General features: G+C 38.4%; 38 protein-coding genes (1 of these 38 running past the window's edge). 30 read left to right on the top strand and 8 right to left on the bottom strand.

The window, feature by feature from the left end:
* From ACT29I_RS16660 to ACT29I_RS16645, 4 genes are all read left to right on the top strand, one after another.
* A partial coding sequence (locus ACT29I_RS16660; protein ID WP_444793956.1) for a T9SS type B sorting domain-containing protein occupies positions 1–2596 on the top strand: 2596 nt, incomplete at its 5' end.
* Positions 2577–3503, top strand: coding sequence for a PorP/SprF family type IX secretion system membrane protein (locus tag ACT29I_RS16655; RefSeq protein ID WP_430936552.1), 927 nt, complete (start codon positions 2577–2579; stop codon positions 3501–3503). The genes ACT29I_RS16660 and ACT29I_RS16655, both read left to right, overlap by 20 nt.
* A gap of 8 nt (positions 3504–3511) precedes the next feature.
* The gene (locus ACT29I_RS16650; protein WP_430936550.1) at positions 3512–4993 is read left to right on the top strand and encodes a PKD domain-containing protein; all 1482 of its coding nucleotides are present in this window, start codon (positions 3512–3514) and stop codon (positions 4991–4993) included.
* A gap of 9 nt (positions 4994–5002) precedes the next feature.
* Positions 5003–6007 carry a hypothetical protein gene (locus tag ACT29I_RS16645; protein WP_430936548.1) on the top strand — a complete coding sequence of 335 codons (1005 nt, stop codon included), beginning with the start codon at positions 5003–5005 and terminating at the stop codon, positions 6005–6007.
* Positions 6008–6073: 66 nt separating this feature from the next.
* Here ACT29I_RS16645 and ACT29I_RS16640 read toward each other — a convergent pair whose 3' ends face one another.
* From ACT29I_RS16640 to ACT29I_RS16615, 6 genes are all read right to left on the bottom strand, one after another.
* Positions 6074–7825 carry a phospho-sugar mutase gene (locus ACT29I_RS16640; RefSeq protein ID WP_430936546.1) on the bottom strand — a complete coding sequence of 584 codons (1752 nt, stop codon included), beginning with the start codon at positions 7823–7825 and terminating at the stop codon, positions 6074–6076.
* Positions 7826–7830: 5 nt separating this feature from the next.
* Positions 7831–8718 carry a dTDP-4-dehydrorhamnose reductase gene (rfbD, locus tag ACT29I_RS16635; protein WP_430936544.1) on the bottom strand — a complete coding sequence of 296 codons (888 nt, stop codon included), beginning with the start codon at positions 8716–8718 and terminating at the stop codon, positions 7831–7833.
* Between the two features lie 12 nt (positions 8719–8730).
* A complete protein-coding gene (rfbC, locus tag ACT29I_RS16630) occupies positions 8731–9279 on the bottom strand; it encodes a dTDP-4-dehydrorhamnose 3,5-epimerase (protein WP_430936542.1) in 549 nt (182 codons plus the stop codon).
* 39 nt (positions 9280–9318) lie between these two features.
* Positions 9319–10191, bottom strand: a complete 873-nt coding sequence (gene rfbA, locus ACT29I_RS16625) for a glucose-1-phosphate thymidylyltransferase RfbA (RefSeq protein WP_444793955.1) — start codon at positions 10189–10191, stop codon at positions 9319–9321.
* A 34-nt stretch (positions 10192–10225) separates the two neighbouring features.
* Complete coding sequence (locus tag ACT29I_RS16620) at positions 10226–11170, bottom strand: UDP-glucuronic acid decarboxylase family protein (protein WP_430936538.1); 945 nt, start codon at positions 11168–11170, stop codon at positions 10226–10228.
* Between the two features lie 100 nt (positions 11171–11270).
* Positions 11271–12599, bottom strand: a complete 1329-nt coding sequence (locus tag ACT29I_RS16615; protein WP_430936536.1) for a UDP-glucose dehydrogenase family protein — start codon at positions 12597–12599, stop codon at positions 11271–11273.
* Between the two features lie 517 nt (positions 12600–13116).
* Here ACT29I_RS16615 and ACT29I_RS16610 point away from each other — a divergent pair.
* The 5 genes from ACT29I_RS16610 (at position 13117) to ACT29I_RS16590 (ending at position 18425) form a co-directional block, all read left to right on the top strand.
* Entirely contained in the window at positions 13117–13470 is a 354-nt protein-coding gene (locus ACT29I_RS16610; RefSeq protein WP_430936534.1) for a hypothetical protein, read from the top strand.
* 6 nt (positions 13471–13476) lie between these two features.
* Positions 13477–15078, top strand: a complete 1602-nt coding sequence (locus ACT29I_RS16605) for a hypothetical protein (RefSeq protein ID WP_444793954.1) — start codon at positions 13477–13479, stop codon at positions 15076–15078.
* A gap of 183 nt (positions 15079–15261) precedes the next feature.
* Positions 15262–17112: a 30S ribosomal protein S1 gene (gene rpsA, locus ACT29I_RS16600; RefSeq protein WP_430936530.1), complete on the top strand. Its 1851-nt coding sequence runs from the start codon at positions 15262–15264 to the stop codon at positions 17110–17112.
* 42 nt (positions 17113–17154) lie between these two features.
* Positions 17155–17508: an STAS domain-containing protein gene (locus ACT29I_RS16595; RefSeq protein ID WP_430936528.1), complete on the top strand. Its 354-nt coding sequence runs from the start codon at positions 17155–17157 to the stop codon at positions 17506–17508.
* A complete protein-coding gene (locus ACT29I_RS16590; protein ID WP_430936526.1) occupies positions 17508–18425 on the top strand; it encodes a ribonuclease Z in 918 nt (305 codons plus the stop codon). Before ACT29I_RS16595 ends, ACT29I_RS16590 begins: the two co-directional genes overlap by 1 nt.
* A 197-nt stretch (positions 18426–18622) precedes the next feature.
* Here the strand turns inward: ACT29I_RS16590 and ACT29I_RS16585 are convergent, their stop codons facing one another.
* Positions 18623–19153 (bottom strand): hypothetical protein, encoded by a 531-nt coding sequence (locus ACT29I_RS16585; protein WP_430936524.1) that lies wholly within the window; start codon positions 19151–19153, stop codon positions 18623–18625.
* Positions 19154–19345: 192 nt separating this feature from the next.
* On the opposite strand from ACT29I_RS16585, the gene ACT29I_RS16580 reads away from it, so the two are divergent.
* The 16 genes from ACT29I_RS16580 to ACT29I_RS16505 all read left to right on the top strand — a co-directional run bounded on the left by ACT29I_RS16580 (position 19346) and on the right by ACT29I_RS16505 (position 38028).
* Complete coding sequence (locus ACT29I_RS16580; protein ID WP_430936522.1) at positions 19346–19723, top strand: hypothetical protein; 378 nt, start codon at positions 19346–19348, stop codon at positions 19721–19723.
* A 34-nt stretch (positions 19724–19757) separates the two neighbouring features.
* On the top strand, positions 19758–21308 hold the full coding sequence (locus tag ACT29I_RS16575) for a hypothetical protein (protein ID WP_430936520.1): 1551 nt from the start codon (positions 19758–19760) through the stop codon (positions 21306–21308).
* Between the two features lie 30 nt (positions 21309–21338).
* A complete protein-coding gene (locus ACT29I_RS16570) occupies positions 21339–21485 on the top strand; it encodes a hypothetical protein (protein ID WP_430936518.1) in 147 nt (48 codons plus the stop codon).
* A 75-nt stretch (positions 21486–21560) separates the two neighbouring features.
* The gene (locus tag ACT29I_RS16565; RefSeq protein ID WP_444793953.1) at positions 21561–22409 is read left to right on the top strand and encodes a hypothetical protein; all 849 of its coding nucleotides are present in this window, start codon (positions 21561–21563) and stop codon (positions 22407–22409) included.
* Complete coding sequence (locus ACT29I_RS16560) at positions 22384–25275, top strand: hypothetical protein (protein ID WP_444793952.1); 2892 nt, start codon at positions 22384–22386, stop codon at positions 25273–25275. The genes ACT29I_RS16565 and ACT29I_RS16560 overlap by 26 nt, the downstream gene beginning before the upstream one ends.
* Positions 25276–25277: 2 nt before the next feature.
* Complete coding sequence (locus ACT29I_RS16555; RefSeq protein WP_444793951.1) at positions 25278–27365, top strand: SBBP repeat-containing protein; 2088 nt, start codon at positions 25278–25280, stop codon at positions 27363–27365.
* 41 nt (positions 27366–27406) lie between these two features.
* Positions 27407–27592: a hypothetical protein gene (locus ACT29I_RS16550; protein WP_430936512.1), complete on the top strand. Its 186-nt coding sequence runs from the start codon at positions 27407–27409 to the stop codon at positions 27590–27592.
* 90 nt (positions 27593–27682) lie between these two features.
* Positions 27683–31243: a DUF6443 domain-containing protein gene (locus ACT29I_RS16545; protein WP_444793950.1), complete on the top strand. Its 3561-nt coding sequence runs from the start codon at positions 27683–27685 to the stop codon at positions 31241–31243.
* Positions 31244–33062: 1819 nt separating this feature from the next.
* Positions 33063–33632: an REP-associated tyrosine transposase gene (locus ACT29I_RS16540; RefSeq protein WP_430932671.1), complete on the top strand. Its 570-nt coding sequence runs from the start codon at positions 33063–33065 to the stop codon at positions 33630–33632.
* Positions 33633–33861: 229 nt separating this feature from the next.
* Positions 33862–34074, top strand: a complete 213-nt coding sequence (locus ACT29I_RS16535) for a hypothetical protein (RefSeq protein WP_430932672.1) — start codon at positions 33862–33864, stop codon at positions 34072–34074.
* Positions 34074–34271 carry a hypothetical protein gene (locus ACT29I_RS16530; protein WP_444793949.1) on the top strand — a complete coding sequence of 66 codons (198 nt, stop codon included), beginning with the start codon at positions 34074–34076 and terminating at the stop codon, positions 34269–34271. The genes ACT29I_RS16535 and ACT29I_RS16530 overlap by 1 nt, the downstream gene beginning before the upstream one ends.
* 131 nt (positions 34272–34402) lie before the next feature.
* Positions 34403–34939 carry a hypothetical protein gene (locus ACT29I_RS16525; RefSeq protein WP_444793948.1) on the top strand — a complete coding sequence of 179 codons (537 nt, stop codon included), beginning with the start codon at positions 34403–34405 and terminating at the stop codon, positions 34937–34939.
* A complete protein-coding gene (locus ACT29I_RS16520; protein WP_444793947.1) occupies positions 34933–35328 on the top strand; it encodes a hypothetical protein in 396 nt (131 codons plus the stop codon). The genes ACT29I_RS16525 and ACT29I_RS16520 overlap by 7 nt, the downstream gene beginning before the upstream one ends.
* A 652-nt stretch (positions 35329–35980) precedes the next feature.
* A complete protein-coding gene (locus ACT29I_RS16515; protein ID WP_444793946.1) occupies positions 35981–36106 on the top strand; it encodes a hypothetical protein in 126 nt (41 codons plus the stop codon).
* A gap of 336 nt (positions 36107–36442) precedes the next feature.
* On the top strand, positions 36443–37282 hold the full coding sequence (locus ACT29I_RS16510) for a toxin-antitoxin system YwqK family antitoxin (protein WP_444793945.1): 840 nt from the start codon (positions 36443–36445) through the stop codon (positions 37280–37282).
* A 299-nt stretch (positions 37283–37581) separates the two neighbouring features.
* The gene (locus ACT29I_RS16505; RefSeq protein ID WP_430932676.1) at positions 37582–38028 is read left to right on the top strand and encodes a hypothetical protein; all 447 of its coding nucleotides are present in this window, start codon (positions 37582–37584) and stop codon (positions 38026–38028) included.
* 460 nt (positions 38029–38488) lie between these two features.
* On the opposite strand, the gene ACT29I_RS16500 is transcribed toward ACT29I_RS16505, so the two are convergent.
* Positions 38489–38764 (bottom strand): hypothetical protein, encoded by a 276-nt coding sequence (locus ACT29I_RS16500; protein ID WP_444793944.1) that lies wholly within the window; start codon positions 38762–38764, stop codon positions 38489–38491.
* Positions 38765–38906: 142 nt separating this feature from the next.
* Here ACT29I_RS16500 and guaA point away from each other — a divergent pair, with 142 nt between their 5' ends.
* The 5 genes from guaA to epsC form a co-directional block, all read left to right on the top strand.
* Positions 38907–40436 (top strand): glutamine-hydrolyzing GMP synthase, encoded by a 1530-nt coding sequence (gene guaA / locus ACT29I_RS16495; RefSeq protein WP_430932678.1) that lies wholly within the window; start codon positions 38907–38909, stop codon positions 40434–40436.
* A 132-nt stretch (positions 40437–40568) separates the two neighbouring features.
* On the top strand, positions 40569–42176 hold the full coding sequence (locus tag ACT29I_RS16490) for a S41 family peptidase (protein ID WP_430932679.1): 1608 nt from the start codon (positions 40569–40571) through the stop codon (positions 42174–42176).
* Positions 42176–42790, top strand: a complete 615-nt coding sequence (gene pnuC, locus ACT29I_RS16485) for a nicotinamide riboside transporter PnuC (protein WP_444793943.1) — start codon at positions 42176–42178, stop codon at positions 42788–42790. The genes ACT29I_RS16490 and pnuC overlap by 1 nt, the downstream gene beginning before the upstream one ends.
* Before the next feature lie 23 nt (positions 42791–42813).
* Positions 42814–43323 carry an AAA family ATPase gene (locus ACT29I_RS16480; protein WP_430932681.1) on the top strand — a complete coding sequence of 170 codons (510 nt, stop codon included), beginning with the start codon at positions 42814–42816 and terminating at the stop codon, positions 43321–43323.
* A 3-nt stretch (positions 43324–43326) separates the two neighbouring features.
* Positions 43327–43875: the 5' portion of a serine O-acetyltransferase EpsC gene (epsC, locus tag ACT29I_RS16475; protein ID WP_430932682.1), read on the top strand. Its footprint extends 378 nt past the window's final position; only the first 549 of its 927 coding nucleotides appear in the window; its start codon is at positions 43327–43329; its stop codon lies off the right edge, out of view.

Below are 43875 nucleotides of genomic sequence, written 5' to 3'. Positions count from 1 at the left end.
TATCACCGTGGCCAACCAGGTGGTTGCGGATGCCGGAAGTAATGCCGCGGTTTGCGAAAACAGCTCATACACGGTAAATGATGCAAACGTGAACTACGGCAACGGAACTTACAGCTGGAGCCACGACGGCAGCGGAAGCCTGGCCAACGAAACCACACTGACCCCCACGTATACGCCCGATGCATCGGACGCAGGTAATATCGTAACCTTAACGTTAACGGCCGACGGGAACTCCGGCTGCAGTCCTGCCGTCGATCAAATGAATATCACCGTAACCAACCAGGTCGTTGCGGATGCCGGAGGAGATATCACCCTCTGCGAAAGCAATTCATATACAATTTCAGATGCTGTTGTTAATTATGGAAATGGAGTTTTATTTTGGACGCACAATGGCAACGGAACATTAATAAATGATAATACGATAACACCAACGTATATATCAAGCTCTTTAGATGCCGGGAATACCTTAGTGTTAACCTTGCATGCTTTAGGAGTAGGATCATGCACGCAGGCAGTGGATCAGATAACTATTAATGTTGTTAAAAAGGTTGTGGCTAATGCAGGTATTGATGGGAGTATATGTGTAAATGATTCATATACTATAAACGGCGCATCAATACAAGATGGCGATGGTACATATGTTTGGGCTCATAATGGTAGCGGTAATTTATCAGATGAAAACACACTTACACCCACTTATAATTCGGTGAATGAAGACGCCGGTAAAACGGTAACACTCTCTTTATCAGCAGAAGGGCTTTCTGATTGTATACAGGGGGTCGATCAAGTTGAAATATTCGTCGAACAACAAGTTGTAGTCAATGCTGGGGGAGACGCTACCATTTGCAGCAATGAAAGTTTTACGGTGAGTGAAGCAGTGGTACAAAATGGCAATGGCACTTATACTTGGTCTCATAATGGAACAGGATCTTTAACTGATATTTCTATGCTTACCCCAACATATACTCCAACATCAGCGGACGCTGGGAATATTGTTACCTTAACATTGAGTGCGAATGGTAACGCTAGCTGTGCAGTGTCTGTTGATGAAATGAATATAAATATAGAGAATTATGTAGTCGCTGATGCGGGAGATAACGCTACTATTTGTGAAAATGGATTTTATACGGTGAATGATGCATCAGTAACTAATGGCAATGGATTTTATAACTGGTCCCACAATGGTAATGGAACCATTGAAGATGCAAATACCCTGGTACCAACATATCAACCAGCAGCGGAAGATGCAGGCACAACAGTAACTCTAACATTGACAGCGGAAAGTAATGCCGGATGTGATGTGGTTACAGATCAATTGGATATTACCGTGGCGAAGATGGTTCGGATTAGTATTGGAAGTGATGGACGAACTTGTGAAAGTAGTCCATATACCATTAATGGTGTTGATGTGGAAAATGGAAATGGGAGCTATATCTGGTCGCATGATGGTAGTGGAATTTTAACCGGTGTTAATACTTTAAATCCTGTTTATACGCCAGGAAACCAGGATGCCGCTAAGGATGTTGTACTTAATTTAACCGCGCAAAGTAATTCAGGTTGTGGTGAGGTTAGCGAACAGTATGTTTTAAGCGTTGATGAAAGTGTTTCTGCCAATGCAGGTTCGGATGATGAGATCTGCGGCGATACCTATAACCTGAATGCATCGGATAATGGGTTATGGTCGCTTGTAAATGGGCCGGGAACCGTAACTTTTTCTCCTGGAGCAGATCGCTTTGATGCCCGTACAACCGTTTCTGATGCAGGAGAATATACATTTGAATGGAAAGTGGAAAACGGTGCATGCACAGAATCCGCAGAAGTTACCATCAACTTTAACGAGAAACCTCTAATTGAAATAATTTCAGATAATAACATATGTGGCTTACAAACAGATATTGACGTTCACCAATCGGTAGGCGGTGGATATTGGGTGTTGGAGAATGGACCAGCCGGAGCGAGATTGGGCAAGAATTCGGAATTCTTGAGCAATACCGTTTTAGTTGATGAGCCCGGAATAGTTGAGTTAACCTGGAAAGGAAATTATAATACTTGTTCCGATATTTCATCTGTAACCATTGATTTTAAGGAAATTCCAGAGGTGTATGCCGGAGGAAATATCGATTTGTTTGATTCTGATGAAGTGGTTACAGAAGCGACTCTTAAAGATGGAGAAACAGGCCTTTGGACAATTGTAGATGGATCCGGTATCATTCATGATGAAAATTCACCAACGGCTACCCTAACAGATCTTGAAGAAGGCGAAAATATATTTAAATGGACAGTATACAATGGAGAATGTGAAAATGCGAGTGAAGTTATATTTACGGTAAAAGAGAGTAATTTTCCGAATATAATTACGCCCAACGGAGATTTTAGGAATGATGTTTTTGAGATTGATGGGATCGAAAACATGGGTCCGGTTAAAATGATAGTATTTAACCGGTGGGGACATAAAGTATATGAAAACAACAACTATAACAATGAATGGGATGGTAAAGATATGAATGGCAGGGAACTACAGGAAGATACTTATTATTATTACCTGAATTTTAGTGACAAGAAAGTGATAAAAAGCTATGTACTTATTAAAAGATAACATATTTAAGTGTTTGGTATTAATCGTGTTCTTTTCCATACATTCAGATGGTTTAGCTCAATTGTTTCCCGTATCAAATCAGTATCTGCATAATGCTATTGCAATTAATCCGGCAGAAACGGGTAATGATGGAGCATTAAGTGCCAGTCTTGTGTATTGGAATCAATGGGTAGGTTTTGAAGGAGCCCCTAAAACCCTGACAGCAGCAGTACATGCACCTTTTAATAAAGATAGGATTGGCTTGGGACTGGTGGTTATTTCAGATAGTTACGGAATAGCACAAAGCAATACTATTCGGGGAAACTATGCTTTTAGAACACAATTGGGACGAGGAAACCTTTCTTTTGGTCTATCGGTCAGTGCTCAAATCAACAGTTTTTCAGTGGACGAATTGTATGCAGGGGAGCATGATGATGACATTTTGTATGACTATCCGGAAAACTCAACCAAGCCAAATTTTGGTACCGGTATCTATTATGCTTCAAGGAATTATTTCCTGGGATTAGCAGTTCCTAATCTCTTGTCGAATGGGTGGGAAAGCGATGGAAGCACAAATACGGTTGATACCGAAAACTATTCATATTACGGTTATGGAGGTTTTCAGTTGAAGCTTCACCATCATATAAAATTTGCACCTTCTGCTTTACTAAAATATTATAACGGAAGAGAATTTCAGGTTGATATAACACCTAATTTAATTATAATGGACCGAATTTGGGCCGGTATCAATTATCGATCGGAGGGCATGATGTCTGGTTTGCTCAGGTGCAATGTTGATGATCAATTGAGTTTAGCTTATTCGTATGATTTTGAGTTAGGAGAAAGACAAAAATATACAGGTGCTTCACACGAGCTTATGCTGAAATATGTATTTAAGTATAAGTCGAAAGTGATGAGTCCAAGGTAGAACAAGTAATGAAGAAAGAAATTATAGATAATAATATGGCCATTGGATGGCTGTTCAATATGAGATTGAAAAGAATTCTTGGATGCTTTATGGTATTCTCGATATGTTGCAATATGTGGTGCCAGGAAGCATCCTTTACGGTAAAAAGAGCAAATTTTTCGTCGAATGCATATGATGAGTTTTCGCCATTTTATTATGATGGAGGAATTGTTTTCTGCTCTAACCGTCCCGTAAGTGCCATGGTGGAGGTTGTTCAGGATGACAAAAACATGTTCAACTTATATTATTCAAAAAACAAAAAACAGGATAAATGGTCGATAGGTAAAATATTTTCAGAAGAACTGTTAACAAGATTCAACGATGGACCGGTAAACTTTTCAAATGATGGTAAAACGATATACTTTTCAAGGAACAACGTGGTTGAGGGGAAAAGGAAACAGGTAAATACAGCCAATAATAAAATAGGAATTTTTACGGCCGGGATATCCGACGGGAAATGGGTAAACATAGCTCCGTTCAAATACAATAGTTCTGAATACTCACTTATTTCACCATCCGTGTCGAAAGACGGTAAAACTTTATATTTCAGTTCCGATATGCCGGGGGGAGAGGGCGGCTTTGATATATATTGTTCGCAATGGATAAATGGAGAATGGCAACAACCCGTAAACCTGGGTAATGTTATAAATACTGCTTCCGACGAAACCCATCCCTTTGTAGGTAAATCCGACAAAGTGTTTTTTGCATCGGATGGTCATAAAGGGCTCGGAGGAAAGGACATATTTTATAGCCAAAAAATAACCGGGGCATGGATGCAACCTGTTCATCTGAGTGCAGAGATTAATTCGGAGGCAGATGATTTTGGTTTTTTTACGTCTGATGATTTCCAAACCGGCTATTTTTCGTCTAACAGAAAACGAACCGACGATATTTATTGGTTTCAAAGAAATACGGTCAATTTCAGCAATTGCAGGGAACAAGAGGAAAACAGCTTTTGTTTTCTTTTTTATGATGAAAACGTGGAGGTAAACGATTCAATTTTGAGTGTCTATGAATGGGATTTTGGCGAAGGAAAGAAAAAGATAGGTAAACAGGTTGAGTATTGTTTCCCCGGTCCCGGAAAATATTCTGTGGTGCTAAGGGTATTGGATCATCTTACCGGTGATACCATCAACTTGCCCAAGCCATATGATTTTGAACTGGAGGAAATCAGACAGCCTTATATCAATTCAAATGACGTAGGATTTGCTGGAGATACAATCTGTTTTGATGCCCTTTTAACCAACTTACCCGATATGCAGATAAAAGAATACTTATGGGATTTTGGAGATGGATTTGTGAAATCTGGAGTTATGGCGAACCAAATATTTCACGAAAAGGGTGAGTATCTAGTGAAGTTGGGCCTGCTTGGCCAAACCGACAGTATTGGAAGAACCCCTAAAGTATGCGTATATAAAACAATAAGCATCAACAAAAAAAACAATTATTAATACAACAGAATGAGCTTCAAAACAAAAAAACAAAATAAGAATGTATTTCAGAGGTCAACCATCGTTGCTTTGCTGTTTTTGTGCCAATACCATATTAATGCGCAGTCAGTTCCAAGTATTGAAGAAAATATTCCATTTTTAGTAACCTTCGGCAAAGATTCGGAAAAGTCATGGGGCGATGATGATTTTTGCCAGATTTTTTTTGCACTTATCCCCAAAGATTATTCAGGTTCGGTTTTTATCAGGGTATTTGATCCCGAAACAAGTGGTTTATATGATGAAAATAAAGGTGAGTTTAACACTAAAATCAATTTTACTGTATATGGCGGAGAGGAATGTTGGTCGGATAAAGATGCTCAGGCAACAGATCCTACCGGAAATTATAAAAGCGGCACTTTGTTAAAATCAAAGACATTTGGTAACGCCGAAAGATATGATGGGGAATGGTATACTTTTGGGCCGTTTAGCCCAAACGAAGGAGAATATGTGGAGAAATTCAATGGCTATATGTTTAAGATAATAGCCGAGGGAGTAGCCGGCGATGACGGTAATCTATATCGATATTTTCTAAGCCGCCATAACTCGGAGAATCTTAATATTGAAGGAGGCAATATTTTTACCTACGAATATACTTTTAGGTTGCCTAATGATAACCGGGAGGTATGTCAAATTTATCCCTACATTGACGATGAAACTATTTCAGTGAAGGTTTCTAATTTTGATTGGGACAATGACGGGAAAATAAAAATGGTTTCTGTAGCAAAAAATGGCATTCACTGCGATATTTCGGGTCAGGAAGAATGGAATGTAAGCGAATATGCCATTGTAGAAGAAGAGAAAAATTCGTCTTTGCAACTGCAGTTTGTAAAAGATCATAACACGCTAATTAAAAACAACAATGTAGCCATAGTGGTCCAGAATCAGTATGGTTTTTCTCTACCGTTTTATGTGCTTCCAATTGGCGGGGTTCCCGTTTATCGCCCAAAAATAATGATGAAAGATATTCGAAGATAACTTTCTTGTCCAAAAAAAAAGGCTTTCCGAAGGAAAGCCTTTTAATATTAATATCTGTAAAAATGCTTAGTTGATTTTTAAATCTTTAACAATCGCATTAATTTTTTTCTCAGCAGTGGCATCAGCACTGTAATATTCTTCGCGGGAAGCCATTTCGCCACGTACTTCAAAGTAGAACTTAATTTTTGGTTCTGTACCGGACGGGCGGACGCTTACTTTTGAACCGTCCTCGGTAAAGAACTGAAGAACATTAGAAGTTGTGGGCAGATCAATTGGGCTGTCTGTTCCGTTTATCTTGTCAAAGGCTTTTAAAACCGCATAATCTTTTACAATAGACACCTTTGACCCTGCCAGTTCAAGCGGAGGATTCTCACGCATATCTTTCATGATTTGCTGAATTTCATCGGCACCAGACTTACCTTTGCGAACAATATAAATCATTTTTTCCTTGGAATAGCCATACTCAAGGTAGATGTTTTGCAGTAGTTCAAATAAAGTGACACCATTGTCCTTAGCCCAAGCGGCAATTTCAGCAAACATGGCACACGAAGCAACGGCATCTTTGTCCCTTACATAGTCACCGGGAAGGAACCCATAGCTTTCTTCACCGCCACAGATATATTTTTTCTCACCTTCAAAGCTCTTGATTTTGTCCGCAATCCATTTGAAACCGGTATACACATCAAAATACTCGATGTTGTTTTTTACGGCTATCTCTTTTAATAGCTCACTGGTGACTATGGTTTTAACGATAAATTCTTTGCCTGTTAAGAGGTTGTTTTCTTTCCATCGCTTAACCATGTACCATGTTAACAACAAGGCTGTTTGGTTACCGTTAAGCAAGATAAACTCTCCCTTTTCGTTTTTGCAGGCAATACCCAAACGGTCGGCATCAGGATCGGATGCCATTACCAGGTCAGCATCAATTTCAGATGCTTTATCTACTGCCATTTGCAATGCGGCAGGTTCCTCCGGATTGGGGGAAACTACGGTTGGGAAATCACCACTGACGACATCTTGCTCAGGAATATTGATGATGTTGGTAAAACCATACTTTTTCAACGCCGCAGGAATCAACTTAACACCTGTTCCGTGTATAGGGGTATAAATAATTTTTAAGTCCTTGTTTCTTTCGATTGCTCCGGTGTCCAGAGAAACCGACTTTACTTTATCCAGGTATTTCTCGTCTATTTCCTCCCCGAGCACTTCAATCAAACTGTCGTTACCTTCAAATTTTATTTCATCAACAGATTTAATCTTTTTTACCTCGTCAATAACGTTGGTGTCATGCGGGGCTATCATCTGTCCGCCATCGTCCCAGTAAGCCTTATATCCGTTGTACTCCTTAGGGTTGTGTGATGCTGTAATGATAATGCCACTCTGGCAACCTAATTCACGGATTACAAATGAAACTTCAGGGGTAGGTCTTAAATCATCAAAAACAAGCGCTTTAATTCCGTTAGCAGAAAGAATTTTTGCGGATATTTCGGTGAATTCTTTACTGTTATTTCTGCAGTCGTGGCCAATACAAACCTTAATCTCATCCAAATCACTGAATTGTTCGTTGAGGTAATTGGCTAATCCCTGAGTTGCGGCCCCAACTGTATAAATATTCATTCGGTTGGAACCGGGCCCCATGATACCTCTGAGTCCGCCTGTGCCGAATTCCAGATCTTTATAAAAAGAATCGATTAACTCGGACTTATCTTCGGAATTTAAAAGTGCAGTAATTTGCCTTTTAGTTTCTTCATCGTAATTTCCAGAAAGCCATTGGTTCGCTTTTTCGGTGACCAATGTCAAAACGTCTTGGTTTTCCATCTTTGTTATTGTTTTAAGTTTTTTGTTGCAATTACATTAAGGCATTTTTCAAGGCTAAACCTCCAATATGGAATATTTAACTTATAACTAGTTTTAATTTTGTTTTTATTGAGAACACTGTAAAATGGTCTTGGCGCCGCAGTCGGATATTCTTTTGATTCGATAGGTACTACGTTACAATTGATACCCATCAACTGATGGATGTTAATTGCAAAATCGTACCAACTACAGACACCCTCGTTGCTAAAATGATAAACGCCTGGTATAAACTGCCTGTTTCCCGATTCTACCTGTGTTACAACCTGTAATATGGTTGAAGCCAGGTCAACCGCATATGTAGGCGATCCTATTTGATCCGCAACTACTTTAAGTTCATCTTTTGTCTGGCCCAGCTTTATCATAGTTTTTACAAAGTTATTGCCAAATTCCGAGTAAAGCCAGGATGTTCTGAATATCATGGATTCAGGATGAGTTTCCAAAAGATATTTTTCACCTAACAATTTCGTCTGTCCATAATAGGATTCCGGTACCGCAAAAGATTCCTCTGTATACGGCTTAAATGTGTTGCCATCAAAAACATAATCGGTGGAAACATGGATAACTTTAAAATTATTTTCGTTTGCGGCAATTCCAATGTTTTTCACCGCCTCCGCATTTAACTTTTTCGCCATTACTTGTTCATGTTCCGCCTTATCAACAGCTGTATATGCCGCACAATTTATCAAGTAATCTATTTTTGTGGAAAGGGTGTATTCCTTTAATTGATCGAGGTTGCATATGTCCAAGTCCTCCACATCGGTGAAAAGGATGTCAAGATTCTCAAATTGATCAGCTATTGAACGAATGCTTTGTCCAAGTTGACCGTTTCCTCCGGTTACTAATATTTTAGACATTGAAAAAATGGGTTAAAAATTATATTCTGCTTCGCTGAACATAGGGTGCTGTTGGTCTTTACCCGAAATGATTGCGTCGGAATCCGGGATTTGCCAGTCAATACCCAAAGAGGGATCGTTGTATTTAATACCGCGTTCCGCTTCCTTATGGTACAGGTTGTCGCACTTATAGGAAAACAAAACTTCATTGCTTAACACCGAAAAACCATGGGCAAAACCACGCGGTATCATCAGTTGAAGCCCGTTTTGTTCTGAAAGCTCCAAGCTAAAACTTTTACCGAAGCTAGGAGAGTCTTTTCTAAGATCCACCACTACGTCGATAATTTTCCCCTTAATCACTTGAACCATTTTTGCCTGGGAATAAGGAGCCAACTGATAGTGCAATCCTCTAATTACTCCGTATTGGGAGGATGAAAAATTATCCTGAACAAAGTTGTAATCTATTCCCAGACTTAGAAATCGTTCTTTATTGTACGATTCCAAAAAGAAACCACGCGAATCTTTAAATATTTTTGGTTTGATGATTAGTAAATCCTGAATCTCAGTTTGAATTACTTGCATTGTTTACCTGGTCAACGTTAAAACTACAAAATTAACAATCTATTTGGCAATTCGCTTTAGGTAGGCGCCATATTCGTTTTTTTCCAAGGGTTTTGCAAGTTTAAGTAACTGTTCTTTACCGATATATCCCATGTTAAAGGCTATTTCTTCTATACAGGCCACCATTAACCCCTGACGGTGCTCTATGGTAGCAATAAAGTTTGAGGCTTCCAGCATACTGTCATGTGTTCCGGTATCCAGCCAAGCCATACCACGTCCCATCAATTCAACGCGAAGGTTGTTTTCGTTAAGATATAGCTTGTTCAAATCGGTAATTTCCAATTCCCCCCTTGCGGAAGGTTGCAGGTTTTTGGCTTTTTTTACCACGGAATTATCATAGAAATAAAGTCCGGTTACAGCATAATTTGATTTGGGTTGCGCAGGTTTCTCTTCCAGGCTTACTACGTTCATTTTTTCATCAAACTCTGCTACGCCATATCGTTCAGGATCTGTAACATAATAGCCGAATACCGTAGCTCCTTCATTCAATTTAACTGTCGTCTTTAATTTGTGCGGTAGTTCAAAACCATAGAAGATATTGTCGCCCAGTATCAAGCAAACGTTGTCGTCCCCAATAAATTCTTCTCCAATAATAAACGCCTGGGCTAATCCGTCTGGGCTAGGTTGTTCTGCATAAGTAAGTTGTAGCCCAAATTGACTTCCGTCTCCAAAAAGCTTTTTATATAGTGGCAAATCATGCGGGGTTGATATAATCAGTATTTCCCTAATTCCGGAAAGCATCAGCACAGATAATGGGTAATAGATCATTGGTTTGTTATAAACCGGAATAATTTGTTTTGAAATACTTTGGGTAATAGGGTATAATCTTGTGCCAGACCCTCCGGCTAAAATGATTCCTTTGTAATTTGCCATGTTAGTTTTTTAGATAAAGTTAAAAATTAAGATGCTATATGTCCTTTAATATTTGATCAAAGTATTCTATGGTTTTTACCAATCCTTCTTTCAATTGAATTTTTGGTTCCCAACCGTTTAACTCTTTTTTTGCAAGGTCAATGTTCGGCTGTCTTTGCGTAGGGTCGTCCGATGGCAACGGCAAAAAGCTTAGTTTGGATGTTGAACCCGTAAGTTGAATGACTTGTTCCGCCAGCTCAAGCATCGTAAACTCATTTGGGTTTCCCACGTTTACCGGGCCAAGAAAATCTTTTCTTGAATTCATCATTCTTATCATTCCCTCCACCAGGTCATCGACATACTGAAAACTTCGGGTTTGTTTGCCATCACCAAATATGGTGATATCTTCCCCTTTTAATGCCTGAACAATAAAATTCGAGACTACACGTCCGTCGTTTGGATTCATGCGCGGACCATAAGTATTAAATATCCTAATGACTTTAATGTCCACTTTGTTTTGAGAGTGGTAATTAAAAAACAGACTTTCCGCGCATCTCTTTCCCTCGTCATAACACGATCGTATTCCTATTGGGTTAACATTTCCCCAATAATCTTCACTTTGAGGGTGTATTTCAGGGTCACCATAAACCTCAGATGTAGAGGCTTGTAATATTTTCGCCTTTATGCGTTTGGCTAATCCCAACATATTGATAGCACCCATGACCGAGGTCTTAATGGTTTTGATAGAATTAAGCTGGTAATGGATGGGCGAAGCAGGGCAGGCCAGGTTATAAATCTCGTCAACTTCAATAAAAAAAGGGTGGGTTACATCATGGCGTATAAGTTCAAAATAAGGATTGTCCATGAGGTGAAGAATATTTGTTTTGCTTCCCGTGAAGTAGTTGTCGAGACAAATTACCTCATTTCCTTCGTTTAATAGGCGTTCGCACAAATGCGATCCAATAAAACCGGCACCCCCGGTTACTAATATCCTTTTCATTAATCTGTTTTTATCTGAATGTTGACTGATATAAAGCAAACAGGCCAATCATTATAAAAATATAATGACAGGCCTTTTATAATATTTTAGGCTGACCAAATTAGGGATGCATGGCAGCTCTTCCTATACTGTAATAAGAAAATCCATTTTCTAAAACTTCGGCAGGGTCGTAAATGTTTCTGCCATCAAATATAACCTTGTTTTTAAGGAGTTTTTCGATCACCTTAAAGTTGGGTATTCGGAACTCCGACCATTCGGTAATAACAATCAAAGCATCCGCATCTATTAACACATCGTAAGGATCGGCGCCATATTCTATTTTATCACCTAAAATACGCTTGGCTTCATCGATGGCAACCGGATCGTATGCCTTCACTTTTGCACCCAATTTAATAAGTTCATCAATGACAACCAAAGAAGGGGCTTCTCGCATATCATCGGTCTTTGGTTTAAAGGAGAGTCCCCATAAGGCAAATGTCATATTGTTGAGGTTTACACCAAACTGTTCTTTTATTTTTTCAACAAGAACATGTTTTTGGTTGTTGTTCACCTCCTCAACGGCTTCTAACAAACGCAATCGGTACCCATTTAAATCAGCTGTTTTAATCACGGCTTTTACATCCTTGGGAAAACAAGAACCTCCATAACCTGCACCTGCATAAATAAATTTGTTGCCAATACGTCCGTCCGAACCTATACCTTTTCTTACAGAAGTAATATCAGCCCCTACAATTTCACATAAGTTAGCCATATCGTTCATGAAGCTAATTTTTGTGGCCAACATCGCATTGGCTGCATATTTGGTCATTTCCGATGAAGGAATGTCCATAAAAATAATTGGGTGACCGTTCAACAAAAACGGCTTGTAAAGTCTGCTCATCACTTTTTGAGCTTTTTCGGATTCCGTTCCGACAATAATTCGGTCGGGCTTAAGGAAATCTTGTATTGCGTTACCTTCTTTTAAAAATTCAGGGTTGGAAGCCACATCAAAATCAACTTCAACACCTCTTTTCTCTATTTCGTCGGTAATAGCAGCCTTAACTTTCTTTGCGGTTCCAATAGGAACAGTGCTTTTAGTTACCACCACCATGTAATGGTTAATATGCTTGCCTATTTGTCTGGCTACTTCAAGTACATATTTTAAATCAGCGCTTCCATCTTCATCCGGAGGTGTGCCAACCGCAATAAATATTACATCAGCCTGTTCCAATGAATCCTTTAAACTTGTTGAGAAAAACAATCTTCCCTTTTCAACATTATTACGAACCATGGTTTCCAATCCAGGCTCGTATATTGGAATTACTCCTTTTTTTAGGTTTTCAATTTTTTTTTCGTCGATATCAACACATGTAACGTTGATACCTACATCAGCAAAACAAGTTCCGGAAACTAATCCAACATATCCGGTTCCTACAATAGAGATTTTCATTATTCAAAATTTTATTTTTAAATACAGCGGGTTCTTACTGAAATATCGCAAATAATTATATTCCCAATGCTGCATTCTGTCAAGTATGGTATTGATAATATTGGTAAGTTCAAATAAACCAATTATGTAGACCTATTTAAAATTGCAACATTTTACATTTTGTTATCTAATCGAATTCAAATGTAAAGAAAATTAACAATTATCAAATAAAGCCACATTTATATTCTTAAAATGTAGTTGTTTTTTTTGTTTTTATAGAAAGCTGTCCCTGAAAATAATTAAGGACATTTTATGGGCATTTGTAAGGAGGCCATTGACACTTACTCAAAGATGTTTTATATTACATGCATTAGGTTATTATAAACGTATGCCGACTGAACTGAACAAGCCAACATCCTATATGGTATGGCTTGCTAAGTTAGGGTTATTTACCCCTTGCTATGTTGGTTGTGATATTTTATAAACCACTAAGACCAATAGCTTGTAATACAATGTTTAATCTTTTAACTCCATTTATATGGCCCATCAAGTAAAAAATAAGTTTAGACCATTTTTATATGTAACTATTATTCTTCTGATGACTTCTTGTTATTCTATACGCTTTAGAACTACGCAAGGTGTCCCGGAGCCGGATCCTAACAATGATTGCGAGTGTTACTACAGGAATATGAAAGTTCATGAATTGGATACCGTTATCACCATTGGTGCCATGGATAAGGATTTCACCATGTTGCTCAAGAACTGCAAATCAGGTAGTATTGCCATTGTGGAATGCAGAAATACTTTTGGCGGGGTACTACTCAGCGGAATCACTTTGGGAAAAAAAAGGAAGGTGAAGATTAAATATGTATGCGATAAAAACTCAAATTAATTCATCATGGCTAAAACTATTCCTTTCAAAAAAACAGAATGGGACACCATTCACAATAACGGTCCCTTCCCCCTAAAACTTTTATATGTAACAGAGCTGGAAGGAGAGGGGATGATTCCGGATAAAATTAATAGATATAATGATGCCGCTGATGAAATTAGACGTTTAATAAAAGAGACTTCTGATGTGGGCCAGGGGTTCAGGGCCTATGGATCCCGCTGGTCGTTGTCGAATGTAGCCCACAATAAAGATCGAATGCATTTTAACGGTTATATGAATTTGCATATCCCAATTTCAGAATCTGATGTTCATTCTGCAAGTCCATATTTACGAGAGAACCTGTTTTTCTTTCAATGCGGAAACACGATCAAGGAACTTTCAAAAACATTGTCAGATCACGGTAAGTCCTTAAAAAGCAGTGGTGCCAGTAACGGACAGACAATAGCCGGCGCTGTTTCTACCGGGGTGCATGGCGCTGCGGTAGATGATGGGGCTGTACAAGATTATGTTGTTGGTTTGAACTTAATCATTGGGCCTAACCCGGAGGATGTTGTTTATATTGAAAGACATACCAAGCCAGCCTTAACCGATGGCTTTGCAAAAAAAATAAAGGCAAGAGTTATTCGAAACGATGGTTTGTTTAAGGCCGCGTTGGTCAGTCTGGGTTCCTTCGGTTTTATTCATGGAATAGTTATAGAGGCAGAGGACAGGTTTTTGTTAAGACGCTACGTAAAAAAGGTAGATAAGAAAGTAGCGCTTCATTTGGCGGACACCATGGATTTTGAACACTCGGAATTCAAGATAGATGGCGAAACGGATGGGAACGGAAAACCATTACGACCATACCATTTTAAAGTTTTTATTAATCCGTATTCCAATGAAAGCCAATATGTGGTAGAAGCGATGTACAAAAAAAACTATCGGATTCCATATCCGGATCCGTTCCCGATTATAAAAACCTCTTTTTATCGTGATTTAATACATCTATTGGTGGGGATATCGGAGAAATGGCCCAATCGGATTCCATATTTTGTTCGTCAACTTCAAAAGTCGGTGCTTCCGCCGGTAGACATGGATGTGACCGGAACATTGGCGGAAATATTTTGGGATGCACCTTACTTGGGACCTGCTTTTGCATGCTCTTTTGGGGTCGATCATACCAATTCGTCTAAAGCATTAAGTGTACTTTCCAAATTGGCCAAAGACGAAGGGCCTATCCCCGGAATGTATGCTATGCGCTTTGTGCGGCAATCGGATGCCACCCTGGCTTGCACCAGATTTCCAATCACCTGCATGATTGAAATTGACGGGGTATTGTGGAAAAAAAGCAGGAAGTTGATGAGTCTGACAGAATTTTCGAGACGTATGATTGAGGTGATGCAAGCAGCAAATATTCCGTTTACCATTCATTGGGGGAAAAATATGGATTGGGGTTTTCGCGATTTGGTGGAGCATATGTACGGTAACAAAGCACAAGAATGGAAAGAGTACAGGAGTGCGCTGTTGTCTGCGGAGATGTCATACGTTTTTTCAAACGACTTTTTGGAAACGACTGAGCTGGCAGGTATCATAGATAATCTGCCCCCGGATTTGATTAATTCCCATTAGTAACAATAGCCAACTGTTTTGCCTAAAAAAAGCAGGATTTTAGGAGTAAGCATAAATATATAATGTACTGTTTTGTCAAAATTTTATCGTATTGGCTGTGAGGGTTTCTGATAAATTATTTGTACTTTTGCCGCAGTTTTTATAAATATAATGTCTAACTACTAGTAATTAATTGATTTTTAGATGAGTGAAGTAAACGAAAATGAGCAGGAGATCAACGAAACTCCTGAAGTAAAAAATGAGGTGGTAGCAACTACCGGAAACACTTCTGATGCAGCATTTGATTGGGATGAGTACGAGCAAGGTGAAGTGTTTGGAAATTCAGGTTCTAAAGAGGACTTGGAAAAAATGTATGACGAAACGCTTTCTACAATCTCGGAAAAAGAGGTGATCGAAGGTGAAGTTATTGCATTGACCAAAAGAGAAGTTGTAATTAATATTGGTTTCAAATCAGATGGTATCATCTCCAGAAACGAATTCCGTTACAACCCAGAGTTAGCTGTAGGCGATACTGTAGAGGTTTATGTGGAGAGCCAGGAGGACAAAAAAGGTCAGTTGGTACTTTCTCACAAAAAAGCACGTGCTCTGCGTTCATGGGATCGCGTAAATGCAGCCTTAGAAAACGACGAAGTTATCAAAGGATACATCAAGTGCCGTACCAAAGGTGGTATGATTGTAGATGTGTTCGGTATTGAGGCTTTCCTTCCCGGTTCACAAATAGACGTGAAACCTATCCGTGACTACGATATGTACGTAGGGAAAACAATGGAATTCAAAGTGGTTAAAATTAACCCGGAATTTAAAAACGTAGTTGTTTCTCACAAAGCGCTTATCGAAGCAGAGCTTGAGCAACAGAAAAAAGATATTATTTCTAAGCTTGAAAAAGGACAAGTTCTTGAGGGAACTGTTAAAAACATTACTTCTTACGGTGTATTTATCGACCTTGGCGGTGTTGATGGACTTATCCACATCACTGACCTTTCATGGGGCCGCGTATCACATCCGGAAGAAATCGTTCAATTGGATCAAAAATTAAATGTTGTAATTCTTGATTTTGACGACGAGAAGAAACGTATTGCTTTAGGCTTAAAACAGCTGACATCTCACCCATGGGATTCGTTGGACGCAGAACTTAAGGTAGGCGATAACGTTAAAGGAAAAGTAGTTGTGATGGCCGACTATGGTGCGTTTGTTGAAATCGCTCCTGGTGTAGAAGGTTTAATCCACGTATCAGAAATGTCGTGGTCGCAGCACTTACGAAGCGCGCAAGACTTCCTAAAAGTAAGCGACGAAGTAGAAGCCACTATCTTGACATTAGACCGCAACGAGCGAAAGATGTCTCTTGGTATCAAGCAATTAAAAGCTGATCCTTGGGAGAAGATCGAAGAAGCATACGCGGTTGGCTCCAAGCACAAAGCTAAAGTTCGAAACTTCACCAATTTTGGTGTTTTTGTCGAAATTGAAGAGGGTATCGACGGACTTATCCACATCTCCGACCTATCATGGACCAAGAAGATTAAGCACCCGGCAGAATTTACCGCAATCGGTGAAGAAGTAGAGGTTGTTGTTCTTGAAATAGACAAGGAAAACAGAAGACTTAGCTTAGGTCACAAACAGCTTGAGGAGAACCCATGGGATGTTTTTGAAACCTTATTTACCGTTGATTCAGTGCACGAAGGAACGATCATCGAATTGTTTGACAAGGGTGCTGTAATTGCATTGCCTTATGGTGTTGAAGGATTCGCTACTCCTCGTCATTTAGTGAAAGAGGATGGTGTGCAGGCCAAAGTTGACGAAAAGCTTGATTTTAAAGTAATCGAGTTCAACAAAGCTTCCAAGCGTATAATTCTTTCGCATTCAAGAGTTTTTGAAGATGTTAAAAAAGCAGCGGATAATTCCGAGAAAGCTGAACAAGCAAAAACTACTAAAAAAGGCGTAAAGAAGTTGAAAGATAACTTAGAAAAGACTACATTGGGTGATATTTCTAGCTTGCAGGCTCTAAAAGATCAAATGGAAGCTGACGAGAAAAATTAATTTACCTTAATGAATAGTATTCAATAAAAATCTTTTTAACCGATGGACTTTAAAATAGATAAATTAGATGATTTCACGCTCATTCAGATTTTAAAAGAAAAACTGGACACGCATGTTGCGCCGTCGCTAAAATCTGAACTTGTATTATTGTCAGGAAACGGGGAGAAAAACATTCTTCTTGATCTTGGAAAATCAAGCTATTGTGATTCATCTGGATTGAGTGCTATTCTTGTAGCTAACAGATTGTGTAAAAACGCCGATGGTGCTTTTGTTTTATCAGGATTGCAACCGGCTGTGGAACGTCTGATTTCTGTTTCACAGTTGGATTCTGTTTTAACAATTGCCGAAAATATGGATCAGGGAGTTGAACTAATGAGGAAGGCTATTGAAAAATAATGGCTAAGTCGTTTTCAATCACTATCCTGGGAAGTAGCTCGGCGTTACCTACTTCTGAAAGATATCCAACCGCTCAGGTGCTCAATGCATCTGAGCGGTTTTTTTTGATCGATTGTGGGGAGGGTACACAGAGACAGTTACGTGCCCATAAAATCAAGTTCACCAAGATCGAGCATATATTCATTTCCCACCTCCATGGCGACCACTGCTTCGGTCTCATCGGGTTCATCTCCACCTTAGGTTTATTGGGGCGAAAAGCTGCGTTACACATTCATTCACACCCCGATCTTAAAAAGCTGCTTCAACCGCAACTGGATTACTTTTGCACAGATTTACCCTTTGAGGTGAAGTTTGATCCCTTTGACCCAAAGGAAGTTGCTACTATTTATTCGGACAAAAATATAGAAGTGGAAACAATTCCTTTACGGCACAGGATTCCGACCGTGGGATTTTTGTTTAAGGAGAAACCTGAAGATAGAAAGGTGAGGAAGGAATTTGTGTTTGTGCATAAACCAACCATTAAAGAGATCATTGCCATTAAAAAAGGAGGGGACTATATAAATAAAGATGATGTGATAATGTCAAACCGTGAGATTACACTCGATCCTCCTAATACACGCTCCTACGCATTTTGTACGGATACCAAATACACGGAAAAAATTACAGAACAAATAAAAGACGTGGATGTACTTTATCATGAAGCCACCTTTGCGAATGACAATGCGGTTTTGGCAAAAAAGACATATCACGCCACTGCCGAACAAGCAGCGACTATAGCTTTAAAAGCCAAGGCAGGCAAACTGTTGATTGGTCATTTTTCTTCCCGTTATAAAGACTTAAATGTACTGCTAAACGAAGCAAAAGAGGTTTTTCCAAATACCTATATTGCCAATGAGGGGGATGTGGTGAATATCTAGTCCAGTTTACGGTAGTAGATATACAATAATCCGTACTCAGTACAGTAGTCGGTCCCGAAAATATCAAACTTTAAGATTCTATAATTTTTTAGAGGATACTCGAAAAGGTATCCAAATTGAAATTACGTGTTCTTCTGTATAAATTAGTCATTTGTCAGCCGTTAATAATTGTTGTTATGTTGCTGTAGTTTAATAGTTTAAGGACTAATCCAATTGCGTATTGAGAATATCTTGAATCTTCTGTCCGTTGTTTTTCTTTGATTAGTGTTATTGAGTTCGCTGTGTACAAACTTCTGCAATTTTGACATTTCCAATGGGGGGAGTTTGATGCTCCTTCCAGTCTTCTCGTCTATCCATTTAAAAATAATATGTGCATGTCTTTGGATGGCCGATTGTCCATTTTCTTCGAAATGTAGATGTATTTGCATCATTTTAATACCATAACGTTCTTTTAGTTTGGCACATAGGATATTTACATCCTGAAGTTGGTGGTGGTCTTTTAGCATCAAAAAAGCTTCGCGTATGGGTGCCGCTTTTTTCTGCATCCTCCTACCTGTCTTCTGTTTAATCAGTTTGGCAAGTCGTTGAACAGCAATTTCAATATCTTCTTTGATAATCGATTCTACTTTTTTTTCGAAAGTAAGCAGGTTTTTTCTTGAAAATTCATATAAGTGATTTTCTGTATCGATACAATATGGGCAGAAAAGAATAGGGTAGGATTTTTTCATAAATGTAGTTTTAGGTAAATAATCGATACACAAGTTACAATTTGTAAAATAGAAAGTCAAGATTTTCCTAGTTCTATACAACTACGACATAGAACTAGGGAATTTTCGTTTGTCACGCATTTGTCACGCTTAATATTTGGCTGTTAATTTTTCAATAATGAAATTAAATGGAAAACATTAACTCATATTGCCATGAAAAACAAACTATTACCCAAAATCGTATTTGCTGTTTTTTTTCTAATTGTTTCAAGTGCCGGGTTGTTTGCCCAGAAAAACAAACAAAAACGAAAGCTGTCTGCACAGGATTCATTAAAAGTGAGTGTTAAAGTTGAGATGAGAAAGCAAAAGACTCAAAGGGTTTCAAGTATTGATCCTGTTAACCAAAAAGAATATGATGAATTATTATTTGAAAGTGAAGCTTTAAAGGAGGAAATGAAGAAACTAAGTCCTGATGACGAAAGGTACAAAGAGATTATGCGGGAACGTAAAGCATTGAGATTACAGTTAAACGAAATAGTTGGCAAAGTGAAGGTGAAAACTGAAAGTGGCAAGAAACGACCTAAAAAATAGCAATTCAACATCTAACTTTCAAACAGACATCATTATGAAATCTATAAATATATTAATCACAGTTATATTTATTTCACTCCATCTTTATGGACAAGATACCGAATATTTCACCTCCAATTCAGGAAGTTTTAGCGTAACTGGATCAGATTATGGAGACGAAATGTATAGAGTTTATGATATAACTATCGGTGTTGGCAGTAGGATTGAACTTACGATCAACAACGATTTAGAGGAGGGATATGATCAGCTTCAAATTATAGAACCTAATGTTAATGGTACTTCAGGATCGGTAGTGGCAGAAATAATAGATATATATGGAGAGCACCAATATGTTTCTGCCGGCAACCATATAAGTATAATTTTCACTTCGGATTGCTGTGTGAGCTTTGATAGTGGTTATAACGGTTTTACAGTTGATTATACTATTACCGCCGAGCCCCCCACGTATTCAAGTATATTGGCATCATCTACGGTTATTAGCGGACATTCGGACAAACCCAATTTAATTGTTGAGGAACCGAATTACAAAAGCATGTACAGTAGCTCAGGTAATAACCGTGCAAACTTTGATAATTCTACTTTATTAGTAAAGACAGGGAATAATCAACTAGGATTAGGAAGTAATACGATTGCCTCAAGCAGTTCCTTGTATTTGAAGTCTGCTTATTCCATGTATTTTAATTCGAGTGGGTATTATTACTTCGGGTCTCCAAATACTAACGATTATACGGGTAAGGTTGATGTTTCAGGCGAATTATGGCTAAAAAATAATATCTACGGCTTACGTAAAATTTATGGCATGGACCATTGGGTAAAATCATATGACGATAATGTTTATGTGAGGGATATCCATAGAAGCATAAGATATGGGGGAACTAGATATAGTGCTTCAACTGCACCAGCTAATAGTTGGATTTGGTCCCATGAGTGGGGTACTAGCTATAAGTTCGAGCTGGGTGCGGAAACTGTTAAAATGAGAGGAGAAGCGTCAACTGGAAAATGGCAATGGGCAATACGTAAAGATAGTTATGGGGGAACTGAATTATTGTCTGTTAATAATGAGGGATCTGGTCGTGTAGGAATTAATAATAATAACCCCTCGGAAGCCCTAGATGTGAATGGCAACATTGTTACAAATGGCACCATCAACGCCAACGAAATATTGGTAAAAGATATGTCTGCCAGTAATTTAATGCTCGACGGTAATCTATTCGCCGATAAAATAATGGTAAAAACCAACGGCCAAACCGCCGACTTTGTATTCTCCGACACCTACCAGCTTAAAGACCTCTCCGAAGTTGAAAACTATATTCTTACCTACAAACACTTACCGGATATTCCAAGTGCTACCCAAATGGAAGAACAAGGAGTTGATCTGGCTGAGATGAATAAGTTGCTGCTGCAGAAGATTGAAGAGCTCACTTTGTACGCCATACAGCAAGACGGTGAGATAAGAGAGTTGAGAAAAGGGAATATTGAAAAAGAGAAAGAAAGAAAGGAATTGGAGCAAGAAATATGTATGGTGAGAGAAGAGCTTAAAGCAATTAAAGCGTTAATCATAAAGAACCAAAAATATGCAGATTAACTTTTCATCACCAAACAGTTCCTCCTTATTTTGAGCTTAGAATGGGCTCCCCAACACTTACTGGACATACCTAGCGCTGCCCAAATGGAAGAGCAAGGAGTGAATCTGGTAGAAATGAATAAGTTGCTGCTGAAAAAAGCAGAGGAGTTGACCTTGCCGCCTAATAGAGAAGGATAAAGAGGTTGAAACGTTGAGCAAATAACTTGAAAAGATAGAAGCCTTATTAGTTAACGAATAGTAAATAACATTAGAATGAAATTCAAACTTGTTTTAATAATAGTATTAGTAACGAGCAATTATATATATTCTCAAGAAGATTACTATAAAAATGCATCCAATGTTATACCTCCTGATCCGGTCTCAGCCCAATTTCAAAAATATTTGGGATATCCGGTATCTCATGCTACGGGCCTACCAGAAATAAATATCCCGTTACATGCAATGGAAGCATGTGGTATTCGCATACCATTTAACCTTAGTTATCATGCATCAGGTATAAAAGTAAACGAAAGTCAAGGGGTTATAGGTTTAGGGTGGTCATTATTTCCAGGGTTTAAAATAACAAGAACAATAATGGGAAATCCCGACGATATTTATTCTACAGAAGCTATTAATAATTATACCCCAACCTTTGAGAATAAATATAACTTAGGTATAGTAAGTGGGGCTTCAGATGACTTATTTAGTGGAGCAATTACTTGTGATGGACAATATGATATTTTTAGTGTTCATCTACCAGGAGTTAATACTTCATTTATTTTAAAATGGGATAATGGTGTTCTTAATGCTTTAATGTCTCCTCAACGTCCTTTAACAATTAATGCTATAAATTCTTCAAATAATAGATACTTTACATCTTTTGAGATTATTGATGAAGAAGGAAGGAAATATATATTTGGTGATTCGGAAGATGTTAATGATAATTTATATATAGAACGACAGGGAAGTGGTCGGTTTGATGTATGCAGCTGGTTTTTAAAAGAGATAGTTACTCCTGAAGGCCAGTCAATAACTTTGAACTATTCTATTACTAATGCGAATAGAACTGCAAGTCTAGTTGGAGGCTGTTCATTGAATGATGATGTTTATCATTCAGAATAATTTTTCCGACATTTTAATTGGTAAATGGTTAGCCTTAGGTAATCCTTCTTATTATTATGATACTGAGGAATATTCTCATTGGGAAGTAAGTTATGATACTAGAACTATAAGTAAGGTTAATTTTAGTTCTGGTGAGAATATATCATTTTATTACAAAACCCGAATGTTAGGCAATTATTCAGATGAATTAGACTCAATTGTTTTTAAAAATCAAAATGGAGATGCATATAATGTGGTTTCTTTTGAAAGGAATAATAATCAACTAACAAGAATATCTATAACAGGACAAGGTGATTATGAATTTAGTTATGACCAACAGCAGGTTGAGCTTAGTGACCATACCCAAGTTGATCATATTGGCCTCTTTAACGGCAACCAAAATGCAAGTACGCACCCAAATATTTGGCTAACTCCAATAGTAGTGAATGGTGCATTAAAAAGAATGGGAACACCATTGATTGTAGGAGATGCAGACAAAACTTTCGATCCATTAAAAAGTCAATCCCGCATACTAAGATCAATTATTTATCCAACTGGCGGGCAATCTAATTTTAGCTATGAGTTACACTCGTACAATGTAATTGGGAAAGGTACTCAGTGTGGTTTGGGTTTGAGAGTAAGTCAAATAGACACTTATGATCCAGAAAGTAATACTACAATGAGTAAATCATACAAGTATGGAAAAGGTGAATCTGGTATTGGAAATTTAACATATCCTTTATATAAGGAAGAAAAAGGATTTATCAAATCTTACCTAAGACAGTTAAGACATGTTGATATTCATCCGTCCGTAGCTTCAATATCCAACTATCGAGAAAGGAAAATTTTGCAAAGTCCCAGAGGGCCTATTTCTGAGCCTCAAATATGGTATGATGAAGTAACTGAGTATTTCAATAATAACCAAGGAAAGGTTATTTATCAATATGATTACTCTCCTAATGTGTATAGTGATTATGGATCAGGTGATTATTACCTGCCTGGGAGTACAAATAATTATGAGGACGGATCATATGAGAAATTTGCAGAAACTATGCAAAACATTGGAGTAAGTCCTAGATTAAAATATAAGTACACATATGACTCCAATAACGACACCCTTCAAATAGTAGAGAATGAATATATTAATATTCGCCAGGAACCAATATCGGGAATCATGGTTTCTACGAAGGGTATAGGATATGTTGATGGTGCAATAACAAATTATAGAAATACCTATTTAACTGGAGGATTTGATCTATTAATGTCTTCTTCATATAGTATCATTTTAAATGAATTTAAGGTATCGAAAACTGTTCAAACGGATTTTTTTGGTACGGATGCTATACAAACTGTTACCAATTATACTTATGATCAAAATAATCCATATAACATTTCATCAAAAAGTATCTTGAATAGTTCCGGTGAAATGATTACAGAACATTATTACTATCCTGTTGGAGATGTTATACCAGATATAAATGAATTGTCTATTGAACAACAGAATGCAGTAACTCTTTTGGCAAAAAAAAACAGAGTGACTCCTCTTGTGGAAAAAATAACAAAGAAAAATGGTACAGTACTGGAGAAAAACCTAGTTGGATTTAAAAACTTTGGGGATACCAACAATTTTATTCTGGAACCCCAAGAAATAAAAACAAGTATTGGGGTTTCAGATTTTGAAACCCAATTCCTATTTAATGAATACGACGACAAGGGTAATGTATTAAGTTATCAGAAGTACAATGATGTTAGTACAAATTATATTTGGGGATACAACCAAACATATCCAGTAATAAAAATTGTAAATCCACCTGCAAATGTTGAAGTATTATTGGCAAATGCATTAAGTGACTTAGAATCTAATCTGGCCAATATGGATAACATAGCAAATAATACCGTTCAGCAGCAAACATGGGCTAGCTATAATGAAAGTATACGTGCTAGCTTATCCTCGTTTAAGACTACGGAATTTTGGACATACACTTATAAACCTTCAGTTGGTATAACATCAAAAACTGACCCTAACGGTAAAGCTGTTTTTTACAGTTACAATACAGATAATAAACTTGAGGTTATAAAAGATAATGAGGGTAATATTGTTTCTAGAAATGAATATAACTATGCTCCATCAGGTACTTACATTCCTATTGTACCACCTGCCTATACAGGATGTACTGATTGCGGAGGAGGTCAAACTTTAATAGAACCACTTACGTATGGCGTTAATCCTACTGTAATTGATTTTGGAGTAACAGCGGCAGGAGGTTCAGTTGTGCGGGAAGTTATAATAACAAACACCACAGTTGGTCAGTACACCACAGAACCAGTTGAAATAACCGAAATTAATTGTCTTCCCGGCTTCAGGGTAGAAATTCCGAATAGTTATATTTCAAAAGATGCTCCAGTTACGATGAAGGTATTCTTTGAGCCCGATATTTATGGGGGGTATTATGCCGAGGATATAGAAATTGTTTCTGACAACGCCGTTGGCCCAACTATCATTTCTGTAAGCGGAGAAGGTATAGATTCAGAAGGTACCAATCCTGTTTTCAAATTCTATGACGATAGCATTGAAATAACTGGAGCGATAGGTTTTGGCTCTTCTCCGAGCAACGAAGATACATATAAAACCATACAACTGTACAATGCCAATAATGTTGGTGTTACCTTAACCTGGATATCTATTGATAATGATACTTGGAATTCATTTAGTGTTGAAAATGAAATAACATCCAATGTATATATCCCACCAGGAGAGACTCATAATATTACGCTAAAGTTTATGAGAAACATGAGTGCAGGAGAACTTAATGCCATACTAAAGATAGACAGTACTCCTATTATGGGTAATAATACAATTGAGTTAAAAGGTATAAAAATAGACTAGCTATGCAAAAATCGAAAATAATACTAGTAATTGTTGTATTCCTGTGTAATATAGGGCATGCCCAGGATACCCAAAAAATATGGCACTGGATGGAACAACTGGGCGGCCCTGGCTGGGACTTCCCTAATGGCATAGCCATCGACTCAAAAGATAATATTTACATTGCCGGGGGCTTTACAGAGACTTTACAGGGCGGCAGAAAAGGCCTAAAGAGCGAGGGCAACCGCGACGTTTACGTGGCCCGCTTTAACGACAAGGGCAAACTGCAATGGCTGTGGCAGGCCGGGGGCGAAAAGGCAGATAAAATAACGGCCATTAAAGCCGCCCCCAATAACGACATGTATATAGCAGGTATGCTGGAGGGCGAGATGAAGTTCGGCAAGCAAAAACTGGAATACGCGGGCAAGCAGCTTTTTGTATCCCGCATTAACAAAAGGGGCAAAAGCGACTGGGTGTATACCCTGCCTTATTCCGGCGCCGCATCAGGCTACCTGCTGGATACCGACAAGCATGGTAACATTATCCTGGGTGGTGTATTCTCCGACAGCCTGGTATGCGAAAACGGCGATATCATCAGCAAGGGGCACAACGACATTTTTGTGCTCCGCCTGACCCCTGAAGGAAAGTTGGACAAGGTAAAACGATATGGCGGTAAAGGGACAGAAAAACTAACCGCCTTGAGTACCGATAGCTTGGGCAATATTTATCTTTCGGGCAATAACGAGCAGGAATTAAGTGCTGATGAAACAGTGATTGCCGCCAAGGGCAAAAAGCAAACGGGCAACAGCTTTGTGCTGCAAGCCGACAGCACCCTGACGGCCCAATGGGCAAAAACCTACACCAGTCCTTCGTATGCCGAAATTACAGGCTTGGCAACGGATAAACAGAATAACCTGCTATTGAGCGGTAATTTTAACCACAACTTATTAGTGGACACGTTGCAGTACGAAACAAACGGCCTTACCGATTTTTTTGTGGCCAGGGCCGATACCTCGGGTAATGTATTATGGTTAAAAACTTTTGGCGGACAATATTCCGACCGCATCAACCACCTTAAGCTAAACAAGCTGGGCGGGGCCATGATAGCGGGTAGCTTCAACGATTCTTTGGTATTGGATACTACAGTCATTAAAACCAAGGGACATCTGGCCAACACCTTTATTGCCCAATATGATACTTCGGGTGCAGTAACCTGGGCTGATATGCTCAAAGGTGAGGGAGGCAATATGGCCAAAGGTGGTGAGCTAGACAGTAAGGGAAACCTGTACCTGATGGGCAGTTTCAAGGGGAGTATGCAAGCGGGTCCCGACGAAATCACCTCCCTGGGCGACGAGGATATCTTTGTGGCCAGGTATTTTAACTGTCCACCTGTGGATAATGCCATACAGTCGCCAGGATACCTGTGCAAGGGTTCCCAAGCCCACCTGTATGTTGACAAGGGTTATCAAAACATAGTGTGGAACGACACCTTGTTCGATGCCAGCGTGATGACGGTCTCCATGCCCGGAACCTACCATGTTAGCATGGTGGACAAGCGGGGCTGTGTTATTACCGATTCCGTGAATATAGAAGAAATTCCCGCTTTCGAGTTCTCTCTGGGCACGGACACCGCCATACTGACTAATGCCCAACTGGAACTACTTGGTCCTGACAACTTTTATGCCTACGAGTGGCAGGACGGCAGCATAGTGCAGAACATATTGGTTTATAGCGACGATGATACGCCGGGACACAAAAAATACGAGCTCACTGTTGCCGACTCGTTGGGCTGCAGGTGGAGCGACGATATCGACATAGAGTTCTACCAAGACCCTGAATATGCCGACCTGGGAGGTGGTGAACGGCTGATCACCATCTTCCCTAACCCGGTTAAATCACATTTTTACTGGACCTTCGAAACCAATGCGGAAGTCAAAATGGAAATAGATATACTGGATGCCTCCGGAAAGGTAATATTCCATCAAAATATTGGGCGCTACCAGCCCGGCCAGCAGATGAAAGCCGACATGGACAGGTTTAGTGCGGGCGCATATTATTTCAAGATAATCAGCAACGGCAAGCATATCGCAAAAAAGTTTGTAAAAAATTGATTATTGGTCAATGGATACTGGTCAATTAAAAAGTTAGTTAAATGAAAACATTAGGCTTTCCCCTGTGCCTGGTTCTTCGTGTGTTGGCCTGTCAGATAGGCGAGCCATGCGACGGTGTGAATTGTCCTTTGTTATCAAAACACACCATGGGGCTTGACCTACATGGTGCATGTAATGAAACAAAGGACAAGAGCGGGGGGAAGCTTCTATCTGACTTGATTTTTTGATTCTTTTTGATCCAAGCAAAAAGAACAAATAATGAAATTACAATATTATGATGTCTACCTCACGAAGAACGATTTAAACTAAAATAAGCTATGCATAACAAAACACTAAGCATACTCGTACTACTAACCCTGTTAATAACAGGAAGACTTTCCGCACAGGAAAACGTCGAGATCAACGACATCGTTACCGGAAAGGCGGAAGTAACCGCTACCAACAGTATCCGCCTCCTGCCCGGATTCCATGCCGTGGCGGGTTCCGATTTCCATGCTTATATCGATGCCAATGCGGTAGACAATACACCATCCATGGCAGAAGCAGCAGAAATTGGGGCAACTGCCGAGGCACAACCCACTTCCGGGAAGAACTATGTACGCAGTATCACCTTTAGGGAGGTGCATGAAACCATGCCGACGGACAGCTATAAACACCTGGAACAGGTACAGTATTTCGATGGACTGGGCAGGCCCATGCAAACTATACAGGTAGGTGCTTCACCATTAGGAAAGGACATTATACAGCCCATAGTCTATGATGATTTTGGCAGGGAAGCAACAAAATATCTTCCTTTTGTGGGAAAGAATAGTGACGGAGGATTTATAGATAATGCAGTACAGGATTGTTTAGGATTTTATGATGGAACAAGTGGAGTTGTTGCAGGAAAAGAAACAGATACCAGACCTTTTTCTTTTACCGATTTCGAAAACTCTCCTTTAAACCGTGTAAATAGTCAACTGGGAGCGGGTAAAGCATGGAAAGATGCCGAAGCCAAGGTTAGTTTTAACTATACCACAAATACCAGTGATAATGAAATATCCTCTTGGGATGAAGCTGGGACTCCATTTACTTATCCTGACAACTCTTTGTACATCACCGAAACCACCGACGAAAACGGTAACCTAAGCCGTGAATATAAAGACAAGCTGGGGCAGGTTGTATTAAAGGAATCGGTAAACGATAGCGAAACTTTACAGACCTATTATATCTACGATGATTTTGGACTGCTGCGTACGGTTGTACCTCCTTTGGCCGATTCCCCGGCAGACGAAGACCTTTGCTACAAATATACCTACGATGGCCGCAAGCGTATGGTCAGCAAAAAGATTCCGGGCGCAGATGTCGTTTATATGGTTTACGATAAACGCGACCGACTGGTATTAACGCAGGATGGCAATATGCGGGAAGAGAATTCCAGGAAATATTTTTTTACCAAGTACGATGCCTTAAACCGTCCGGTGATGACGGGTACGCTTGTTGCCACCAAGGATTTGGATGTAACCAATGGAATCAACGACGATTTTAAGGACTATACAGAAACTATGTACGAAAGCTACAAAGGAACATCACATGCTTCCACTTATGGTTATACTTACGATGATAGTTATCCTTCATCTTGTAACGTGGAAGCTGAAGATATTCTTACCGTTACCTGGTATGATAATTATGATTTTACCCAACTAAGCGGTTTTGGGGAACTGGATTTTGAAGACCATCCTTCACCTGGCTCTGCATATGCCGCAGAATCGGACAAAACCAAAGGTGTAGCCACCGGAACCATGGTGAAAGCACTGGAAGTAACCGGATCCGACCTGATATTGGACAATAAAATATTGGCAACAGCTTCATATTTCGATAAGTATGGTAATGTAATTAAAACCATCTCCAAAAACCATCGTGGAGGATATGATGTACTACATAAAAAATACGAGCCTATTACCTACCAGGTACTGGAAACCATACAAGAACATATGGATGGGAGCAAAAATGATTTACTAACGGTAACCAAAAACTTTGACTACGACCATGCGGGAAGGCTCTTGGAAACCACTTGTAAGGTAAACAACCAGGATGCTATAGTACTAAACGCGTCCAAGTATAACGAACTGGGCGAGTTGGTAGAAAAATACCTGCACTCCGAAGAAACCGAAAGCTCTGCCGATAAAACTTTTGTACAACAAGTGGACTATACCTACAATATACGAGGCTGGATGACTTCCATCAACGATCCCGAATTAAGTGAAGATGGCGACATGTTTGGTATGCGTTTAAGTTACAATAAGCTGGACGGTTTAGATGCCGACAGGGTATCTGCCGGCCCACAGTATAATGGTAACATTTCGGCCATAGTTTGGGGAACAGAAGGCGATGATGTTAAAAACAGGGGGTATGGTTTCGATTACGATGATATCAACCGGTTAACGGTTGCCAAATATGGCGAGGGAACTTCATTGGGCAGCAACAAAGGAAAATACTCTATGAGTGTACCCGAGTATGATGCCAATGGTAATATCAAACAATTAAAACGTTATTATAATGGCAGCCTGGCCGACGACCTGGATTATACTTACGAAAACAGCAATAAAAGTAACCGCTTGTTGAATGTTTCTGATGCAGTAGCCGGAGATATTTCTGAAATAGCGGATTATGTGGCTTCAACTAGTACTTACCAGTACGATGCCAACGGTAATATGACTTTTAACGCAGGAAGTACCAAGGGAGAGGTGAAATATAACCTATTGAATTTACCACAACAGGTAGATACGGAATCAGGCGATAAAGTTTGTTATCATTATGATGCTGCCGGTAACAAACTGGCTAAATGGATTGATGGTAGCAACACCACCACAGAATACATTGCTAACCTGGTTTACACCAACGATAAAATCAGTTTTTTCTCCACCGAGGAAGGCAGAGCACTACCTGTTGGTGAAAGTGGTAGTATCAACTGGCACTTTGAGTACAACCTGAAAGACCACCTTGGAAACACACGTGTTACCTTTGGCGGAAGCGACCTTGGCGGTGCCGTGGATATAGTACAGACCAGCAGCTATTACCCCTTTGGAATGGTAATGGCCCAAAATAATTTTAACACAGGTACCACAAATTACCAGAAAAACAAATATCTTTATAACGGCAAAGAGCTCCAGGATGACGATCTTGGAGGGGTGAGTTTGGACTGGTACGATTACGGGGCACGGTTTTATGATCCTAGTTTGGGGAGGTTTACTACCATAGACCCTTGGGCGAGAAAATACAACTCACAATCACCATACCTTTATGCATATAATAATCCAATTAGATACACTGATTATTTAGGACTCGGAGCTAACGATGAAGTTGATAATGATGATGAAGAAGGAGATGAAGAAGATGAAGGTGAGGATAATGAGATAGATACAGTAGATGAATTAATTGTTGAAGGAAATAAGAAAATAAATGACTTGATGTCTGCTGTAAAACGATTAGAAGAGATTGTTACTTCTAATAAAATGGATGAAATTCTGCAAAAAGTTGAAAATGGGATACCTCTTACTGATGAAGAGATGGCTCTTGTTAACGAATGGTCTAAATTAGGGAATGACATTCCAGTAATTAGAAGGCAGGTACAGCAAATAATGGAATTAATGCTTGAAACAGCAGAGTATTGGGAAAATTGGAATGCAGGCCAAGAAGAGTTGCGGTTTAAAAGACAGCTTATGAAGTTTTTACCTAATCTTGTATCTGAAGCTTCTCCTATTAATACTAATCCATCTATGGAGTTACGTCCTGGTGAGAAAACTCCAATGGATAAAACAAATGACCGTTTGTTCGGTACATATGATCAGTGGCCGTCAAGAAACTTACCTTTAGTAAGACCATTAAAGTATGAATAACTTAAATCAATTGCTAACTAGTATAAATGAAATATATTCGGCATTTAAAGAACCGATAACATATAACAACAGGCAGAAATCAAAAAATTACAGTAAATTAATATTGCTATTAGTACTTAATATTATTGCGGTTAATCTGCTTGTTAAAATATTTTATTGGCTCTTTGATAATAATTTAATGCCTAGAGTATCAAAAGAAGTTCTGAAAGAGCCATGCACTTATGTGTTGTTTTTTTTAATGATAATATTAAGTATCGTCGTAGAAGAACTAAAATATAGGCTAATACTTGGGAGCTTTAAATATAGAAATGTGCTGATATCTATTTCATTTTTACTTGCAGAGATAGTTGTTTTGAGTTTTTATAATTCTTTTGTTGCAGAATATGATTGCTATTTAGCATTATACTATTTAATTGTGTTCTGTTTTACATTGATCATATACTTTGGATTGAAGTATATGACGGTAAGTAAAACAAAAAAGATTAATAATGTTTTTAATAAGTATTATAATATCATTTTTTTTTCATCAATTATTTTATTTAGTGTCTGGCATGTATTACTCTCATATAGTAGTTTAAAACACCATTATAGCTTAGTTTTCTTAATATTCTTTATTAATGGGTTTATTTTCACAATAGTGAGAGTTAAGTATGGGATTTATATTTCAATGTTATACCATTTAGGTTACAATATGCCATTTATTATTACAAATATTATAGCATTATATATAATTAGTTAATTTTTTCGGGTGAGTATAGATTCAGTAAGCTCGGATATGCAAATCCCCCGCTGTTGCACGATTGTATCGTGTAACATAAAGATATAGCTATTTGGTACAAAAGCTGCATTTAGAAATAAGTGCAGCTTTTTGTTTTATAAGGTAGTACGCAAACTATAATAATGCTTGCAGTTTAGTTTTTGTAATAAAGGCATCCAAAAAGGTAAAAACCATTTTCTTCTCGTCGGGCTTTAACTTGTCCACTTCCCCCCGCTGTCGCACGATTGCATCGTGTGAAATAGTGATTTAGCTACATAAAACAAAGGCTGCATTAGAATATAGTACAGCTTTTGTTTTATATTGATAATTGCTTTCAAAATATACAAATATGAGTCGAGCATGGAAATTCCACAACCCGGAGGGTATATATTTTGTTAGTTTTGCTGTTGTTGAGTGGCTTGATGCCAGTCAGGCAACTGATTGATATTTACCAGAATCGATTACAAAAATATTGTAGTTGACAGTCTGCAATTTTGTCAAAGAAAAAAAGGCATGGAAATTTTTGCATGGTGCATTATGACTAATCCTGCTCGCTCGTATATATAAATTAATAAAGACGGTTGTTAGCGCGGTTTTGTAAACCGTGCAAAAAGCAGCATGAGCATAAAACAACAAGCGCCACATTATAAGAACTGTGGCGCTTGTTTTATATTGTAAGGGTTTGCAACCCGGTCAGAAATAAGTGCAGCTTTTTGTTTGTGTGGTATTTTGCAAGTTGCTTACAAAGCAGCAATATTTATAAGTTTCACAGACTTAATAAAACCGTCGAGCACTTTAAGGATGCTGCCCCCGCTCGCTCGGATATGTAAATTAAGCACCACGGCTGTTAGTGCGGTTTTGCAAACCGTGTAATAAGCAAGTTGTAAATAACAACAAGAGCTGCAATTATAAAAAGTTGTGGCTCTTTGTTTTATAGCTTAAGAATTGCCTGCCTGTCGGCAGACGGGTATTCCGAATAACTTAATGGTTTCACTTCCCTGATTGTACATTGTCGCTAACATGTTTACTTTTATACTACAAATTAACCTTAAAACTTAAGCCATGTCCGACAAATACAAAATATTTGATAACCAGTCAGCCTACTTTATTACAATGACAACGGTAGGTTGGATTGATGTATTTACTCGTAAAAACCATAAAATGGCAATTGTTGACTCGTTAAAGTATTGTCAAAAACACAAAGGATTGGAAATTTATGGATGGTGCCTAATGCCAAGTCATTTACATGCCATTGTTAGCGCAGCTGAAGGTTTTGTGTTAAGTGATATACTTAGAGATTTTAAAAAGTACACAAGTAAAAAGATTGTGCAACAAATTAAAGACGAACCAGAAAGCAGAAGAGAATGGTTGCTGCCATTGTTAAAACAATACTGTATAGACTTAAAACGTGACCAAAAGTACAAACTATGGCAAGATGGCAATCACGCAGAGATTATATACAGCAATAAGTTCTTCGACCAAAAATTGAATTATATCCACCAAAACCCGGTTGAAGATATGATGGTTGCCTATCCTGAAGATTATCTGTTTAGCTCAGCCCGTAATTATGCTGAGTTGCCTTATTTGTTAGAAGTTATATTGGAATCGCAACAGATGGTTACCTATGCTTAAAATGAAGGATTACAAATCCTTATACCCGAATTCATTTGTTATAGTTCTTTAACTGCCAGGTTTCATTAGATTTACATGGTGGTTATTGCACGGATGAATATCCGCGCTAACTGGATTATCAACAGGGTAATCCATTTTTAAGGCTTAACTAAATAAATACCACCACTCAACGAAAACCAAAACTGAATATTAATCGTTAACTTTGTAAAGGATATAAACAATAGAAGTTATGAATGTAGTTGAGAAAAGAGATTTTATTCACAGTCATTTGCACCGGGCAAACGAAAGAACTATTAATGAGTTTTATGAGAAACTTCGTAAAGAGGAAGTTTTACAGGAAAAATTAGAAAGTAGAGCCTTAAAATCAGAAAAAGATATCCAATTAGGAAGAGTTTTTTCTCGCGAAGAAATAGAGCAAAGAATAGATAATACCGGACATTAATGAAGCTTGTCTATACCGAACAGGCTCTTGCCAGCCTTGAAGAAGCGTTAGGTTTTATCGCACCAAGGGTATCTTATCAAAAACTGAATGAAATCAAGAATAATATCCTGGATGCAGCAGAAACCCTTCTTTTACAACCACAGCAAGGACAAAAGGAACCACTTTTGGAACAGGAGACGCTTCTATCGCACAAGTAGACCAGTTTATTACAGAAGAGTTTAATGGCTCTGGGGGTAAACTGAGTAATGGTAGTGTTCTGCTTTCAGAGGCTACGGCTTATGGTGATGGGCAAGGTAATTGGGAAGTACCAGGATATCAAATGAACCGTATGCGTAATGAGGTTTCTAATTATAGTTCATTTGCACAAAATCATAATAATTTTGTAGGGAAGTATAGTTTTTATAGTTATAAGTATTACAGGGAAAGAAGTTGGGCACAAAGAGACGGAAATTTCCCTGGACTTTCTTTAACAGGCTATGCTGCTGGACAAGCATCTTCATTTCTTTCAAATTCTAAGACTTGGCTTAATCTTACTAATATGAAATCCTATAGTAATAATTATTTTGGAAATCAATATCAGTCTTCAAAGTCTATTGCAAATAGTAAAGGGGCTGCAAAAAAATGGTCAGCAAGATTGGGTGTAGCAGGTAGGTTAATAGGGGTATATGGTGCATATAATACCGTTCAAGAATATGAAAGTGGAAAGCTTAGTAATTTTGGCGCTGCATATGTTGGGGGTACTGATGCTATGGGGCTAACTAAGCATCCTTATTTAGGAGCTTGGAGTATTGGAACATCCTTGGGAAAATCAATAGTTGAAAGTAACTGGTATTTTAATGCTGTACATGGAAATAGAATATGGTAGGTTTATTTAGATATTTGTTTTATCGAGTTTATTGGTGGGATAATACTGTTGTTAAGAACAATAGTTATCCGGTATTTAGTGCAGTTATTGGTGTTACCTTCTTCCAAGTCTTTAATGTAAAGTTTATTAATGATTTTATTTTTTACATTATTTTACAGCGGAAGGATTTAATTGTGCAACAAGACAAAATTATTGGAATAGCTATTATTACAATCATTTTAGGGCTTAACTGGATTTATTTTCATAAGAAAGCATCGATGCTACTTGAAAAGATAAAGCAACTTAAAACTAATCATAAAAGAATATTAGACATTACGATTATTGTATATATGATATTGACAATAATAACAACCATTGGATTAGCCTATATGGTTAGAAATAATATTTAAAAAACGAAACCCGGCATCGACCGGGTTTCGTTTTTATATATTGTACTTGTTTATTTAAACGGATTTACAATAGTAAGGCTATTATCCAGTAGGCTCGGATATGTTAATCAATAAAGACGGTTGTTAGCGCGGTTTTGTAAACCATGCAAAAAGCAGCATGAGCATAAAACAACAAGCGCCACATTATAAGAACTGTGGCGCTTGTTTTGTATTGTAAGGGTTTGCAACCCGGTCAGAAATAAGTGCTGCTTTTTGTTTATGTGGTATTTTGCAAGTTGCTTACAAAGCAGCAATATTTATAAGTTTCACAGACTTAATAAAACCGTCGAGCACCCCGCTATCGCACGATCAATGTCATTAAGTTAAGAAAACTCACTTATTATGTTCCTGTTGTTTTTCAACACCTTAGGTTTTGTGCGTTTTCTGAATTTATCAACATCTCTGTGATATTCCCCAGTAGGCTCGGATATGTAATCCCGTAGGCGCGGATCTTAGACCCTAGTAGGCTCGGATATGTAAATCACTAAAGACGGCTGTTAGCGCGGTTTTGCAAACCGTGCAATATGCAAACTGTAAATAATAAAGAGCTACAACTTTAAAAGGTTGTGGCTCTTTGTTGTGTTTGGTAGGAATTGTATTCTGGTTCTAAAATATGTTTTCAAGTTCGGATTTCAAATCCTTAGCGGTGAAAGATGGTAAGTGGCTTTACTTTGATGAAAAAGGAGATACCTCTAAGGTTGAATTTTTTATTATGGGGAAGCTGGAAAAGGTTGAGTAATGGAATCGCATTTTTGTAAAGAGTGAGATAAAACAACCAGCTCGTTCAGATATGTAAATTATGCCCCGCCGTTGGCGCTGAATTGTATTCAGTACAATAAGCGTCAAGAGCATAAAAACAACAAGCGCCACATGGTAAAAAATGTGGCGCTTGTTTTATGTTGTAAGGGTTTGCAACCCGATTATGATAAACTATTTAATATGCGGATTGCAAATCCTTAGCTGTAGTGTAAAGACAAGCAGCTTATGGTTTGATAGATTTTATTAGATTTACATGGTGGTTATTGCACGGATGAATATCCGCGCTAACTGGATGCACAGTATTAAATTGATTGTTATGAGAATATTATTTTATTTAATGGTGTTGGTACTGATATTCGCTCAGTGTTCCAACACTAAAACGAATGAAAATGTAGAAGTATATTTGGATGAAAATAATGACACATTACATGTGGCTACTTATAATTCTAGCGGTTTACTTCATGGTAAATACAGAACCTTTTCTAACAATAAAGTTGATAGTGTCTATCATTATATAAATGGAAAAAAACATGGAAAGTACTTTGTTTATTTTAACAATGGGAATATTTCCGAGAAAGGATGCTATATAGACGGAAGGTTAATAGGGAAAGTAGAAGTATATAAAAACGATGGTAGTTTACTACAGATAATAGTATATGGGCCAGGAGAAAATCCTAAAATGTCCAGAATTAATCAGATTATTACATACGATGACAATGGAAATATAGATATGAAAGATTCTAATTTCTGTTTAATTGGATTGTTGGAAGAATTAAATCATGATGACCAATTTGTTAAATTAAGGATACAATACTATCCGCAAATTGTAGATGATACGAAAATGTATGTTGACTTGAAAATCTCTTCTAATGACAGTATTGGTCACAACATGCGATTATATGGGAATTATAAAAAAGATTTCATTATCCCTACAAAAAGTCGGTTGGATTCTTTAAAACTAAAGGGATATGTATATAACACAGTGACAAAGGCAGGAACAGATACGGTTTACGGAGAATCTTTTATTATTTTTAATATTGGTATTAAAAAAATGAAGATTTTTAACGATATACTTCCAAAAAACCTAAGCTTTTTGCCGATTAAGTATGATACATTGAGTATTGATGATTGGATGACAGTAGGCTCGGATATGTAAATCAATAAAGACGGCCGTTACCCTGCTAGCTCGGATATGCAAATTAAGCGCCACGGCTGAATATCCGCGCTAACTGGGGTAAACTATTTAATATGCGGATTGCAAATCCTTAGCTGTAGTGTAAAGAGAAGCAGCTTATGGTTTGATAGATTTTATTAGATTTACATGGTGGTTATTGCACGGATGAATATCCGCGCTAACTGGAGTGACAGAATCTACTGTTCGGTCTAGTCCAGTTCAGAGTGCTGCTAATTCCACAGTTAATTTTATTGAGGAGATAAAAAAATATTGGTAGTCAAATGAAGATTTTTTTTAATGTTTGCATTCTTATTGGGTATATTTTGTTTGGTACTTTTTGGTTAATATCATCTTATGATATTATAACAAGAAACATTTGGTTTGATTTCTTTACAATAGATAAGGTTAAAGTATCTAAATTTGAGAGTAAGCTTAAATCAGAAAGTAAAAACATATACCACGTTGAATACCTTTATATAGTGGATTCAATACAATATAAGGATGAGACCACCGCATTTAAAAGTGCTTTAAGTAAAATTGAGGATAATTCAGGGGATATATTTGTGTATTACAATAAGACACTTCCAAATGTTAGCCATATAGAAGGTTGGGAAATCAAAGACTATTATAAAATGTCCTTTATTGCATTTTCATTCTTTTTGTTACTAATCTTTTATATTGACAAAAAAGTAGATAAAGAAAAGTGGATTAGAAGATATTCAAGATAGCCATCCTGTAGGCTGGGATATGTAAACCCGCTATCGCACGATCAATGTCATTAAGTTAAGAAAACTCATATTATGTTCCTGTTGTTTTTCAACACCTTAGGTTTTGTGCGTTTTCTGAATTTATCAACATCTCTGTGATATTCCCCAGTAGGCTCGGATATGTAATCCCGTAGGCGCGGATCTTCGACCCTAGTAGGCTCGGATATGTAAATCACTAAAGACGGCTGTTAGCGCGGTTTTGCAAACCGTGCAATAAGCGTTAAGAGCATAAAAACAACAAGCGCCACATAGTAAAAAGTGTGGCGCTTGATTTGTTTTGTGAGGGTTTGTAACCCGGTTATGATAAACTATTTAATATGCGGATTGCAAATCCTTAGCTGTAGTGTAAAGAGAAGCAGCTTATGGTTTGATAGATTTTATTAGATTTACATGGTGGTTATTGCACGGATGAATATCCGCGCTAACTGGCCTGTTTGGCTTTAAAGTTTTGCACCACGTTGTTGTCAATTAGTAAAAACAGTTTCTTGCGAGTGTAGCTGTCGAGCTGCTCAATGTCCTCAATCCTTTTTAGTACCTCTTTTTCGTGGTTGGAGAGCTTGCCATTGCTGATTAGGTAATCAATCGAAACGTAACACACCTTGGCAATTTTTAAAAGTATCTGGATGGACGGCAAGTTGACGTTACAATCGAATTTACCGAATAGAACACCCCGGTTCATGATTGTATCATCTACCATCAAGCCCATTTGACAGGGTGCTGACTTACATAATACCTTAAGCTTTGTTAATGTGAATGCAAAATCATGATTATTCGGGGGTAATAACTATCTTTGCGCAAAATTTAATACTATTATTATAAACCCATTAAGCCACTGTTTAATGCAAGAGAAAATACTTATTCTTGATTTTGGGTCGCAATATACCCAGTTGATCGCCAGAAGGGTGCGAGAGTTAAATGTTTATTGTGAAATTCATCCATACCATTCGATTCCGGAACTGGACGAGGGTGTTAAGGGTGTAATCCTTTCTGGAAGTCCATACAGTGTAAGGGATGAAAATGCGCCTGTACCGGATTTAAGCAGTTTTAAAGGCAAATTGCCTTTGTTGGGCATTTGTTATGGAGCGCAGTTTTTAGCCCAGCAGTTTGGAGGAGAGGTAAAGCCGTCCAACACACGTGAGTATGGTCGTGCTAATTTGGGTTTTATCGATAGGGGAAACGATTTGATGACTGGTGTGCCAGAGCAGTCCCAGGTGTGGATGTCACATGGCGATACTATTGTTAATTTGCCTGATAACTATTCGGTTATAGCCAGTACCGAAGATGTTGGTGTTGCAGCCTACGAAATAAAAGATGAATCTACCTGGGGGCTTCAGTTCCATCCTGAGGTTTATCATTCAACCGATGGTAAAACCATTCTGTTCAATTATATAGTTTCTATATGTGGTTGTAGCCAGGATTGGACACCGAATTCGTTCGTTGATTCGACCGTGGCAGAGTTAAAAGCTAAATTAGGCGACGATAAAGTTGTTCTTGGTCTGTCGGGTGGAGTTGATTCCTCCGTAGCAGGTGTGCTATTAAATAAGGCAATCGGCGAGAATTTAACATGTATTTTCGTAGATAACGGATTGTTGCGTAAGAACGAATACCAGAATGTGTTGGACTCATATGAACATATGGGCCTAAACGTTATTGGTGTGGATGCCAAAAAAGATTTCTTGGACGAATTGACCGGAGTTTCAGATCCTGAAACAAAAAGAAAAATTATAGGACGCGTATTTATCGAGGTTTTTGATAGGGAAGCGCACAAAATACAGAATGTAAAGTGGTTGGCACAGGGAACCATTTATCCTGATGTGATCGAGTCGGTTTCGGTAAACGGACCGTCGGCCACCATTAAGTCGCACCATAATGTGGGTGGACTGCCCGAAAAGATGAACCTCAAAGTGGTTGAGCCACTTAACCTATTGTTTAAGGATGAAGTGCGCAGGGTAGGTAAGGCCATGGGTATTTCCCCTGCTTTGTTGGGGCGTCACCCATTCCCGGGGCCAGGTTTGGCTATCCGAATTTTGGGAGATATCACCGAGGAGAAGATTAAAATCCTCCAGGAGGTGGATCACATCTTTATTCAGGGATTAAAAGACAATGAACTTTACGATGATGTTTGGCAAGCAGGAGTAATGTTGTTACCTGTGCAGTCGGTAGGAGTAATGGGCGATGAGCGCACTTACGAGAGCGTAGTGGCACTTAGGGCCGTTTCATCAACAGATGGCATGACGGCAGATTGGGTGCATTTGCCATACGAGTTCCTGGCTAAGGTTTCAAACGATATTATCAACAAGGTTAAAGGTGTCAACCGTGTGGTATACGACATTAGCTCAAAACCGCCTGCAACCATCGAGTGGGAATAAAATCATGTTAGATAGCATACCAAAGACCGGAACTTTTCCGGTCTTTTTTTGTTCAATATTTACCTGAATCATTGTTTTGTTTCTATCTTTGTTTGTTACACACAACATTATTACTCACTTTATAAATTTGTCATGAAGAATTTAAAGGGTATGTTGCCTCGATATATTAGTATCTGTATTTTGTTAATGGTGGTAAGTGTTGCTATTAACGCTCAGAAATTTGATAGAGACTTACAAAAACTTCAGCTGGCTTACAAGTTGATATCCACGTTTTATGTTGATAGCACCAACGACGAAAAATTAGTGGAGGATGCTATTACCGGCATGTTGACCAAATTGGATCCTCATTCCGTTTATATTTCAAAAGATGAGGTAAGCCGAATGAATGAACCGTTGGATGGTAGTTTCGAAGGTATCGGGATACAGTTCAATATTTTTAAAGATACATTGATGGTGGTTTCTCCAATTTCGGGCGGGCCATCGGAGAAAGTTGGCTTACAAGCGGGAGATCGGATACTGGTAATTGATGGTGAAAACGTAGCTGGTGTAGGACTTAAGAACACGGATGTATTTTCAAAGTTGAAAGGGAAAAAAGGCACCAAAGTTAAATTGCAAGTTCAAAGAAAGAATGTTAAAGGCTTGATTTCGTTTACGGTTACTCGCGATACAATTCCAATATATAGTGTTGAAGCCTCCTATATGGCAACGCCCGACATTGGTTACGTCAAGATTAATCAATTCTCTGCCACAACGCATTCCGAGGTGGAAAATGCCTTGGAAAAGCTAAACGAACAAGGAATGCAAAACTTAATTCTGGATTTAAGGGGAAACCCCGGAGGTTATTTAAAAGCTGCTATTGATATTGCCGATGAGTTGTTATCCGAAAAGAAACTGATTGTGTACACCGAAGGTCTTACCAATCCTCGTCGTGAATATAAATCTTCCAATAAAGGTTTGTTTGAGTCTGGCAAAGTGGTGGTTCTGATTAACGAAGGTTCTGCCTCAGCCAGCGAAATTGTTTCCGGTGCGGTACAGGATTGGGACAGAGGTTTGGTGCTAGGCCGCCGCAGTTACGGAAAAGGACTGGTTCAACGTCCGTTAAATTTGCAGGATGGATCCATGATCAGATTGACAATAGCCAAATATTATACGCCTTCCGGAAGATGCATTCAAAAACCTTACGAAGAAGGTCTTGAGGCTTATCAAAAAGAAATCTACAAAAGGTATGATACCGGCGAAGCGTTAAACAAAGACAGTGTCCACCTGAACACGGAAGAAAAGTTTTATACCAAAACCAAGCAAAGACTGGTTTATGGTGGAGGAGGAGTGATGCCCGATCTTTTTGTGCCGGCAGATACAAGCGGTTATTCCGACTACTATCGCGATTTGGTGGCTTATGGTATATTTAATCGTTTTGTTTTGAATTATGTGGATACCCACCGTAAAAAAATGGAACGTATGTATGCAAACTACGATCAATTCAGCAAAGGTTTTGTGGTAAACGAACAAATTGTGGAGGAATTAATTGCAGAAGGGGATAAAGAGAAGCTTAAATCCGATGTGGAGGAGTTCAGGAAAGTCTCTCTACCCCTGATAAAATCACAGATAAAAGCACTCATCGCACGTAACATGTGGACTTCGAGCGAGTACTTTCAAACAATAAACCCTACTACTGATGTCTATAATAAAGCAATTGAGATACTTTCAGGGGGAAATGAATATACAAACTTATTAAATTGATGATCGAAATTCAGTTTTCCTGGGTCGAGTGGTTCGGTTTTGTCACTGCCCTGGTGTACTTGTACTTTTCAATAAATCAAAGAATATGGCTTTGGCCGATGGGAATATTGTCATCGGCTTTTTATATAGCCGTTTTTTTCGATGCCCGATTGTATGCCGATATGGTATTACAAGTATATTATTTGGTGGTAAGTATACTGGGATGGATTATGTGGAGAAGAAGACAAGTAGAAGAACATGCGTCCAAAATCCTGATCAATAAGCTGGATAAAAACATGACATTAAAATTGCTGTTGTCATTTGGGGTTTTGTACGTAGTATTAGCGTACGTTTTAATTGAAGTACCTCCATGGGTAGGTATTGCATCCTCCGATTTACCTTATTGGGACGCGTTTACAACAGCAGCAAGCTTTGTGGCCACCTGGATGTTGGCAAAAAAACTCATCGACCAATGGTTGATCTGGATCGTAGTTGATTTTGTGTCAATGGGTATGTATATTTATAAGGGATTGTATGTTACAGCTATCTTGTTTTTTGTTTACACAATTATGGCCATCTGGGGATACCTTTCGTGGTGGCGCGACTATAAACAATACGAGCATAGCCTTACATAAAAGATAAATAGCGTATAATTCAAATGAAAGTAGTTTTAACAGGGCCGGAATCTGTTGGTAAATCAGTACTAACCAAACAACTGGCTTATATTTACGACGGGGTATATACCGAGGAGTTTGCACGAAAATATATTGAAAAGCTTGATGTGCCATACGGCTATCAGGATGTTGTTAATATAACTAAACAACAGTTAAAAGAGTATGATGAAATGCAAAAATATGATGGTTTTTGTTTTTTTGATACTTACCTTGTCATATCAAAGATATGGTTTTTACATGTATTCCATAAATTGCCCGAATGGTTTGAGGGTGAATTTGCCCAACGACCGGTTGATTTGTATCTGTTATGCAAGGACGATATTGACTGGAAACCGGATTTGGTAAGGGAGAATAAAGCTATTAGAAGCCTTTTGTTTGAAAAATACAAGCAACAACTCGACGATTATGGTTTTGCATATAAAATAATAGAGGGAAGTGGTGAACAAAGGCTTTTAAAGGCAGTTGATGCTATAGATGAGAAATTAAAAAAATAAGATATGACCACATTTAAGTATCCTGGCGTACTTCAGGAAACTATTAAAAAATTGGCAAATGAAGAATCGTACAAAGCGGTTTGCCATACCCACTTTTTTGAATATCCGATGCCCTCTAGCGAGACGCTGGCAGAAATTGTAAACCTGGCCAGGGAGATCATATTTCCGGGTTATTTTGGAGATTCTCCCGTTCGCTCCGAAAGTATTTATTATTACCTGGGGGTGAACACGGAGCGGTTGTTTGAACTGTTGAATAAACAAATATTGGCTGGCCTATGTTTTCAGTGCGAAGACAGCAATTCAGACAAACTCCGGTTGCATAAGGAAAGGGCATTTGAGCTAACAAAAAAGTTTGTGGCGTTACTCCCTGAGCTGCGAAGAGCACTCACAACAGATGTGGATGCCGCATTCGTGGGCGATCCCGCCGCAAAGAGCAAAGGAGAAGTCATATTCTGTTATCCGGCAATAAGGGCTATTTCCAGTTATCGAATTGCACATGCCTTGGTCAATTTGGAAGTGCCAATCATCCCCAGAATGATATCGGAAATGGCG

Origin of the sequence: Saccharicrinis sp. GN24d3 (assembly GCF_052400645.1) — a bacterium.
GTDB lineage: Bacteria > Bacteroidota > Bacteroidia > Bacteroidales > Marinilabiliaceae > Saccharicrinis.
Note: the sequence above shows the minus strand (reverse complement) of the source record. Positions and strands in the feature narration are given on the sequence as shown.

What these genes read in the sequence shown, in the direction of transcription:
- ACT29I_RS16655 (WP_430936552.1), top strand. Translation starts at nt 2,577, where the DNA reads ATGTACTTATTAAAAGATAACATATTTAAGTGTTTGGTATTAATCGTG.
- ACT29I_RS16650 (WP_430936550.1), top strand. Translation starts at nt 3,512, where the DNA reads ATGAAGAAAGAAATTATAGATAATAATATGGCCATTGGATGGCTGTTC.
- ACT29I_RS16645 (WP_430936548.1), top strand. Translation starts at nt 5,003, where the DNA reads ATGAGCTTCAAAACAAAAAAACAAAATAAGAATGTATTTCAGAGGTCA.
- ACT29I_RS16640 (WP_430936546.1), bottom strand. Translation starts at nt 7,825, where the DNA reads ATGGAAAACCAAGACGTTTTGACATTGGTCACCGAAAAAGCGAACCAA.
- rfbD (WP_430936544.1), bottom strand. Translation starts at nt 8,718, where the DNA reads ATGTCTAAAATATTAGTAACCGGAGGAAACGGTCAACTTGGACAAAGC.
- rfbC (WP_430936542.1), bottom strand. Translation starts at nt 9,279, where the DNA reads ATGCAAGTAATTCAAACTGAGATTCAGGATTTACTAATCATCAAACCA.
- rfbA (WP_444793955.1), bottom strand. Translation starts at nt 10,191, where the DNA reads ATGGCAAATTACAAAGGAATCATTTTAGCCGGAGGGTCTGGCACAAGA.
- ACT29I_RS16620 (WP_430936538.1), bottom strand. Translation starts at nt 11,170, where the DNA reads ATGAAAAGGATATTAGTAACCGGGGGTGCCGGTTTTATTGGATCGCAT.
- ACT29I_RS16615 (WP_430936536.1), bottom strand. Translation starts at nt 12,599, where the DNA reads ATGAAAATCTCTATTGTAGGAACCGGATATGTTGGATTAGTTTCCGGA.
- ACT29I_RS16610 (WP_430936534.1), top strand. Translation starts at nt 13,117, where the DNA reads ATGGCCCATCAAGTAAAAAATAAGTTTAGACCATTTTTATATGTAACT.
- ACT29I_RS16605 (WP_444793954.1), top strand. Translation starts at nt 13,477, where the DNA reads ATGGCTAAAACTATTCCTTTCAAAAAAACAGAATGGGACACCATTCAC.
- rpsA (WP_430936530.1), top strand. Translation starts at nt 15,262, where the DNA reads ATGAGTGAAGTAAACGAAAATGAGCAGGAGATCAACGAAACTCCTGAA.
- ACT29I_RS16595 (WP_430936528.1), top strand. Translation starts at nt 17,155, where the DNA reads ATGGACTTTAAAATAGATAAATTAGATGATTTCACGCTCATTCAGATT.
- ACT29I_RS16590 (WP_430936526.1), top strand. Translation starts at nt 17,508, where the DNA reads ATGGCTAAGTCGTTTTCAATCACTATCCTGGGAAGTAGCTCGGCGTTA.
- ACT29I_RS16585 (WP_430936524.1), bottom strand. Translation starts at nt 19,153, where the DNA reads ATGAAAAAATCCTACCCTATTCTTTTCTGCCCATATTGTATCGATACA.
- ACT29I_RS16580 (WP_430936522.1), top strand. Translation starts at nt 19,346, where the DNA reads ATGAAAAACAAACTATTACCCAAAATCGTATTTGCTGTTTTTTTTCTA.
- ACT29I_RS16575 (WP_430936520.1), top strand. Translation starts at nt 19,758, where the DNA reads ATGAAATCTATAAATATATTAATCACAGTTATATTTATTTCACTCCAT.
- ACT29I_RS16565 (WP_444793953.1), top strand. Translation starts at nt 21,561, where the DNA reads ATGAAATTCAAACTTGTTTTAATAATAGTATTAGTAACGAGCAATTAT.
- ACT29I_RS16560 (WP_444793952.1), top strand. Translation starts at nt 22,384, where the DNA reads ATGATGATGTTTATCATTCAGAATAATTTTTCCGACATTTTAATTGGT.
- ACT29I_RS16555 (WP_444793951.1), top strand. Translation starts at nt 25,278, where the DNA reads ATGCAAAAATCGAAAATAATACTAGTAATTGTTGTATTCCTGTGTAAT.
- ACT29I_RS16550 (WP_430936512.1), top strand. Translation starts at nt 27,407, where the DNA reads ATGAAAACATTAGGCTTTCCCCTGTGCCTGGTTCTTCGTGTGTTGGCC.
- ACT29I_RS16545 (WP_444793950.1), top strand. Translation starts at nt 27,683, where the DNA reads ATGCATAACAAAACACTAAGCATACTCGTACTACTAACCCTGTTAATA.
- ACT29I_RS16540 (WP_430932671.1), top strand. Translation starts at nt 33,063, where the DNA reads ATGTCCGACAAATACAAAATATTTGATAACCAGTCAGCCTACTTTATT.
- ACT29I_RS16535 (WP_430932672.1), top strand. Translation starts at nt 33,862, where the DNA reads ATGAATGTAGTTGAGAAAAGAGATTTTATTCACAGTCATTTGCACCGG.
- ACT29I_RS16530 (WP_444793949.1), top strand. Translation starts at nt 34,074, where the DNA reads ATGAAGCTTGTCTATACCGAACAGGCTCTTGCCAGCCTTGAAGAAGCG.
- ACT29I_RS16525 (WP_444793948.1), top strand. Translation starts at nt 34,403, where the DNA reads ATGCGTAATGAGGTTTCTAATTATAGTTCATTTGCACAAAATCATAAT.
- ACT29I_RS16520 (WP_444793947.1), top strand. Translation starts at nt 34,933, where the DNA reads ATGGTAGGTTTATTTAGATATTTGTTTTATCGAGTTTATTGGTGGGAT.
- ACT29I_RS16515 (WP_444793946.1), top strand. Translation starts at nt 35,981, where the DNA reads ATGTTTTCAAGTTCGGATTTCAAATCCTTAGCGGTGAAAGATGGTAAG.
- ACT29I_RS16510 (WP_444793945.1), top strand. Translation starts at nt 36,443, where the DNA reads ATGAGAATATTATTTTATTTAATGGTGTTGGTACTGATATTCGCTCAG.
- ACT29I_RS16505 (WP_430932676.1), top strand. Translation starts at nt 37,582, where the DNA reads ATGAAGATTTTTTTTAATGTTTGCATTCTTATTGGGTATATTTTGTTT.
- ACT29I_RS16500 (WP_444793944.1), bottom strand. Translation starts at nt 38,764, where the DNA reads ATGGTAGATGATACAATCATGAACCGGGGTGTTCTATTCGGTAAATTC.
- guaA (WP_430932678.1), top strand. Translation starts at nt 38,907, where the DNA reads ATGCAAGAGAAAATACTTATTCTTGATTTTGGGTCGCAATATACCCAG.
- ACT29I_RS16490 (WP_430932679.1), top strand. Translation starts at nt 40,569, where the DNA reads ATGAAGAATTTAAAGGGTATGTTGCCTCGATATATTAGTATCTGTATT.
- pnuC (WP_444793943.1), top strand. Translation starts at nt 42,176, where the DNA reads ATGATCGAAATTCAGTTTTCCTGGGTCGAGTGGTTCGGTTTTGTCACT.
- ACT29I_RS16480 (WP_430932681.1), top strand. Translation starts at nt 42,814, where the DNA reads ATGAAAGTAGTTTTAACAGGGCCGGAATCTGTTGGTAAATCAGTACTA.